The 57461-nt window shown below is 66.2% G+C and carries 51 protein-coding genes (2 of these 51 running past the window's edge); 30 read left to right on the forward strand and 21 right to left on the reverse strand.

Annotated elements, in window-relative coordinates:
* The 14 genes from CKW37_RS01240 to CKW37_RS01305 form a co-directional block, all read right to left on the reverse strand.
* On the reverse strand, positions 1-414 hold the 5' portion of the coding sequence (locus CKW37_RS01240) for an urease accessory protein UreF (RefSeq protein ID WP_095153612.1). The gene continues 261 nt to the left of window position 1, outside the view; 414 of the gene's 675 nt are visible here — the first part of the coding sequence; it begins with the start codon at positions 412-414; its stop codon lies beyond the left edge, outside the window.
* Entirely contained in the window at positions 414-959 is a 546-nt protein-coding gene (locus CKW37_RS01245; protein WP_095153613.1) for a HupE/UreJ family protein, read from the reverse strand. The genes CKW37_RS01240 and CKW37_RS01245 overlap by 1 nt, the downstream gene beginning before the upstream one ends.
* A gap of 19 nt (positions 960-978) precedes the next feature.
* Positions 979-1482 (reverse strand): urease accessory protein UreE, encoded by a 504-nt coding sequence (gene ureE / locus CKW37_RS01250; RefSeq protein ID WP_095153614.1) that lies wholly within the window; start codon positions 1480-1482, stop codon positions 979-981.
* 15 nt (positions 1483-1497) lie between these two features.
* Positions 1498-3201: an urease subunit alpha gene (gene ureC, locus CKW37_RS01255; protein WP_095153615.1), complete on the reverse strand. Its 1704-nt coding sequence runs from the start codon at positions 3199-3201 to the stop codon at positions 1498-1500.
* A complete protein-coding gene (locus CKW37_RS01260) occupies positions 3198-3515 on the reverse strand; it encodes an urease subunit beta (protein WP_095153616.1) in 318 nt (105 codons plus the stop codon). The genes ureC and CKW37_RS01260 overlap by 4 nt, the downstream gene beginning before the upstream one ends.
* Positions 3516-3536: 21 nt before the next feature.
* Positions 3537-3839 (reverse strand): urease subunit gamma, encoded by a 303-nt coding sequence (locus CKW37_RS01265; protein ID WP_095153617.1) that lies wholly within the window; start codon positions 3837-3839, stop codon positions 3537-3539.
* A 10-nt stretch (positions 3840-3849) separates the two neighbouring features.
* Positions 3850-4683 (reverse strand): urease accessory protein UreD, encoded by an 834-nt coding sequence (locus CKW37_RS01270; RefSeq protein WP_095153618.1) that lies wholly within the window; start codon positions 4681-4683, stop codon positions 3850-3852.
* Positions 4684-5224: 541 nt separating this feature from the next.
* A complete protein-coding gene (locus tag CKW37_RS01275) occupies positions 5225-7036 on the reverse strand; it encodes an ABC transporter ATP-binding protein (protein ID WP_095153619.1) in 1812 nt (603 codons plus the stop codon).
* On the reverse strand, positions 7033-7851 hold the full coding sequence (locus CKW37_RS01280; protein WP_095153620.1) for an ABC transporter permease: 819 nt from the start codon (positions 7849-7851) through the stop codon (positions 7033-7035). Before CKW37_RS01280 ends, CKW37_RS01275 begins: the two co-directional genes overlap by 4 nt.
* A 12-nt stretch (positions 7852-7863) precedes the next feature.
* A complete protein-coding gene (locus CKW37_RS01285; protein WP_095153621.1) occupies positions 7864-8922 on the reverse strand; it encodes an ABC transporter permease in 1059 nt (352 codons plus the stop codon).
* Entirely contained in the window at positions 8915-10486 is a 1572-nt protein-coding gene (locus tag CKW37_RS01290) for an ABC transporter substrate-binding protein (RefSeq protein WP_095153622.1), read from the reverse strand. Before CKW37_RS01290 ends, CKW37_RS01285 begins: the two co-directional genes overlap by 8 nt.
* Positions 10487-10496: 10 nt before the next feature.
* On the reverse strand, positions 10497-11684 hold the full coding sequence (locus tag CKW37_RS01295) for an LLM class flavin-dependent oxidoreductase (protein WP_095153623.1): 1188 nt from the start codon (positions 11682-11684) through the stop codon (positions 10497-10499).
* A gap of 12 nt (positions 11685-11696) precedes the next feature.
* Complete coding sequence (locus tag CKW37_RS01300) at positions 11697-12431, reverse strand: class II aldolase/adducin family protein (RefSeq protein WP_095153624.1); 735 nt, start codon at positions 12429-12431, stop codon at positions 11697-11699.
* Positions 12432-12443: 12 nt separating this feature from the next.
* Positions 12444-13511, reverse strand: a complete 1068-nt coding sequence (locus CKW37_RS01305; RefSeq protein WP_095153625.1) for an ABC transporter substrate-binding protein — start codon at positions 13509-13511, stop codon at positions 12444-12446.
* Between the two features lie 309 nt (positions 13512-13820).
* On the opposite strand from CKW37_RS01305, the gene CKW37_RS01310 reads away from it, so the two are divergent.
* The 8 genes from CKW37_RS01310 to CKW37_RS01345 all read left to right on the forward strand — a co-directional run bounded on the left by CKW37_RS01310 (position 13821) and on the right by CKW37_RS01345 (position 24043).
* Positions 13821-15038 (forward strand): acyl-CoA dehydrogenase family protein, encoded by a 1218-nt coding sequence (locus CKW37_RS01310; protein WP_095153626.1) that lies wholly within the window; start codon positions 13821-13823, stop codon positions 15036-15038.
* Positions 15039-15101: 63 nt separating this feature from the next.
* A complete protein-coding gene (locus tag CKW37_RS01315; RefSeq protein ID WP_095153627.1) occupies positions 15102-16868 on the forward strand; it encodes an ABC transporter ATP-binding protein in 1767 nt (588 codons plus the stop codon).
* A complete protein-coding gene (locus tag CKW37_RS01320; RefSeq protein ID WP_095153628.1) occupies positions 16861-18699 on the forward strand; it encodes an ABC transporter ATP-binding protein in 1839 nt (612 codons plus the stop codon). The genes CKW37_RS01315 and CKW37_RS01320 overlap by 8 nt, the downstream gene beginning before the upstream one ends.
* A 217-nt stretch (positions 18700-18916) precedes the next feature.
* Positions 18917-20065 (forward strand): LLM class flavin-dependent oxidoreductase, encoded by a 1149-nt coding sequence (locus CKW37_RS01325; RefSeq protein ID WP_095153629.1) that lies wholly within the window; start codon positions 18917-18919, stop codon positions 20063-20065.
* A 75-nt stretch (positions 20066-20140) separates the two neighbouring features.
* Positions 20141-21199 (forward strand): ABC transporter substrate-binding protein, encoded by a 1059-nt coding sequence (locus CKW37_RS01330; RefSeq protein ID WP_095153630.1) that lies wholly within the window; start codon positions 20141-20143, stop codon positions 21197-21199.
* Between the two features lie 124 nt (positions 21200-21323).
* Positions 21324-22334, forward strand: coding sequence for a hypothetical protein (locus CKW37_RS01335; protein WP_095153631.1), 1011 nt, complete (start codon positions 21324-21326; stop codon positions 22332-22334).
* A 79-nt stretch (positions 22335-22413) separates the two neighbouring features.
* Positions 22414-22893 carry a VOC family protein gene (locus CKW37_RS01340; protein ID WP_095153632.1) on the forward strand — a complete coding sequence of 160 codons (480 nt, stop codon included), beginning with the start codon at positions 22414-22416 and terminating at the stop codon, positions 22891-22893.
* A gap of 100 nt (positions 22894-22993) precedes the next feature.
* Positions 22994-24043: an NAD(P)-dependent alcohol dehydrogenase gene (locus tag CKW37_RS01345; RefSeq protein WP_095153633.1), complete on the forward strand. Its 1050-nt coding sequence runs from the start codon at positions 22994-22996 to the stop codon at positions 24041-24043.
* Positions 24044-24071: 28 nt separating this feature from the next.
* Here the strand turns inward: CKW37_RS01345 and CKW37_RS01350 are convergent, their stop codons facing one another.
* The 3 genes from CKW37_RS01350 to CKW37_RS01360 all read right to left on the reverse strand — a co-directional run bounded on the left by CKW37_RS01350 (position 24072) and on the right by CKW37_RS01360 (position 26435).
* Positions 24072-24611 (reverse strand): hypothetical protein, encoded by a 540-nt coding sequence (locus tag CKW37_RS01350; RefSeq protein WP_143501855.1) that lies wholly within the window; start codon positions 24609-24611, stop codon positions 24072-24074.
* A gap of 109 nt (positions 24612-24720) precedes the next feature.
* Complete coding sequence (locus tag CKW37_RS01355; protein ID WP_095153635.1) at positions 24721-25254, reverse strand: AAA family ATPase; 534 nt, start codon at positions 25252-25254, stop codon at positions 24721-24723.
* Positions 25255-25337: 83 nt separating this feature from the next.
* The gene (locus CKW37_RS01360) at positions 25338-26435 is read right to left on the reverse strand and encodes an HNH endonuclease (protein WP_095153636.1); all 1098 of its coding nucleotides are present in this window, start codon (positions 26433-26435) and stop codon (positions 25338-25340) included.
* 630 nt (positions 26436-27065) lie between these two features.
* Between CKW37_RS01360 and CKW37_RS01365 the strand changes: the two genes are divergently transcribed.
* Complete coding sequence (locus CKW37_RS01365) at positions 27066-28988, forward strand: tyrosine-protein phosphatase (RefSeq protein ID WP_095153637.1); 1923 nt, start codon at positions 27066-27068, stop codon at positions 28986-28988.
* A gap of 33 nt (positions 28989-29021) precedes the next feature.
* Here the strand turns inward: CKW37_RS01365 and CKW37_RS01370 are convergent, their stop codons facing one another.
* Both CKW37_RS01370 and CKW37_RS01375 read right to left on the reverse strand, forming a co-directional pair.
* Positions 29022-30002 carry an AraC family transcriptional regulator gene (locus CKW37_RS01370; protein WP_095153638.1) on the reverse strand — a complete coding sequence of 327 codons (981 nt, stop codon included), beginning with the start codon at positions 30000-30002 and terminating at the stop codon, positions 29022-29024.
* A gap of 128 nt (positions 30003-30130) precedes the next feature.
* Positions 30131-31219, reverse strand: a complete 1089-nt coding sequence (locus CKW37_RS01375; protein ID WP_095153639.1) for an HNH endonuclease — start codon at positions 31217-31219, stop codon at positions 30131-30133.
* Positions 31220-31507: 288 nt separating this feature from the next.
* Here CKW37_RS01375 and CKW37_RS01380 point away from each other — a divergent pair, with 288 nt between their 5' ends.
* The 15 genes from CKW37_RS01380 to CKW37_RS01450 all read left to right on the forward strand — a co-directional run bounded on the left by CKW37_RS01380 (position 31508) and on the right by CKW37_RS01450 (position 50749).
* The gene (locus CKW37_RS01380; protein ID WP_095153640.1) at positions 31508-33109 is read left to right on the forward strand and encodes an FAD-dependent oxidoreductase; all 1602 of its coding nucleotides are present in this window, start codon (positions 31508-31510) and stop codon (positions 33107-33109) included.
* On the forward strand, positions 33106-33459 hold the full coding sequence (locus CKW37_RS01385) for a ferredoxin family protein (protein WP_095153641.1): 354 nt from the start codon (positions 33106-33108) through the stop codon (positions 33457-33459). The genes CKW37_RS01380 and CKW37_RS01385 overlap by 4 nt, the downstream gene beginning before the upstream one ends.
* Positions 33460-33488: 29 nt before the next feature.
* A complete protein-coding gene (locus CKW37_RS01390) occupies positions 33489-34577 on the forward strand; it encodes an alkene reductase (RefSeq protein WP_095153642.1) in 1089 nt (362 codons plus the stop codon).
* An 18-nt stretch (positions 34578-34595) separates the two neighbouring features.
* A complete protein-coding gene (locus CKW37_RS01395; RefSeq protein WP_095153643.1) occupies positions 34596-35288 on the forward strand; it encodes a peroxiredoxin-like family protein in 693 nt (230 codons plus the stop codon).
* Positions 35289-35322: 34 nt separating this feature from the next.
* The gene (locus CKW37_RS01400; RefSeq protein ID WP_095153644.1) at positions 35323-36651 is read left to right on the forward strand and encodes an LLM class flavin-dependent oxidoreductase; all 1329 of its coding nucleotides are present in this window, start codon (positions 35323-35325) and stop codon (positions 36649-36651) included.
* A 602-nt stretch (positions 36652-37253) separates the two neighbouring features.
* Positions 37254-38063 carry a class II aldolase/adducin family protein gene (locus CKW37_RS01405; RefSeq protein ID WP_095153645.1) on the forward strand — a complete coding sequence of 270 codons (810 nt, stop codon included), beginning with the start codon at positions 37254-37256 and terminating at the stop codon, positions 38061-38063.
* A gap of 10 nt (positions 38064-38073) precedes the next feature.
* On the forward strand, positions 38074-39042 hold the full coding sequence (locus CKW37_RS01410; protein ID WP_095153646.1) for an ABC transporter substrate-binding protein: 969 nt from the start codon (positions 38074-38076) through the stop codon (positions 39040-39042).
* 177 nt (positions 39043-39219) lie between these two features.
* The gene (locus tag CKW37_RS01415; RefSeq protein WP_095153647.1) at positions 39220-41658 is read left to right on the forward strand and encodes a TonB-dependent siderophore receptor; all 2439 of its coding nucleotides are present in this window, start codon (positions 39220-39222) and stop codon (positions 41656-41658) included.
* Between the two features lie 52 nt (positions 41659-41710).
* On the forward strand, positions 41711-43030 hold the full coding sequence (locus CKW37_RS01420; protein ID WP_095153648.1) for an LLM class flavin-dependent oxidoreductase: 1320 nt from the start codon (positions 41711-41713) through the stop codon (positions 43028-43030).
* A 9-nt stretch (positions 43031-43039) separates the two neighbouring features.
* Positions 43040-44641 (forward strand): ABC transporter substrate-binding protein, encoded by a 1602-nt coding sequence (locus CKW37_RS01425; RefSeq protein WP_095153649.1) that lies wholly within the window; start codon positions 43040-43042, stop codon positions 44639-44641.
* Between the two features lie 3 nt (positions 44642-44644).
* Entirely contained in the window at positions 44645-45604 is a 960-nt protein-coding gene (locus CKW37_RS01430) for an ABC transporter permease (protein ID WP_095153650.1), read from the forward strand.
* A complete protein-coding gene (locus tag CKW37_RS01435; RefSeq protein WP_095153651.1) occupies positions 45601-46443 on the forward strand; it encodes an ABC transporter permease in 843 nt (280 codons plus the stop codon). The genes CKW37_RS01430 and CKW37_RS01435 overlap by 4 nt, the downstream gene beginning before the upstream one ends.
* Positions 46440-48053: an ABC transporter ATP-binding protein gene (locus tag CKW37_RS01440; protein WP_095153652.1), complete on the forward strand. Its 1614-nt coding sequence runs from the start codon at positions 46440-46442 to the stop codon at positions 48051-48053. The genes CKW37_RS01435 and CKW37_RS01440 overlap by 4 nt, the downstream gene beginning before the upstream one ends.
* A gap of 503 nt (positions 48054-48556) precedes the next feature.
* Positions 48557-49945: an MFS transporter gene (locus CKW37_RS01445; protein ID WP_095153653.1), complete on the forward strand. Its 1389-nt coding sequence runs from the start codon at positions 48557-48559 to the stop codon at positions 49943-49945.
* 54 nt (positions 49946-49999) lie between these two features.
* Entirely contained in the window at positions 50000-50749 is a 750-nt protein-coding gene (locus CKW37_RS01450; protein WP_095153654.1) for an SDR family oxidoreductase, read from the forward strand.
* Positions 50750-50769: 20 nt separating this feature from the next.
* On the opposite strand, the gene CKW37_RS01455 is transcribed toward CKW37_RS01450, so the two are convergent.
* Entirely contained in the window at positions 50770-51780 is a 1011-nt protein-coding gene (locus CKW37_RS01455; RefSeq protein WP_095153655.1) for an Ldh family oxidoreductase, read from the reverse strand.
* A 149-nt stretch (positions 51781-51929) separates the two neighbouring features.
* Here CKW37_RS01455 and CKW37_RS01460 point away from each other — a divergent pair, with 149 nt between their 5' ends.
* From CKW37_RS01460 to CKW37_RS01485, 6 genes are all read left to right on the forward strand, one after another.
* Entirely contained in the window at positions 51930-52799 is an 870-nt protein-coding gene (locus CKW37_RS01460; protein WP_095153656.1) for a MurR/RpiR family transcriptional regulator, read from the forward strand.
* Between the two features lie 32 nt (positions 52800-52831).
* Entirely contained in the window at positions 52832-53590 is a 759-nt protein-coding gene (locus CKW37_RS01465; RefSeq protein WP_095153657.1) for a transporter substrate-binding domain-containing protein, read from the forward strand.
* Positions 53591-53716: 126 nt separating this feature from the next.
* A complete protein-coding gene (locus CKW37_RS01470; protein ID WP_095153658.1) occupies positions 53717-54436 on the forward strand; it encodes an ABC transporter permease in 720 nt (239 codons plus the stop codon).
* Positions 54433-55143 (forward strand): ABC transporter permease, encoded by a 711-nt coding sequence (locus CKW37_RS01475; protein WP_095153659.1) that lies wholly within the window; start codon positions 54433-54435, stop codon positions 55141-55143. Before CKW37_RS01470 ends, CKW37_RS01475 begins: the two co-directional genes overlap by 4 nt.
* A 25-nt stretch (positions 55144-55168) precedes the next feature.
* Entirely contained in the window at positions 55169-56410 is a 1242-nt protein-coding gene (locus tag CKW37_RS01480) for an FAD-binding oxidoreductase (RefSeq protein ID WP_095153660.1), read from the forward strand.
* Between the two features lie 30 nt (positions 56411-56440).
* Entirely contained in the window at positions 56441-57226 is a 786-nt protein-coding gene (locus CKW37_RS01485) for an amino acid ABC transporter ATP-binding protein (RefSeq protein WP_095153661.1), read from the forward strand.
* A gap of 58 nt (positions 57227-57284) precedes the next feature.
* Here CKW37_RS01485 and CKW37_RS01490 read toward each other — a convergent pair whose 3' ends face one another.
* On the reverse strand, positions 57285-57461 hold the final stretch of the coding sequence (locus tag CKW37_RS01490) for a DUF4174 domain-containing protein (protein WP_095153662.1). The gene runs 381 nt beyond the window's last position; only the last 177 of its 558 coding nucleotides appear in the window; its start codon lies beyond the right edge, outside the window; it ends in the stop codon at positions 57285-57287.

Consider the following 57461-nt stretch of genomic DNA (forward strand, 5'->3'; position numbering starts at 1 on the left):
CACCGCGAGCCAGGCCATGCCGCCGAGTTGGCTGAGTTCCAGGCTGGCGCGCCAGGCCGGGTCCTGGCCCAGTTGCCAGCCATCCAGCAGGCGCATCAGGGCCATGCCGCGCTGGCGTTCTTCGGTGCGCAGCTCGGCGGTTTCGCGGTTGCTCAGCAGAAATCGGCTCCACTGCGCGAACGCGGCGACATCGCCGGCTTCGCACGCGTGGTACAGCCGCGCCAGCAAGGGCCAGTCGAGGTAGCCGAGGGTGTCGTGCAACTGCTGGCGCTGCCAATCGGCAAAGCCCGCGGCGCCGCGCACCCAGCCGGCCTCCACCGCCCATTCCAGCCCCTGCGAGTAGGTGAAACCACCCACCGGCAGGTTCGGGCTGGCCAGTTGCAGCAGGCGCAGCAGTTTCAGGTCGGTGCTCATCAGCCCGCCAGCATCACGGCCGCACCGGCCAACAGGCCGCCGCCGAAGGCTTGTTGCAGACGGGTGTGGCGGCGCAGCAGGCAACCCACGCCAAAGCCGGCCAGCAGCAGCAGGCCGCTGACGGTGACGAAGCCGGCGCTGAACACCCAGAACGCACCCGGGCTGGATTCAACGCCGTGCGCCCAGCCGTGGAACAGCGCGAACACCGGCATCACCAGCGACAGCAGCACCTGGCGGCGCGGCAGCAGCAACGCGGCGCCCGCCACCAGCAGCGAGCCGAGGATCATTGCTTCCATGCCGATCACGCCGCCGAACAGGTGGCCGAGCACCGCGCCGCTGAACATGGCGCACAAGGTCAGCAGCGGCAGGGTCAGGCGGCTGCGGGTCAGCGCGGCGAGCACGCCGGTGCCGATCAGCATCAGCAAGTGATCGAGGCCGGTCAGCGGGTGCAGCAGGCCATCCTGCAGCGGGTTGGCGTCGTGACCGGGGTGGGCCAGGGCCGGTACGGCGACCAGCAGCAAAGCCAGGGCGAGAGACTTCTTCATGGGGTGCTCCTTGTTGGAATCAGTGGGCCTGGGCAGGCAGGCGAATAAAGGGATGGTCCTGAACCTGACCATGACTGTGGGCATGGCTGTGCGGCGCGCTCTGGTAGGCGCCGGCCTCGGGCTCGAACGGCGCCTGCTCCAGCGTCACTTCCAGGCCGAAACCGCGAACCATGTCGTCCAGCACATAGTCATGCTGGTAGCGCACGAAACCGGCCTCGATCTGCAGCGGCACATGGCGGTTGCCCAGGTGATAGGCGGCGCGGGCCAGCAGCAGCGCGTCGTCGCAGCGCACGGTCGAGACGGCCTCGGCGGCGGCGATGATCCGCACCACCTCCCTGCCCTCGCCGTCCGCCAGCAACTCGCCGCCGCGAATCAACTGACCGCGCTCCAGCAGCAGGCCGGCATCGCGGCCGTCATCGAGGGTGATGCGCACCCGGCTCTTGATCCGCGTGTCCAGGTTCAGGGTTGCCGTGGTGGTCGCCGCGGCATCGGCTTCGGTCACCCGGCGGGTCAACAGAATCATGGTTTCTCCTTGGGCTTAAAACAGGAAGTAACGCTGGGCCATGGGCAATATCGTGGCCGGCTCGCACACCAGCAACTCGCCATCGGCACGCACTTCATAGGTCTGCGAATCCACCTCGATGTTGGGCATCAGGCCGTTATGCAGCATGTCGCCCTTGCGTACCGTGCGGCAGCCGTGGGCCAGGCCGATCAGGCTGCGCAGGCCCAGTTGTTCGTGGATGCCGCCATCGAGGGCGGCCTTCGACAGGAAGGTCATCCGCGTGGCATGCCGCGCAGCGCCGAGCGCGCCGAACATCGGCCGGTAATGCACCGGCTGCGGCGTCGGGATCGAGCCGTTGATGTCGCCCATCGGCGCCGTGGCGATCATCCCGCCCTTGATCACCAGCGCCGGCTTGACGCCGAAGAAGGCCGGCGACCAGAGCACCAGGTCGGCCAGCTTGCCGGCTTCCAGCGAGCCGACTTCATGGGCGATGCCGTGGGTCAGCGCCGGGTTGATGGTGTACTTGGCGATATAGCGCTTGACCCGGGTGTTGTCGCTGTAAGACGAATCCCCGGCCAGCGGCCCGCGGCGCAGTTTCATCTGGTGCGCCACCTGCCAGGTGCGCAACACCACTTCGCCGACCCGGCCCATGGCCTGGGAGTCCGAGGAGGTCATGGAGAAGGCGCCGAGGTCATGCAGGATGTCTTCGGCGGCGATGGTCTCGCGACGGATCCGCGATTCGGCGAACGCCACGTCCTCGGCGATGCTGGTGTCCAGGTGGTGACAGACCATCAGCATGTCGAGGTGCTCGTCCACCGTGTTGACGGTGTACGGCAGGGTCGGGTTGGTGGACGACGGCAGCACGTTGGCGAAACCCGCCGCGCGAATGATGTCCGGCGCGTGACCACCGCCGGCACCCTCGGTGTGGAAGGTGTGGATGGTGCGGTCGCCGATGGCGGCCAGGGTGTCCTCGATGCAGCCGGACTCGTTGAGGGTGTCAGTGTGGATCGCCACCTGCACGTCCATTTCCTCGGCCACGCCCAGGCAGCAGTCGATGGCCGCGGGCGTCGAGCCCCAGTCTTCGTGCAGTTTCAACCCCACCGCGCCGGCGGCGATCTGCTCGCGCAGGGCCTCCGGCCGCGACGCGTTGCCCTTGCCGAGCAGGCCGATATTGATCGGCAGTTCGTCCGCCGCCTGGAGCATCCGCGCCAGATACCAGGGACCGGGCGTGCAGGTGGTGGCGTTGGTGCCGGTGGCCGGGCCGGTGCCGCCGCCAATGAAAGTGGTGATGCCGGAGGTCAGCGCTTCTTCCACCTGCTGCGGGCAGATGAAGTGAATGTGCGAATCGATGCCGCCCGCGGTGACGATCTTGCCCTCGGCAGCGATCACTTCGGTGCCCGGCCCCACCGGCAGGGTCACGCCGGGTTGCACATCGGGGTTGCCGGCCTTGCCGATGCCGACGATGCGGCCGTTCTTCACGCCGATATCGGCCTTGACGATGCCCCAGTGGTCGATGATCAGCGCGTTGGTCAGCACCAGGTCCATGGCCTCGGCGGCGAGCATCTGGCCCTGGCCCATGCCGTCGCGGATCACCTTGCCGCCGCCGAACTTGACCTCTTCGCCGTAAATCGTGAAGTCCTTCTCGACCTCCACCCACAACTCGGTATCGGCCAGGCGCACGCGGTCGCCCACGGTGGGGCCGAACATGTCGGCGTAGGCCCGACGGGAAATCCGGCTCATACCCGCGCCTCCAGCTTGCCCATGACCTTGCCCTGGAAGCCGTAGACTTCGCGCTTGCCGGCGTAAGGCACCAGCGTGACGCTGCGCGACTGCCCCGGTTCGAAGCGCACGGCGGTGCCGGCGGGAATGTCCAGGCGATAGCCGCGGGTGACCTCGCGCTCGAACACCAGGGTGTCGTTGACTTCAAAGAAGTGATAGTGCGAGCCGACCTGCACCGGGCGATCGCCGTGGTTGGCCACGCTGACGCTGATCGTCTCGCGTCCGGCGTTGAGCTCGATGTCGCCAGCGGCGACCTGTATTTCTCCGGGAATCATCCTGCTCTCCTGTTGCGCCGCTCAGACGATCGGGTCATGGACGGTGACCAGCTTGGTCCCGTCGGGAAAGGTGGCTTCCACCTGGACGTCGTGGATCATCTCGGGCACGCCCTCCATCACCTGCTCGCGGGTCAGCACCTCGCGGCCCAGGTTCATCAGTTCGGCGACGGTGCGCCCGTCGCGGGCGCCCTCCATCACCGTCGCGCTGATCAGCGCCACCGCTTCCGGGTAATTGAGTTTCAGGCCACGGTCACGGCGGCGCTCGGCGAGCAGCGCGGCGGTGAACAGCAGCAGTTTGTCTTTCTCTCTCGGGGTCAACTCCATGGTCGCTCTCTCAGGTGGCCCAGATACGCGGCGGGCACGGCGCCAGGCCGGTGACGGCCGGGCGCAGCGCGTGCCAGAGCCGCGCCAGTGTGGATTGAAGACGCTGGTTGTCGTGGTCCAGCAGGCGGACCACCAACAGTTTTCCCAGCAGGGTCGCCCCGGCCGGGACGGTGAGTTCATCGAGCAGCGCCCGCGCCTGTTCCAGCAACTCGGCAGTGGCGGGCGCGGCGCAAAAGGTGGCTTGCAGCGGATAACCGGCGAGCTTGTGCAATTGCCCGCCGTCGATGCGCAGGCGTTCGTGCAGGCCGGGATCGTCCGGCATGTCGATCAACAGGCGGCTGTCCAGCGTGCCGTGATTGAAACGTTCGCCCATCACCGGACGGCCCAGGCACAGGGTTTCCCAGGCCAGCAGACGCGCACCGGGCGCCAGGGTGAAGCGGCTTTCCAGGCTGAGCCGGGCGCCGTCGAAGCAGATATTGCCTTGAGGCAGCCACTCCAGGGTGCTGCCTTCGGCGAGGTGGAAATGCTGCTTGAGCACCGAAACGGGGCCGGCGCTGCGATAAAACTTGGTGGCACCGGGCATGGTCAACAGCGCGTGGCTGCCGGATTCCAGGTGCACGTCGAGGGTCAGACGGTCGCCGCCCACCACGCCGCCGGGCGGGTGCAGCACATAAACGTGGCACGGTGCGCCCTCGGGGTAGAAGGGTCTTTGCACCAAAAGAGGTCCGAAATGACGCCGCGCACCAATACAGGTCTTACCGCCTCGTTCAACGAAGCGCAGCATCAGCTCGGCGCTCCAGCCTGCGGTGGAATTCGCGGGCGGAAGCTGTTCGGGTAGGGACATTCCAGCGGTTCCGACAAACACCGCGTTTATTGGGGCTGGCATGCAGTCCCAGGCAGACGCGGCGGTTAAAGAACGTCTGCACGGGCGCGGGTTGCGGGCCGTCGCGCAGACCTGATCGATCGATCAGTAATCGATGGAAGGTGTAAGTGCACATTGCGGGCCAGAATGGCGCATGTAGGGGAATTCGTGCGTTGGTGGTGCACTGGTCCTGGACTTGAGGCGCTAGTCAGGGGAACGGGGAATCGCGGACAGGTGCTAGTCGACAGGCTTTCAGCGTTCTCCAGATCGAGCGCCGCCCGCGCGGCGCATCGCGAGCAAGCTCGCTCCTACATTGGTTGTAACGTGCCTATGTCTGCCAGGCCATGGTTGACTGCCTTGTTTGTACGACAGCCTCCCAGCGATTCATCGCCAAACGCCAAAGGCGGGCAACACCCTTCTGACAGGCCATGGCACGTTGCAACGAATGTAGGAGCGAGCTTGCTCGCGATTCGCCGCCCGCGCGGCGCTCTATCTAGAGAACGCTAAAGATCTGTCGGCACACCTACCGCAAAAACATCGCCTGCTCCACCAACCCTTTCACATACCCCGTCTGCGGGCGGTCCAGCACGTCCCCACTGGCGCCGGCCTCGATGATCCGGCCTTCCTTGACCACCACGATGCGGTCGGCAATCGCCCGCACCACGCCGAGGTCGTGGGTGACGAACACCAGGGTCATGCCTTCCGCCTGCAATTCGCGCAGCAGCGCAAGGATCGCGGCCTGCACTGAAACGTCGAGGGCCGAGGTGACTTCGTCGCAGATCAGCACTTCAGGCTCGCAGACCAGCGCCCGCGCAATCGCGACGCGCTGGCGCTCGCCGCCAGACAGGTGATGCGGGTATTTGTTCGCGGTTTCCAGCGGCAGCGCCACCCGCGTCAGCGCGGCATCGATGCGGGCCCGGCAGGCGGCGCCCTTGAGGCCGAAGAAATGTTCCAGCGGCGCTTGCAGGCATTGGGCGACGGTCTGGCGCGGGTTCAATGCGCGGTACGGGTTCTGGAAGATGTACTGGATCCGGTGCCGCGTCGCCGAGGGACGCTGGCGCGCCAGCAGGCTCAGCGGCTGGCCGTCGAAACTCAAGTGGCCGGTGGCGTTGTCGCCGAGGCCGGCCAGGGTCCGCGCCAGGCTGGTCTTGCCCGAGCCGGACTCACCCACCACCGCCAGGCATTCGCCGCGGTACACCTGCAGGTCCAGGTCGAACAGCACCTGGCGGTCATAGGTCAGGTTCAATTCGCGCAGTTCCAGCAACGGCGTGCGTCCTTCGACAAACAGCCGCGGCGCGGCGCTTTCCGCCTCGGGCAGCGCGGTCAGTTGCGGGTGCAGGCACGCTACCTGTTGGGTGCCGTCCAGCGCTTGCAACGCCGGTTCGGCCCGCTCGCAGGCGGCACTGCGCCGCTCGCAGCGCGCCGCGAAGGCGCAACCACCCGGACGCTGCCCCGGCGCCGGCGCGTGCCCGGCGATGGCGCGCAGCACACGCTGGCGTCCGACTTCGGGAATCGCCGCGAGCAAGCCGAGGGTGTACGGATGGCCGGGCCGCTCGAACAGCCGTTCGCGGCTGGCGACTTCGACGATGCGCCCGGCGTACATGACCATCACCCGGTCCACCAGGTCCTTGATGACGCCGAGGTCGTGGGACACGTACACCGCCGCCACGCCCTGCTCTTTGCACAACCGCCGCACGGTTTGCAGGATGTGCGCGCGGGTGCCGACGTCCAGCGCGGTGGTCGGCTCGTCGAGCACGATCAGTTTCGGCCGGAGAATGAACGCCAGCGCCAGCATCACCCGCTGCTGCTGGCCGCCCGACAGTTGGTGGGCGAAACGCCGGAGAAATTCGCGGTCGCCCGGCAGGCCGACATCCACCAGCGTCTGTTGCAGGCGTTGTTCCCAGGCCTCGCGGCCCAGCGTGGGTTCGTGGGCGCGCAGGGTTTCCAGCAGCAGGTTGCCGATGCGGATCGCCGGGTTCAGGGCCAGCGCCGGGTCCTGGGCGACATAACCGATCAGCCCGCCACGGGCACGGCGCAAGCCTTCGCCGTCGAGGGCGAGGAAGTCGGTGCCGGCGACCCGCACCCGCCCGCCGCTGATCCGCGCGCCACGGCGGGCGTGGGCGAGCAAGGCGGTGGCGAGGGTGGTCTTGCCGGAACCCGACTCGCCCACCAGACCGAGGATTTCCCCAGGTTCAAGGCTGAAGTCGATGTGGTCGATCACATCGCTGCCGTTGTCGAGGTCGACCCGCAGGCCCTCGACCTGCAAGGCCGCCACACGGGCCTCATCGGCGCTGGCGCCGGTCTGCACCGGTTCGGACAGGACGAATGCATTCATGAGCGCGCTCCCGCGCTGTACCGGGCAATGCCTTCGGCCAGCAAGTTGGTGCCATAGGCGAACACCGCGATCAGCAGCGCCGGGGCCAATACGGCCCAGGGCTGGACCAGCAGGCCCGCCTGGTTTTCATTGATCATCAGGCCCCAGTCCGCCGCCGGCGGGGCGACGCCGTAGCCGAGGAAGCTCAGGCCCGAGAGCATGCCGATGCCCCAGGTGAGCATGTTGCCGAAGTGCACCAGCAGCGGCGTCAGGACATTCGGCAGAATCTCGCGCAAGAGGATGCGGGTGCGGGAAAAACCCATCATCTGCGCCGCCTCGACGAACTCCTGGCTGGCCACCGACACCGCGCTGCCGCGGGCCAGGCGGATCACGCCGGGGATAAAGGCAATGGCTACGGTGAGGACGATCAGCCACGGCGCGCGGCCGAGCATGGAGACGATCAGCAGCACCAGGATCAGGTCGGGAAAAGCCAGCCAGACATCCGCCAGCCAGGTGATGATCTGGTCCAGGCGCTGCCGCGACAGGCCGGCGAGCATGCCCAGCACGCTGCCCACCACCAGCGCCAGGCTGGCGGCGGCCAGCGACATCCAGAGAATCGACAGGCCGCCGGCGAGCAGCCGCGACAGCACGTCGTGGCCAAGGAAATCGTGGCCCAGCGGCGCCGCGGCGGTGGGCGCGCCGTACACGCCGCCGAGCATATCGGTCGGCGCATGGGGCGCCAGCCACGGGCCGAACAGCGCCAGCAGCACCACCGCCAGGGTCACCAGGGCGCCGCGGCGAATGCTCGGCTCACGCCAGAATCGTGCAGTGAACATGCTCTACTCCTTTCAAGGGGCTTTCGCCGCCGGACGCCGCCACCAGCTCTGGATGCCACGGCGGTTGCGGGCGATCAGTCCGGGGCGGCGCGCGGTACGCAGTTTCGGGGTCAGCAAGACGGTCAGCAGGTCGGCCAGCAGGTTGATCAGCACCACGCCGAGGGTGACGACCAGCACCACGCCCTGGATCAGCGGCAGGTCGCGCATCTGGATCGCGCTGTTGAGCAAGGTGCCGATGCCGGGGTAGCTGAACACCACTTCCGCCAGCAGCGCGCCGCCGATCAGTACGCGCAGGGTCAGGGCCACGCCCTGGATCGCCGGCACCAGTGCGTTGGGCAAGGTGTGGCGCCAGACGATGCGCCGTTCCGGCACACCGCGCAGGCGGGCGGCGCCGACGAAGTCGGACTCCAGCGTCTCGATCATCGAGGCGCGCACCAGCCGCGCCAGGTACGGCAGCGCCGTCAGGCTGAGGGCGATCACCGGCAGCGCGAGGTAATGCAGTTGCCGCCACAACGGCCGGTCCGGGTCGATCAGCGACACCGCCGGCAGCAGGTCGAAGTGCGGCATCGAGAACAGCAGCACCAGACCGATGGCCAGCAGGTAACCGGGCGTGGCCTTGAGCACGATCAATGCCGCCAGGCCCCAGCGGTCCAGGCGGCTGTCGCGGCGCAGGGCCAGGCCGACGCCGATCACCAGCGCCAGCGGCAGCACCAGCAGCAACACCCCCAGCAGCAGCGCCAGGGTATTGCCGAAGCGGTCGAAGAGAATGGTCGCCACCGGCTGCGCCGAGTCCAGCGACACACCGAGGTCGCCGCGCAGCAACTGGGCCAGCCAGCTCAGGTATTGCAGCAGGATCGGCCGGTCGAGGCCCAGTTGCTGGCGCAGGGTGAGGATGCTTTCCAGCGGCGCGTCGGGGCCGAGGATGACCCGCGCCGGGTCCGACGGCAGCGCCTGGGTGGCGAGGAACACCACCAGGCTGATGACCCAGGCGGTGAGCAGGCCATAACCGAGGCGGCCAACGAACCACGGCAGCCAGGCAGGCAAACGGGAAATTTTCAGGCGATCAGGCATGGTTCAACCACAGGCTGTCAAAGCGCCAGGAGGCAAAGGTGGTCTGTTCGCCGTGCAGGCCGCCGACCTTGTTCGAGGCGGCATCGAGCACGTCACTGAAGCCCCAGATCAGCAGGCCGCCGCGCTGGTGCTGGATGGTCTGCGCTTCGTGCACCAGCTCGCGGCGCTTGGCCAGGTCGGGCTGGCCGAGGGCCTGGGTGAACAATTGCGAGAAGCGCTCGTCGCGGAAGTTGCTGCGGTTGTAGATCGCCAGCGGCGCGTCGTTGTGCAGGCCGGTGGCGAGGAAGCCGCGCGCCGGGGTGGAGCCCGGCGACATCAGCCACTGCTCTTTCTGCGGACCGTTGAACACCGAGCCGTCCACCGGCGTGACCTTGATTTCCACCCCGGCCTTCTTCGCTTGTTGGGCGAACACCAGCGCGGCATTGACCTCGTTGGCGGTGGTGGTCAGTTCCAGGCGCAGGTCGCTGACGCCGGCCTGGCGCAGCAGCGAACGGGCCTGTTCCAGGTCATAGGGGCGCTGGGCGATGGCGTGGTTGTAGGTCGGGTCGTTGGGCGAATACAGGTCGTTGGCGACCCGGCCGAAACCGTTGAGGCCACGGTCTACCAGCTCTTGGCGGTCGGCCAGCAAGCGGAAGGCCTGGCGCACGCGCTCGTCCTGGAACGGTGCCTTGGCGGTGTTGAGGTTGAAACCGGTGAACGAGGTGGTCGGCGAGACCACCAGTTGCAGGCGCGGGTCGGCCTTGAGCAAGGCGCTGTGCTCGGCCTGCACGCCACTGGCGACGTCGATCTGCCCGGCACGCAGGGCCGCGACCCGCGACACCTGGTCCTTGAATTCGATGATTTCCAGCTCGTCAGCGTAAGGCTGGTTGGGCTTGAAGTAGTTTTCGAAACGGGTGAACAGCGCGCGCTGGCCCGGCACGAAGCGCTTCAGGCGATACGGCCCGGCGCCCACCGGGTTGTTCGGGTCGTAGTCGGTCGGCACGATGCCGCCGAAGGCGATCAGGGTTTCGTCCAGCGGGAAGAAGCTGCGGCCTTCCTTGAAGCGGATTTCGATGGTGCGCTCGTCCAGCTTGCGCAGGGCCTGGCGGTCGATGGCGCCGACCAGCCCGGCGTACGGCGAGGCCAGCTTCGGGTCGGTCAGGCGCAGGATCGAGAACAGCATGTCATCGGCGGTGATGGTCTTGCCGTGATGGAATTCCAGGCCCGGACGGATGCGGATGGTCCAGGCCGTGGCGTCGGCGTTGGGCTCGGCGAACTCGGCCAGGCCCAGGCGGGTGCTGACGTCGTCGTTCCATTCCCAGAATTTGCTGTACAGCGCCCAGCCGCGAATGATCCCGCCGCCGGACGGCTTGTGCGCGTCGAGGTTGCCGGCCTGGTCGCCGTCGATGATGCCGACGCGCAGCCGTCCGCCACGCACCGGGGTGCTGGCGATGGCCTTGGCGCCGGCCACGGCGGCGGGTTCACCGCCTCCGCAGCCGGTCAGCAGGCTGGAGCCGAGGAGCAGGCCGCCACCGATGGTCAGGCTGTTGCCGAGGAAGATCCGGCGGGAAAATTCGTTGGGCATGGGTCATTCCTCAGGCCGGTTGGGCGGCCGTTTCAGCGATGGTGCGGGCGTTGAGGCGCGGGACCTCGAAGCCGTGGTCCAGGTCAAGCAAGGGGAACAGCAGGTCGGCGACCCGGTGCGCCTCATCGATCAGCGGGAAGCCGGAAAGAATGAAGGCGCTGGTGCCTTGGGCTTCGTATTCGCGAATCCGTTCGGCGACCTGCTCGGCGCTGCCCACCAGGTAAGTGCCGGCAGCCGGTCCCAGCAGGTTGAAGCCGAACAGGCTCGGCCCGGTCCAGACGTTGGGGTAGATCTCCAGGTCGCGGGCCTTGGGCAGGCGGCCTTCGCGGATCGCTTGCAGGTTGGCTTCGATGCGCGGGTCGTCGCTGTGGAAACTGTCCAGGGTCTGGCCCGCCGGCAGTTGCCGTTCGAGGGCGGCGCGGGTGGTTGCCAGCGAGGTGTTGTCCAACAGTTTCTGGGCGTGGGCCCAGGCTTCTTCCTCGGTCTCGCGGACGATGATCTGGAAGCGCGTGCCGTAGGTCAGCTCGCGACCGAGCTTGGCCGCTTCGGCACCGACGCGGCGGAACTTGTCGCCCAGCTTCGGCGGGGTGTCGGCGAAGCTCAGGTAGACGTCAAGCAGTTGCACCGAATGGGCCACGCCCGGGCCGGAGGTGCCGGCGCCCCACAGCGGCACCGACAGGCGCTTCGGCGGATGCCAGCCACCCAGCGGATGCCGCGCCGCCGCGGCCGGACGCGGCGCCAGCTTGACGTACTGACCGTCGAAACCCTCGGTGCCGCCGGCGTAGATGTTCTGGAAGGCGCGCCAGTATTCCAGGCTGAACTGGTAGCGCTCGTCGTGCGGATAATGCACGCCGAGGGTCGCCAGGCCAGCGTCGCTGCCGTTGACCACGTTGAACAGCAGGCGACCGCCGGAGAACGCGTCGAAGGTCAGCGCCCACTTGGCCAGCACCGCCGGCGAGACTTCGCCGGGATGCTGCGCAACCAGGAAGCGCAGGCGCTCGGTGGCGTCGATCAGCGAGGCGGCCACGGTCAGGCTTTCATTGGGGCTGGAGCCCAGCAGCGAGCCGTAGTAACCCAGGCGGTCAGCGGCCACCGCCAGTTGCTTGAGGTGGGAGAAATCAGTCACCCAGCGGCCCTTTTCTTCCCACGGATACGGGCCATCGGGGCTGGTGAGGTACCAGAGAATCTTTACTGCCATGATCGGATGTCCTTATGCGCGCGGGCTGTCGTTCGGTGGAACCAGGCCGAGTTCACGGGCCTGGCCGAGCAGCTTGCTCATGGTCCATTGCTGGGTCAGCACGCCCGGGCCGTAGGCGCGGGAACCGCCGAGGGCTTCGGCGAGCAGTTGCAGTTGCGCGCCCTCCTCCAGCAGCAGGATGAATTCGGCGGTGGCCTGCAGGCCCTCGGTGCCCCACACGGTGGAGCCGCCGTTGGCTTCGAGGATGGCGGTGGTGAACGGGTTTTCGGCGAGGCTGTCGAGGATGAAATCCACTTCGTCCTGACGGCGGTCGATGTACACCGGCAGTTCGCGGGCCAACTGGAAGCGCTGCACCGGCACATAGCTGATCGGCAGCGAACGCTGGGTTTGCGCCCAGGCGCCGAGGTACGGGCTGTGCACGTGGGACACGGTGGTGATCTTCGGTTGTTCGATAAACAGGCGGGTGTAGCGGTTGAGGCCGCCCTTGCCCTGGCCGAACACCAGGTTGCCGGCGAAGTCGGTGACGCTGGCTTTCAGCGGCTGGTCCTTTTTCCACGGGCCCGGGTAGTTCACCGACACCAGCAGGTCGCGGCCCGGCACGCGTTCGATAAAGCCGACGGTGCCGTTGGCGGTGATGGTGTTGGTTTCGCGGTAGACGCGGAAGGCCTCGCCGGCCAGGTGCGTGACCTGGTCGACGAAGGCTTTCAGTTCGGCATCGATCAGGTGTTCAGTGGTCAATACGGTCATGGTCTTGCTCCTTCAGACGCGCTTCGTGCGCTCGGCCAACAGTTCATGGGCAGCTTGCAGTGGACGCGGGTCGACCCAATCGGCCAGGGCAAAGTCGGCTTCGAGGAAGCCGTGCAGGTTGAGAAAGGTTTTTTGCACATCGAGGAAGGCCAGGCGCTGCTCGGACAGGTCCGGTTCCAGGGTGGTGTGGAAGTCGCCGCGGTAGGCTTCGTCGACGCCCTCGGCGCCGGCGCGGGTTTCGTCCTGGAGAATGCGCAGCAGGCCTTCGCGGTTGTCCTTGGCCCATTCGGCGGCGCGCAGGGTCTGGGCGAGGAAACGCACCACCAGGTCGAAGTGGTCGTCCAGCAGGCTCTGGTGCACGGTGATCGGCCGTGGCGTGCCGTTGTTGATGCGGAAGCGCGGCTCCAGTTGGTCGAGGTCGATGCCCACTTCCAGGCCCAGGCGGCGGGCGGCGTCGGCGGCGGAAGCGCCCTTGACGTAGACCGCGTCCACTTCGCCGCGCACCAGATAATCCAGGCCCGACCACAGGCGTTGCAGGCCCTGTTCCGGGGTCGGCGCCGCGGCCTGGTCGGCCAGTGCCACTTCCACCAGGCTGACGTCGTCGAAGCTGAGGCCGGCCGAGCTCAATGCGCCCTTGTAACCGTGCAAGCTCATGGCCCGGGCGATGCTGCCGGGACGGTTCTCACCCCAGGCCGGCAGGGCCAGGCGCCTGCCCTTGAGGTCGGCGGCGCTGCGGATGCCGGAGCCGGGACGGACCAGGATGGTCTGCCATTCCTCGATCCAGGTCAGGCCGATCAGGCGGCTCGGCGAGCCGGCGGCGCGGGCGGCCAGGGCCGGGACGTTGCCGCCCTCGCGAAACAGGCCGGGCAATTGATGATCGTAGTGGTGATGGCCCAACTGGCGGGCTTCCTGCAGGGTCAGCACCGGCAGGCCTTCGGCGGCGAATTCCTCGCCGAGCCAGCCCAGGGTGTAGGCGATGCCCGAGGCGGTCGGCACCGGGCAGCGGGTGAACCAGAGTTGCTCCAGGGACGTTGCGGCGGGCAACGGCTGAGTGGAGGCAAGAGCGGCGGCAAGTGACATGAACAGACTCCATCAAGCGGATCGAATGGGCCGGGTGGCCTTTGCCAGTGTCATTGCAGCGCCCGTGCCAACTCATCAAACCGTTGATTTCATTGGCGTTTACTCATGACACCCAGGACCGACTGCTGATCTGGCAACACCCGCGCAACGGACCTGCTGCTGCCTGAGCAACAACCACCCGCCGACTGCTGCTGGAGCAGCAGCCGCTCCCGCCACTTTCACTGCAAGCCACGCCGCACAAGGGCTGCGGGCTGATGGCACAGAACCTGCTCCAGTCCACGCACCTGTTCATTCAAGGAAGCGTTAATCGTGACTACCCTGCCCCGCCGCCTGGAAAGCGAAGCCCAGGCCATTACCGTCGCCCATGAGATCGCCGAGCACATCGCCGCGATCGCCGCCGACCCGCAACACAACCGCACCCTGCCGCGCCGCCAGGCCGAACTGCTGTCCGAAAGCGGCCTGACCGCCATCGGCGTGCCGCGTGCCGACGGCGGCCTCGGCGCCTCGGTGGAAACCATCGTCGAGACCGTGCGGATCATTTCCCGCGCCGACGGCGGCGTCGGCCAGTTGCTGCAAATCCACAACGTCATGCTGCGTGGCGTGCTCAGCGGCTACCCGGACGAAGTACGCCAGCGCCTGATCAGCGACGTGCTCGCCGGCAAGCGCCTGGGCAATGCCCTGGCCGAGGTTGGCGGCAAGAACAAGTTCGCCCTGAAGACCCGCGTCGAACGCCGCGAGGACGGTGTGCTGGTGCTCAACGGCAGCAAGTTCTACTCCACCGGTTCGTACCTGGCCGAGTGGATTTCGCTGACCGCCGCCAGTGACGACGGTGGTGCCGGCGTGCTGCTGCACCGCGACACCCCCGGCCTGACCCTGGTCGACGATTGGGACGCCTTTGGCCAGCACAACTCGGTGAGCGGCACCGTGCGCTTCGACAATATCGAGCTGGACGAGCGCTACGTGCTGCGCCGCCAGGGCCCGATGAAACGCACCGGCCTGACCTTCCCGCAGATCCTCCACGCCGCCATCGACACCGGCATCGCCGCCGGCGCGTTGCAGGCCGGCATCGACTACCTCAACCAGCACGCCCGGCCGTGGGTCGAGAGCGAGGTCGAACGGGCCAGCGACGAGCCGCACATCATTCGCCAGATCGGCGAATACGCGGTCGCCCTGCGCGCCGCCGAATCGCTGCTGCGCGACGCCGCGCGGGTGTTCGACGCCCATGAGCGCGACCCGGAAAACAAGGAGCTGCAGGACGAACTCATCCTCAGCGTGGCCACCGCCCGCGCCCACTCCGACGGTGCCTCGCTGAAGATTTCCAGCGACATCTTCTCGCTGCTCGGCGCCAGCGCGTCCCTGAGCAAATGGAACCTCGACCGCTTCTGGCGCAACGCCCGGGTCCACACCACCCATGACCCGATCCGCTGGCGCCTGCACCACGTCGGCAACTACTACCTCAACGGCGTCGATCCCGGCGAGTACACCGCGATCCTCACCGCCAAGCAGAAGGCCGGTGCCAGCCGCTGAACCCATTGCGCGGGCAACCGGTGACGGCACCCGCGCGCTTCTTCATCCTGTTTCGAGCCGTTCATGAGCCATCGACATCCGCTGCTGCGCAGCCTGGCGATCTACCGCGAGATGCCCTGGCGTTTCGCCCTGGTCGCCGGGCTGTTCGTCTTTATCAACCTGGGCCTGGTCTGGCAGCAATGGCTGATCGGCCACGCCCTCAACGATGTCACCAATGGCGTCGCTGTACAGCGCCAGGCCGATGGCAGCCTCGACAGCCATGTCGCCTGGACCTGGTTCTGGCTGATCCTCGCCGTCGCCTTCGGCCGCGCCGTGCTGCAATACGCCGCCGGGCTTGGCTCGCTGATCCTCGGCCAGGCACTGCTCACGCGCCTGCGCGAGCGCATCCTCGAACAGGTCCTGCGTTTGCACCTGGGCTATCACTGGCAGCACGGCATGGGCGAGATCGTCACCCGCACCACCCGCGACGCCGACAAGGTCCGCGACGCCCTGGTGAGTTTCTGGCGGCAACTGGTGGAAACCCCGCTGGTGGTGCTGGCCACGGTCGGCCTGCTGGCCTGGTATCACCCGCTGCTGGCGGTCGGCCCGTTGCTGCTGACCCTGCTCGGGCTGTACCTGTTCGTGTTGCAGACCGAGCGTCTGGTGGAGCTGGACCGGGCGGTTGGCGCCGCCTATGACCGGGTCAATCAGGACCTCGCCGAAGGCATCGGCGCGGTGCGGGTGATCAAGTCGTTCGGCCTGCAACAGCAGCGCATCGACGGTTTTACCGAACAGGTTCGACAGTTTTCCGGGCTGGCCCGCCAGGCACTGGCCTGGGCCAGTTCGCGGATTCCACTGCCGCAGGCGCTGGTGGCGCTGGGGCATGTGTGGATCCTGGTGGTCGGCGCGCAACTGGTGGCCGCCAACAAGATCGGCATCGGCGAACTGGTGACCTCGCTGCTGATCGCCACGACGCTGGTGTTCCGCATCGAAGGCATCGGCCGGGTGATGCAGACCTTCGCCGATGCCCGCGCCTCGGCCGGGCGCATCTGGCAATTGCTGGACGCCCCGACGCAGATCGAAAGCGGCCCGCGGCGCTTGCCCGAAGGGCCGCTGGGGCTGCAACTGGAAGAGGTCAACGTCAGCGCGCCTGGCAGCGAGCGCGACATTCTGCGCCAGTGCTCATTGCTCCTGGCGCCGGGTGAAGTGGTGGCGCTGGTCGGCGCCACCGGCACCGGCAAAAGCCTGCTGGCCAGCCTGCTGCCGCGGTTGACCGACGCCGGCAGCGGCCGGGTGCTGATCGGCAACCAGGCCGGTGGCTGGCAGGACGTGCGCGCGCTGGACCTGGCCGACCTGCGCCGTCGCGTGCACGTGTTGCCGCAAGAAAGCTTCCTGTTCGCCGACACCCTGGCCGCCAACCTGCGCCTGAGCGCGCCCGAGGCCAGCGACGCCGAACTGCTGGACGCCCTGCACCGCGCCGCCGCCGACGACATTCTCGAACGCCTGCCGCTGGGCCTCGACAGTCCGCTGGGCGACCGTGGCGTCACCCTCTCCGGCGGCCAGCGCCAGCGCCTGTGCCTGGCCCGCGCGCTGCTCGCCGCGCCGGACCTGCTGTGTCTCGACGACGCCACCAGCGCCCTCGACGCCATCAGCGAACGCCATGTGCTGGACCATCTGCGCCGTCCTGGCGGCCCGACCCTGCTGCTGATCGCCAGCAAAGCCAGCACCGTGCAGCGCGCCGACCGGGTGTTGCTGCTCGACCAGGGCCGCATCGTCGACAGCGGCCCGCACGCCGAACTGCAACGCCGCAACCCGGCCTACCGCGACCTGCTGGGGATCGACCATGAGTAAGACCACGACCAACACGGCCATGAGCGACATCGAGATCGAAGAGCGCCTGGCCAAGAAGTCCCTCGACCGCGGCATGCTGCAACGCCTGCTGCCGCTGCTCAAACCGGTGCGGCGCCAGGTCGCCTGGGTGATCGGCCTGGAGCTGATCCTGGTGTTCACTGTGTTCCTCCGCCCGTGGTTCGTCCGCGAACTGCTCGACCGCGGCCTGGTCCACGACGGCAACGCCTGGCTGCTCGACCTGCCGCTGGTGCTCTGGCTCGGCGCCGGGCTGGCCGCCAGTTGGCTGGGGCGCATTCTGCTCGGCGGGCTGTCGCAGTACATCGCCGGCAGCGCCGCCATCGAAGTGCTCAACCAGTTGCGGGTGCGGGTGTTCGCCCATGTCCAGTCGCTCAGCGTCGGCTACTTCGACCGCACCCGCGCCGGGCGCATCCTGTCGCGGGCCGACCGTGACGTGGACGCCCTTGAACCGCTGCTGATCCAGGGTCCGCCGGAACTGCTCGGCGCCCTGCTGCGCTGCACCCTGGCGGGACTGATGCTGTGGCTGATCACGCCGTTGTTCTTCTTCAGCCTGATCGCCAGCGTGCCGCTGTTGTTTATCGCCACCTGGGCGTTCAAGCGCGTGGCCCAGCGCAACTGGGCGAAAGTCGCCGAGCAGCGCAGCCGCTTTACCGCCCACCTGGTGGAAAGCGTCAGCGGCGTGCGCCTGTTGCAGCAGAGCGGCCGCGAAGGCGAAAACCAGCAGCGCTATCGCGGCCTGCTGGACGACTTCAACAACGCCCTGATCACCGGCAGCATCCGCTCCGGCTGGTTCGCCCCGTTCACCGCGCTGCTCTCCGCCACCGGCATGGCGGTGTTGGTGCTGGTGGGCGGTTATTCGCTGGCCGAGGGCACGGTGACCGTGGGCCAGGTCGGCGAAAGCCTGTTCTACGTGATGCTGTTCCTCGGTCCGCTGCAGGAACTCACCGACCTGTTCGAGCGCTATGCCACCGGCTCGGCTTCGGCGCAGCGGATCTTCCTGCTGCTGGACACCGCGCCGCAGATTCTCGACCCGCAGAACCCGCTGCCGTTGCCGCGGGTGCAGGGAGAGGTGCATTTCGAACGGGTCCGCTTCGCCTATCAGCCCGGGGCCGCGCAACCGGTGATCGACAACCTCGACCTGCGCATCCGCGCCGGCGAAGTGCTGGCCATCGTCGGCCCGTCCGGGCATGGCAAAAGCACCCTGGTGCAGTTGCTGACGCGGTTCTACGAGGTCGACGAAGGCGCGGTGAAACTCGACGGCGTGGACATTCGCCAGTTGAGCCAGCAGCAACTGCGCCGGCATGTCGGCGTGGTGCTGCAGGACAACGTGCTGTTCGCCGGCAGCATCCTCGACAACCTGCGCCTGGCCGCCCCCGGCGCCGACGATGCGAGCCTGATCGCCGCGGCGCGGGAACTGGGCGCCGACGAAGTGCTGGAGCGCCTGCCCCATCAATACGCGACCCAGGTCGGCAGCCTCGGCAGCCACCTCAGCCATGGCCAGCGGCAACTGGTGTGCCTGGTCCGCGCCTACCTGGCCAACCCGGCGGTGCTGGTGCTGGACGAAGCCACCTCGGCGGTCGACGTGCATACCGAACGGCGCATCCAGCGCGCCCTGCGCCGGCTTTGCGAAGGCCGCACGGCGATCATCATCGCCCACCGCCTGGCGACCATCCGCGACGCCGACCGCATCGTGGTGATCCGCCAGGGCCAGGTGCAGGAGCAAGGCGCGCACCGCCAGTTGCTGGAGGCGAATGGCGCGTATGCGGCGCTGTATCGCAGTTATGAGCAGCGCGGCGAGTTGGTGGAGAGCTGATGTTGCATCGGCTACAGCGGCTGCTTGTCGGGTGCTGCTCAGGCAGCAGCCCGTCAGGTATGGGGTCGCCTGTTCGGGCCTCATCGCTGGCAAGCCAGCTCCCACAAAGCCTTGTAAACGCCGGCCCCGTGGGCGCTGGCCTGCCAGCGATAAGGGCCCGGCAGCCACCGTGGCACGCCGGTTGCACCACCCTTCCAACATCCACTGAGGACCTGCCATGAGCACCGAATTCTTCTGGCGTCTGCCACTGGGCACCGATGGCCCGCAACTGACCACCGACAAGCACAACCGCGGCAGTTTCGTCGGCCGTCACGGGCATATCGCACCGGGGCTGCTGGCCGACGGCACGCCGGACGGTTTCACCTACATCGACTACATCGCCCAGGTGGCGAAGGCCGCCGAACTGGCCGGCTTCGAAGGCGCGCTGCTGCCCACCGGGCCGGAGCCGTGGATCGTCGCCGCGGCGCTGGCCCGGGAAACCCGGCGCCTGCGCTTTCTGATCGCCTTCCAGGCCACCTGGACCCTGCCCGCTTACGCCGCGCAGCAGGCGGCGATTCTCCAACACCTGAGCCACGGCCGCCTGGACTGGAACATCATCACCGGCGGCAACCCGGCCAGCCAGCGCGCCCAGGGCGACTACCTCGACCACGACCAGCGCTACAAACGCACCGGCGAATTCCTCGACATCATCCAGGGCCTGTGGAGCAACGAGCGCTTCAGCTACGACGGCGAGGTCTACCAACTGGAAAACGGCGCGCTGCCGCCGGGCCTCGGCAACGAGCGCAAGCCGGGGGTGTATTTCTCCGGGTTCTCCGACCCGGCGCTGGACGTCGCCGCGCGTCACGCCGATGTCTATTTGAACTGGGCCGAGCCGGTGGACCAGCTCAAACCGCACATCGAGCGGGTACGCGAGCTGGCGGACAAACAGGGCCGCAGCGTGCGCTTCGGCCTGCGCGTGGACCTCTTCGCCCGGGAAACCGAAGAAGCCGCCTGGGCCGACCTGCGCCGCCAGTTCGAGCGGATCGAAGGCAAGCCCAGCGTGGTCTCCAGCGCCTTCACCCGCGCCAGCGACTCGGTCGGCGCGGCGCGCCAGACCGCCTACCACCAGAATATCCAGCGCTTCGACGACCTGATCCTCGGGCCGAACCTCTGGGCCGGTTTCGCCAAGGCCAAGCCCGGCCCGACCGTCGGTCTGGTGGGCAGCCACCAGAACATCGCCGAGCGCCTGGCCGAGTACCGCGACGCCGGTTTCTCGACCTTCATCCTGGCCGGCAACCCCCACCTGGAAGAAGCCCTACGCATCGGCCAGGAAGTGCTGCCACTGCTGCGCGAGCGCAAACCCGACGCGCTCAAGGCCAGCGCCTGAGCGCACGCCCACCAGGACGGGCCGAATACACCACTGGCCGGATAACCGGCCACTTTTCAAGGACCAGATCCGCACATGAGCAAACCCCTCGATACCCTCTGGTACACCCATAGCCCGGTGCCCACCGGCCTCGGCATCGCCGTGCAGACCGGCCGCCTGGCCGAAGCTTTCGCCCCGCTGGGCACCTCGATCCAGTCGCTGCGCGAATCCAGCGAACGGGAGGTGCGTGAAGCGCACTACGACCATCACCTGCCCAACTCGGTCCGCCACGGCGGCAACATTCCGGCCATTTGGGCCTACTCGGCCGGGGTCGATACGCGGGTGCTCGGCCTAAGCTGGGCGGATGAAGTGCAGTTGATCCTGACCACCGCCGAAAGCGGGGTGAAAACCGTCCGCGACCTGAAGAACCGCCGCTTCGGCCTGCCGAAATGGGCCAACGTGCAAATCGACTTCACCCGCGCCCAGGCCCTGCGCGGGCTGGAAAACGCCCTGCGCCTGGAAGGCCTGAACGTGGCCGATGTCGAATTGGTGGACTACCCCTACGGCGGCACCCACAGCGACGAACAGGTCACCCATGTGCATGGCGCCGCCGTCTACCTGGGCGGCACCCGCATCAGCCGGCGCAACAACGAACTGATCGGCCTGCTGCGCGGCGATATCGACGCGATCTTCCTCAAGGGCGCCTCGGCCCTGCAACTGGCCTACGAACTGGGCCTGCACGTGGTGATCGACACCGGCTCGCACCCCGACCCGCTGATCCGCGCCAACAACGGCACGCCACGCACGCTGACCGTGGACATCAACCTGCTGAACGAGCATTTCGGCGCGTGTAAACGCATCGTCGATGTGCTGCTGCGCACCGAGCAATGGGCCTGGGCCAACCCGGATGAAACCCGGCGCTACCTGGCCCGCGAACTGAACACCAGCGAGTACTGGGTGGCGGCGGCCTACGGCGAGGACGCCCACCGGCGCCTGCGCACCACCCTCGACAGCCGCTCGATCACGGCCTTGCAGGACTTCACCGATTTCCTCTACCGCTGGCAGTTCATTCCGCGGCATTTCGATGTGCGCGACTGGATCGATTTCAGCGTGCTGGAGGCGGTGATCGGCTCGACGTCGCGGGTGGCGACCTGAGCGGCACCTGAGCGGTCATCGACAGGCGGTAGCATTAGGCTATGATTTCCTCGCGCGGCGAGGTCCCCGCCTGCGTTGCCCACTTCCGCTTGCCGTGCATAGCGCTGAATCAAGGAGAGAACCGGTGCCTGATTACTGGAAGATCATGAGCGATGGCTTCAAGGACGGAAAACTCCTGGCGATCACGCTTGGCAACTTCAACCGCGACATGGGCAACACCATCCGTTTTAGTGAAACCCAGGTTCAGCGCTACGCCTATCGCATTGCCGACGGTGTGGTCCAGAGCGTCACGACCGGGAAGCCGGTCTCGACCCATAACTACAGCTCCCATGACAAGGCTGGGATCGCGGCCTTTGTCGTCGGGCTCGACGGCACGGTCTACCTGTTCAACCACCTCAACAAGACCGATCAGATTGCCCACTCTTCGTTTGTCGGCAAGTTCGCCAAGGCCGCCGGCGAACTGATCGTGGTAGAAGGCAAGATCACCCTGGTGCATGCCCACAGCGGTCATTTCCGGCCCAATGCCCTGAACATGTATCACGCGGTCAAGTACTTCAGGGACATGGGTGCGCTGTCGCCATCGGCGAGGGTCGGCTTCGTCAGCAACCCCTTCGCGGATACCGGCGTGGAGCCCCCGCCTTATGCCGAGAGCCTGCCGTTTCAGTACGTTCTGGACGAGGAGTCAAAACGGACTTACGCGAACTCCAAGCAAGTGATCGAAGAGTCGTCACACAAGATCACGCAACTCGACCTGGAGACCACGCTGATTCGTTTTCAAGCGCACAAAGAACAGACAATCAAGAGGCTTACCGAGGAGGTCCAGGCCTTGGCGGAAAAGCTCAAGTCCGAAAACGGCACGCGCAGCACAACCGAATTCGAGCTTGAACTCAAAACCTACGCTCTTGAGGACGCAAATGAACTCGCATTCGACGCCTATTTGAAAGAACTGAAAGAAACCATCAGAGAGTTGAAAACAACCATCTTGCAACAACAAGACCTGATCGAGATGCTCGACATAAAAACCGGCACACTGCGCGTGGTTTTCGATGCGCTGGTGTTCCTCGGATTCGTCGGCGAGAACTTCGTGACGTTGAGAGGCAAAATCAAACCGGCGTTTTTTGACGCCTCACTGTAAATCCGGCTCGGTCGGGGGGCGCCTCTGCAACCTTCACCCAGGGTCTAGACTCAGTCTTCACGACTCGGGAGCCGCCGCCATGACCGCCAAGAACACTATCTGCCTCTGGTACGACCACGACGCCCTGGAGGCCGCCACCTTCTACGCCGCCACCTTCCCGGACAGCGCCGTCACCGCCGTGCACGAAGCCCCCGGCGATTACCCTTCGGGCAAGCAAGGCGATGTGATCACCGTGGAATTCACCGTCATGGGCCTCCCCTGCCTGGGCCTCAACGGCGGTCCCGTCTTCACCCACAACGAAGCCTTTTCCTTCCAGGTCGCCACCGACGACCAGGCCGAAACCGACCGCCTGTGGAACGCCATCATTGGCCACGGCGGCGAGGCCAGCGCCTGCGGCTGGTGCCGGGACAAATGGGGCATTTCCTGGCAGATCACCCCGCGCATCCTCACCACCGCCATCGCCAGCCCGGATCGGGCCGCGGCCAAACGGGCCTTCGAAGCCATGATGCAGATGGGCAAGATCGACATCGCTACCATCGAGGCCGCGCTCAAGGGCTGATTGCGAGGATCAGGCAAGAACGCGGTCGAAATGGGTTACCGGCGCGCGCCGCTTCGCGCGGAACATGAACCTGTCTTCAGCCCCTCCAAGGAGTTCTTTCATGCAAGTCATCGCCTACGGCGCCCACGCCAGCGACAAACCACTGGAACCGCTGACCATCACCCGTCGCGAGCCCGGTGCCCACGACGTGCAGATCGATATCGCCTTCTGCGGCATCTGCCACTCCGACCTGCACCAGGTCCGCTCCGAATGGGCAGGCACCCAGTACCCGTGCGTGCCCGGCCATGAAATCGTCGGGCGCGTCACCCACGTCGGCGCCCATGTCAGCGGCTTCAAGCCCGGCGACCTGGTGGGCATCGGCTGCATCGTCGACAGTTGCAAACACTGCGCCGACTGCGACGACGGCCTGGAAAACTACTGCGACGGCATGATCGGCACCTACAACTTCCCGACCCCGGACGCACCCGGCTGGACCCTCGGCGGCTACTCGCAACAGATCGTCGTCCACGAACGCTACGTCCTGCGCATTACCCACCCGGAAGAACAGCTTGCGGCCGTCGCTCCACTGCTTTGCGCCGGCATCACTACCTACTCGCCGCTGCGCAACTGGGGTGCGGGGCCTGGCAAGAAGGTCGGCGTGGTCGGCATCGGCGGCCTCGGCCACATGGGCATCAAGCTGGCCCACGCCATGGGCGCCCACGTGGTCGCCTTCACCACCTCCGAGTCCAAGCGCGAAGCGGCCTTCGAACTGGGCGCGGACGAAGTGGTGGTCTCGCGCAATGCCGCGGAAATGGCTGCCCACGGCAAGTCCTTCGACCTGATCCTCAACACCGTCGCCGCGCCCCACGACCTGGATGCCTTCCTCGTCCTGCTCAAGCGCGACGGCACCCTGGCCCTGGTCGGCGCCCCGGCCACCAGCCACCCGTCGCCGAACGTGTTCAACCTGATCATGAAACGCCGCGCCATCGCCGGCTCGATGATCGGCGGCATCCCGGAGACCCAGGAAATGCTCGACTTCTGCGCCGAACACAAAATCGTCGCCGACATCGAACTGGTCCGCGCGGACCAGATCAACGACAGCTACGAACGGATGCTCAAGGGTGAGGTGAAGTACCGGTTCGTGATTGATAACGCGACGTTGGCGCCGTAACCGCGGGTACGTTCAGCAACAGCGCCCGTTACCAGGTCGGCGTAAAGAAATGCGCCGAAGTCAGTTGGGGGTTCAGCGCGAAAATCTGGGCGACGGTCAGGTTTGCGACTTGCAATGCCTGAGCACCGCCGCCGCCCAGACCGTTGTGACCGAAGGACACCGTGTCGTAGCCGACTCCCGTCGCAATCGCCACATGCGCCATGTACTTGGCGCCTGGGCCGCTGAAAAACACAAAATCGCCGGCCAGCGGCAGGTTCTGCCACCAGATGTACTGCCACAAGCCGTAGTTGTTGTAGGAGCGCAACCCACCTACGAATGCGGTGGCCGGCACGGGTCGACCCTGCATAAGCGCGAACAGCCCTTGTGCCACGGCATCGCAGGCCAGGTCCGTTACCCCGGTCTGGCGTGCCGCGTAAAACGGCAACTCATAGCAACTGAGGCTGTAGGCCGGACGCGCGACCGGTGGCGCGGAAAGACAATCGTTGAGCAACCTCGTCTTGCTCGCTTCCCACAGGAACTGCTGCCCCACACTGTTTCCAAGATACGTCGCAACCGCTGCAGCCGGCATAAGCCCCCTCCCCTCAACCATGATCGTGATGACACAGGGAAAGGCAGGTAGCCCGGCGACAGTCCCTTATGCCGTTGAGCAACAGCAGTGCTTCAGGCGAACAGGGAAGCTATCGTCCCCGCGCTTTCAGCGCCAATGAAATCAAAAAGCCAGCATGCCCCTGTTTCGTGATCAGATCAACCGCCGCCTCCGCCGAAACCCGCGCCGTGTCTAGCGTGAACACGGCGTCTTGCCACGGTTCGTATTCATGCCTCAGCACCGCCGCCCAATCTGGCGGCACCAGCCCCGGCACATCGACTTCGCGGTGCTCCACGCGGCGACGGTGTTCTTCTTGGTCTGTACACACCACCTGGACATTCAGCAGAACCACACCAGCCTGTGCGGCGATTGCGCTCCAGGCTTCGCGGCTTTCGCGGACCGGGTTCACGCAGTCCACCACCACCGAATGGCCAAGGCGCAGATTGCCCAGCGCCAGGTCATTGGCCACGGCGTATCCACTGACGCCAACGTCCGTTATTCCCGAGCGACGGATCGCCTGTTCGATCGAGTCGACCCGCAGATAGACCGCGCCCAATCTGGACGTGAGGCGCTTGGCAATCGTAGTCTTGCCCGTTCCCGGGAGTCCGCTGAACACAATCAGCATGGTTTGTACTCGACAGGTGGAAGAAAGGGTTCGGTAGGGGCTGTGCGGCATCTGCACGGGCGCATACACAGTGCCGCCATCCCTCAATGGCGAAACACATGCTGCTGGTGATACCGCAAATAATCCAGCATCTCCTTCGGCAGAAACCGCAGCGGGCGCGGCAGCCCAAGCGCCTGCCGGTGCGCTGCATCAAGGCGCGCGGAGATCTGCATCTGGCCGTACTCATCGAAGGTAATCAGCCCACGATCAAACAGCGCATCAAGGTTCGCCGACAGCAGCAAACCGTTATGCCCGTCGATTCGCTGCCGCGGCGTGGACTCCGACCAGGGTTTCACATGGGACGCCCTCAAGACCTCCCGGCAGGCGACGCCGGTCACGGCACAGGCATTGCCCCAGATGCGCATCAGGTTCTCGCGAAATTTGTTCTGCCCACGGCGCGCCCGCAGGCTCACGGTACCCGGCGAAAACGCCGCATTGCCTTGCGCAACCTCTTCCGCCAGCGCCGCCTCGGTCAAGGAACGCTGGATGGCGTGGTTGAGCCGTTCCCACTGTTCCTGGCGCTGCGCGACGGGAATGGCATCGAGCAGGCGCTCCAGCATGGTGGTATCCAGCTCGGTGTAGCTGCTGAACATACCCAGCAATCGACGCTTGCCGGTGATTGCCCAGGGATCGAGGGTCACCGGTTCATCGAACCACCAGAACAACTCCTCAGGGCATATCCAGCTTGGCATGCGGTTGAGGTCGTTTCGCCAACGCTTGAGGAACAGCCGCGGATCATTGCGGTAATTACGCCGGACCCGAGGCACGCTCCAGGCCTCTTTCCAAAGCTCATGCAACGACAGCTCCTTGACGATCGCATCACGTTGCACCCGCTGCGGCTCATGCAGCAGCGACGTTGCGTTCCCGGCCACGCCGACCAGTTGCTGGATGCCGTTGTGCGACGCAGTCATGAAAATGAAAATACGGCCCGCATGCCGCTCCAGCGGTGCGGCGCCCAGAGCACCGGTATGAAACACCCGATAACGCAGCCCGTCGCGGGTCACGATCATCCGCGCAGCGTTGTTCCATTCTTCCTGTCCATAACCATGTTCCTTGGGATAACCACCGGTGCCGGGCGCACCGGAAGGCGCGGTGTACTGGCGGGTATTCCAGAAAATGGGCTTTTGAACGAATAGCGCCATTGGGTTGCTCATCCTTGCGAAAACCATGTGCCGAAATAAAGTAATGCCGCAGTCTGTTTCGGGCAGGCGACAACCGTCCCGCCAGGTGAAATCAGCGATATGCAGACCAGGGCATCGACTCGAATGGCTGCCTGTTGACGAGGTCAGCCGACAACGAACACCCTCGACTCAGTCAGCGAGGCGGGTTCGTTTGAAGCAGAGCACGTGAATCAGAACCTGGGACAAAGGCTCGAAACAGAGGCAAGGCAAGCGGCGGGGGCACAGCGGAATACGTCCTTGAACTTCATGAAAATCCTCGCAACGGAAAGGTTAGCGGACAGGCACACAGCAACGCCGCGGTCGCCTGATAAAACAAGATGAATCGCTACTGAATCGAAACCCGGTTGCCTCCTTGAATGATTGAGATTAATACGCCACTACAGACTGAGCGAAATCGATCTAGTTCCGCCGAGGCATCATTATTTCCCTACAAAACAGCGGTGATTTGTCCGAGCCCGTTGCGGATCACAGACCAAAAACGCACGCCACGGACCAATCGCGCAAGCATTTCTCCACCCCCCTTTTCTGTCACATTCACGCCCCGTTCGCCGCTGATAGTAGCCCTCCCCAAGGTTTTCCAGAGGCTACACCGTGTTCCATCGCATCCTGTGTTCGCTGTCCCTGCTCAGCCTGTCCATCGCCGCCGCCCAGGTCCAGGCCGGCGAACCGCTCGATACGCCACGACTGAAGGGTATCGACAATTTCCGCGACGTCGCCGGCACCACCAGCGCCTACACCACCAGCAATGACGGGGTGATGCGCGCCGGGCAGTTCTACCGGTCCAATGCGCTGACGCCGACCGCCTCGGACCTGGCGACCCTCAACAGCCTGGGCCTGAGCAACGTCTACGACCTGCGCACCCCGAGCGAGATCGCCGCCACGCCGGATACCCTGCCCACCGGTGCCGAGTACCAGAATATCGACATCATCGGCAGCACCACCTCCGGCGCCAATGTCACCAATATCGCCTTCACCAGCGCCGCCCAGGCGGTGGCGATGATGGAGGAAACCAACCGTGCCTTCGTCAGCGATGCCGGCATGCGCGGGCAGTTCTCGGTGTTGTTCAACGAGCTGGCCAGCGCTGACGGCGCGGCGCTGTTCCACTGCACCGCGGGCAAGGACCGCACCGGCTGGACTGCGGCCGTGCTGTTGAGCATCGCCGGAGTCGACAGCGGCACGATCATGTCCGACTACCTGGCCACCAACGACTACACCGCCGCCCGCGTCGCCGCGACCCTCGCCGCCATGCCGTCGAGCATGGCAGCCGTCTACGCGCCGCTGCTGGGCGTGCAGGCCAGCTACCTGCAAGCCGGCCTGAACGAGGTCACCGCGCAATACGGCAGCATGGACAACTACCTCAAGGAAGGCCTGGGCCTGTCGCAAGAAACCATCTATGTGCTGCGCGGCAAGATGGTCTTTTACAACAGCCTGCCCGGCATGACCGCTCTCGCCGGCAACGCCGCCGCCGGCGCCCTGCTGTTGCAGCAACTGCAGAACAGCGAACTGTCCGGCACCTACAGCGCCTACAACTACTACCTGCAATCGGCCATCGATGCCGGCAGCCTCGGCGGTGTCGAGTCCACCGTCGGCGGCCAGGTGCATGCCGACGCCGCCAGCTACCTGCTGCGCCAGGGCGCGCTGATCGACCGGGCCGCCGCCAGCTACACCAGCGGCCTGGACCTCAAGATCGGCCAGACCCGCCTGTGGACGACCGCCCTCGCCGGCTATCTCGGCACCGACGGCTCGGCCCAGGCGGCCAGCAGCAACGAACACACCCAGGGCGCGCTGTTTGGCCTGACCCAACGCTTCTCCGAACAGCTCAGCGGCCATGCCGGTTTCGGCTACAGCCGTGGCAGCGTCGGCAGCAGCAGCGGTGATGTCGACACCGACCTGACCTTCCTCAAAGCCGGCGCCCGCTATGCACCGGGCAGCCTGGAACAGGGCCTGTTCATCGACGCCGGGATCAACGCCGGCTGGCTCGACTACAACGGCAAACGGGAACTGGGCACCGGGCTCGGCAGCGCCAAGGGCGATACCCACGGGACATTGAGCGGCGCCAGCCTTGCGCTGGGCTATCGCATTCCATTGAGCGGCATGACCCTGGAGCCGAGCCTGGGCCTGCGTGTCAGCCACCTCGACCTCTCCGGCTTCGAGGAAAAAGGCAGCGAACTGGCGCTGGACGTCGATGGCCTCCAGGCCACCCGGCGCAGCGCCACCGCGGGCGTGAAAGCCACGTTCGCCCCGGTCGGCCTGAGTGGCGGCTGGCAACTGGTGCCGGGCATCGAGGTGGGTTACGACCACGCTCTCGGCAATCACCAGGTTCAAAGCGATGGGCGCCTGCTCGGGCTGGATATCCAGCAACGCGCGGCCTTCGACAACCGCGATCAGTTCAACGGCGCCTTCAGCCTGACCGCCAGCCTCGATGCCCTGAGCATCGGCGCCGAAGTCGGTGCCATTGCTGGCGGTGAAAGCCACGGTGTCAGTGGCAACCTCAAGGCCAGCTATCAGTTCTGACCGAAAGCTCGCCCGGCCTTACGACCGGGCGAGCTAGCGGCCCCGCCTGAGTTCTGCCGGACTCACGCCGTAAGCATTCTGGAAGTAATGACAGAAGCGTCCCACGTTGCTGAATCCAAGGCTCAGCGACAGTTCGCTGATGGACTGGGCGCAATCCCCGCGCAGCGCCGCATGCGCCCGTTCCAGACGCACCTGTCGCTGATAGCCGACGATCGAATTGCCCACGAAACGCCGGAACCCGTCTTGCAACGCCCGCAGACTGACGTTGCTCAGTGCCGCCAGCTCGGTGCCGCTCACCAGCGCATCCGGATGCTCACGGATGTACTCGACGGCCAGCTTCACATGACGCGGCGCAATCTGCGGGGCCGGTGCGCGCAACGCGTCACTGTGGTTGTGCGGCCAGGCCTCCAGCACCGCGTCCACCAGCATCTCCTGCAGACGCAGCGGCATCAGCGCGCTGGAATTGATCAGCCCGTCGAACGCACTGCCGGTGGCCATCGAGATAATCGCGCGGATGCCCTGGAAGCTGTCGGCAGTCAGGTCCACCACCGGCTGGAAGCGCACCTTGTCCATCACCGGCCTGCCGAGCAGCGTCGCCAGCCGCCGGGCGAACAACTCGCGCCGCACGGAAATGCCGTACTGCTGATGGCCATCGACAAAACTCACCGAGCGCACCTCGGCCTTCTCCACCGCCAGGCCATAGCGCGGAGTACCCACCTGATCGTCGCCCAGCTCGAAAACGATCCGCCCCGCCGTAGGAAAAACAAAGGTGATCTCGTCGTCCATATCGGGCAATTGCGTCGTGAAATCGCCGAGGTAGCTCATCCGCCGAAAGCTGACGCCCTCGTAGCGACCATAGACCCCGGCGATGACTACCTTGCGGTCGAGACGCGGCAGATGGGCATAAAGGCTGCCGAACATCCGGGTGAAGAGCGCGCCGAACTCGTCGGCACTGAGGTCCGTCGAGCGGATCAGGAACTGCTTGCGGGGTGGGGCGGAAATCACCTGGGTCATCAACCTTTTGGCGGCGGGCGCCGAGATGCTGGCAGGTGGCGATGACCGTTATGTTTCAGGGCGTTACCAGTGACAGCCAATGCGTTGCGAAACGGGCTGGATGATGCACCCAGCCCACGCAACCAACGTCAGTGCTGGAACACCTGCTCCCGATGATAATCCAGGTAGTCCCCCACCCCGTCCGGCACAAACCGCAACCCGCGCGGCAGCCCCAACGCCGCGCAACTCGCCTCGCCCAGGCGCTTCGAAACGAACATCTGCCCGCGTGAATCGAAACTGATCAACCCGCGATAGAACAGCGCATCCAGATTCGCCGCCAACAGCAGGCCATTGCTGCTATCCAGCCGTTCCTTCGCCGTCGATTCCGCCCAGGGTTTGATATGTGAAGCGCGCAACACTTCGGTACAGGCCAGCCCCGTCACCGCACAGGCGCCGCCCCACACTTCAAGCAAGTCCTGGCGGAATTTCCCGCGTCCGCGTCGGGCCTGGATCTGGGCCATGACCTCGGTAACGTGCTCGGTGCCCTCCAGCAACTCATCCCGCTCCGAAGCCGCCACGGGTTCAGTTGGCGCACATTGAATGGCGTCCATCAGGCGGACCCATTTGTCGCCGCGTTGCTCCTGCGGGATCGCATCCATGATCCGGCCAACCAGCGCCAGGTCCAGCTCGGTGTAGCTCTTCTGCTTGCCACCGACGACGCTCGGGTCGAGGGTCACGGGCTCATCGAACCACCAGAAGTAATCGTCCGGGCAGACCCAGTTGGGGATCCAGTGCAGGTGCTGTTTCCAGTTCTTGAGGAAGTGGTGGCGGTCATCCTCGTGAATCCTGCGTACTTTGGTGACGGACCAGGCTTCTTCCCAGAGGTCGTTCAGGGCCAGCTTCTGGACGATTTCTTCGCGCTGGGCCTGGAGGCGCTCATCGAACAGGCCGACGGCGTTGCCGGCGATGCCGACCAGTTGCAGGATGCCGTTGTGCGCGGCGGTCATGAAGACGAAGGTCTGGCCGGCGTTGTCGATCAGCGGCGCAGTACCAAAACCTTCGGTGTGGAAGACGCGGAAGCGCTCAGCGCCACGCCGCAGCAACAAGCGCGGGGAGTTGTTCCACTCTTCGTGGCCGTAGCCGTTTTCCTTGGGATAGCCGCTGGTGGCAAAGGCGCCAGAGGGGGCCACGTAGTTGTTGGTGTTCCAGAAAACCGGCTTTTGTACGAATAACGCCATTACCTTCGATCCTTGTGTCAGCAGCCTTCATATCCGCAGGCTCTCGTTGTAGAGCGATGATAGCAAAAAGACAGCAGTCATTCCCGCTGCTGGACGGCCTCTGGCGATGGCCGGCACAAAATAACCAAATGTAATTTTAAGTAGTCAATAAATACCAAACTCACATAATTAGCTTAGAACCAAAAAGCCTTTCCCTCGCGTCGAACGCAGGCATATCGTTCTACCAGACCCGACCCCACTCCTGGCGGAGGCCGTCCCCCAACGACCTCTGCAGGAGCCTGCGCATCCATGATTCCCCTGTTTCACAACGCCCCCGCCCCGCTCCACCTGCGCGCCGATGTGCTGGTGATCGGCGGCGGCCTGGCCGGCACCTGGGCGGCGGTTGCCGCGGCGCGCAAGGGCGCGAAGGTGGTTCTTGCCGACAAGGGTTACTGCGGCACCAGCGGTGTGACCGCCACCGCCGGCCCCGGCCATTGGTGGGTGCCGCCAGAACAACGCGAAGCGGCGATCGAGAAACGTACCCTCAGTGCCGAAGCGCTGGGCGATCCGCGCTGGATGGTGCGGATTCTCGACACCACCTGGCAATCGCTGCCGCAACTGGACCGCCTTTACGGCTTTCCTCGCGACGAGCGCGGCAACAAGCAGTACCGCGCCTTGCGCGGCCCGGAATATATGCGGGCCATGCGCCAACTGACGCTGGAGCACGGCGTCACCGTGCTGGACCAGAGTCCGGCGCTGGAGCTGTTGAAGAATGATGCCGGCGAACTGGCCGGCGCGCGTGGCTGGCAGCGCCAGGCCAAGCGCGAGTGGCAGGTCAGCGCGCCGGCGGTGGTGTTGGCCACCGGCGGCTGCGGTTTTCTTTCGCGGCTGCTGGGCAGCCACACCAACACCGGCGACGGTTACCTGATGGGCGTCGAGGCCGGCGCCGAGCTGTCGGGGATGGAGTTTTCCAACTACTACTGCATCGCCCCGGCCGGCAGCACCATGACCCGCTCGATGGTCTACAGCTTCGGCCGCTATTTCGACGCGGCCGGTCGTGAGCTGGAAATTACCCAAGGCCCGGGCTTCAACGACGCCCTCGCCCGCGCGCTGTTGCAAGGCCCGGTGCTCTGCCGGCTGGACCGTATTCCCGAAGACATCCGCGCGCGCCTGCCGTATGTGCAGCCGAACCTGATGCTGCCGTTCGATCGCCAGGGCATCGATCCGTACCGCGACAAATTCCAGGTAACGCTGCACGGCGAAGGCACCATCCGCGGTGTCGGCGGCCTGCGAATTGTCGATGAGGACTGCCAGACCGGCGTGCGCGGCCTGTTCACCGCGGGCGACGCGGCCAGTCGCGAAGCGGTGACCGGGGCGATCTCCGGCGGCGGCGCGGTGAATTCGTCCTGGGCCTTGTCCAGCGGCCAATGGGCCGGTGCCGGCGCGGCACGGCATGCCTTGGCGCAGCCGGCGAAAGATACCGTGGTACGTAGCGTGGCACAGGCCGGACTCCTGAAATCTGGCAATGCCGGGGACGATCACCGCAAGACCGTCCGCGCCATCCAGGACGAGCTGCACCCCTACGACAAGAACCTGTTCCGCAGCGGCGCGCAGTTGCAGCGCTCCCTCGGCGTGCTGGAAAACCACTGGGACCGCCTGCGCGATCAGCGCAGCGTCGACGATCCCGCCGCGTTGTTGCACTGGCGGGAAACCGCGGCGCTGCTGGCCAGTGCCCGCTGGTGCTACCAGAGCGCCCTGGCGCGCAAGGAAAGCCGCGGCATGCACCAGCGCAGCGACGCGCCAACCCGCCTCGCCAGTTTCGATGCCCATCTGCGCAGCGCCGGGCTGGACACGCCGTGGGTGCGCCGCGATGCGCTGGCCACCCTTCACGCCAACGAGGTGCCGGCATGATCGAGTTGATCTTCAGCGACCGCTGCAACGGTTGCAGCCAGTGCGTGACGGCGTGCCCCAGCAACGTCCTCGCCGTGGGCAGCGACGGCAAACCGCGCATTGCCGATCAGTCGGCCTGCCAGACCTGTTTCATGTGCGAGCTGTACTGCCAAAGCGACGCGCTCTACGTGCACCCCGATTGCGAGCAGCCGGTCAGCCTTGATCCGGCGCAGGTGCTCGCCAGCGGCCTGGTCGGCCAATACCGCCGGGATTCCGGCTGGGACGAATTCGCCACCAACCCGCGCTACGAAAACCAGCACTGGCGCATGGAGGGCATCTTCGTCCTGGCCCGTGAACTGGCCACCCACTGAACCCGTTTCCCCCTGAGCAGGAGTCATTCATGAGTCTTTTCAGCAACGCACCGCTGGGCAACCTGACCCTGGCCAACCGCGTGGTCATGGCCCCGCTGGGCCGGGCCCGCTCCGATCAACAGACCCGCCAGCCGCTGCCGCGGGTGGCGACCTACTACCGCCAGCGCGCCAGCGCCGGGCTGATCATTTCCGAGGCCACCCATGTGTCCGCCGAAAGCGTCAGCCGCCCCGGCGGCTCGGCGATCCACGATGACGCCCAGGTCGAGGCCTGGAAGCCGGTGACCGCCGCCGTGCACGCCGAAGGCGGGCGGATCTTCCAGCAACTGTTCCACCTCGGGCGCAAGGCGCATCCGCACCGCCTGCCGGGTAACCTGCTGCCGGTGGCGCCGTCGGCCATCGCCGCGCTCGGTGAAATCGCGACGCCCAGCGGACAGCAGCCTTTCCCGGTGCCCCGCGCCCTTGAAACCGACGAAATCGCCCAGCGCGTCGAAGACTTCCGCCTCGCCGCGCGCAATGCCGGACGCGCCGGTTTCGACGGCGTGGAAATCCATGCCGCCAACGGTTACCTGATCGACCAGTTCCTGCGTGACGGCGCCAACCAGCGCGATGACCGCTACGGCGGCAGCGTGGAAAACCGCACGCGCTTCCTCCTGGAAATCGTCGATGCCGCCATCGCCGAGCTGGGCGCCGAACGGGTGGGCGTGCGCATCTCGCCGAACGTCGAATACGACGGCATCCGCGACAGCGACCCGCTGGCGCTGTACAGCCATGTCGGCCGCGAACTGCACCAGCGCGGCATCGCCTACCTGCACCTGATCGAGCCGGATGCCACCCCGCCCGCGCGCCGCCTGGCGCCGACCCTGCGCGAGCTGTTCACCGGCCCGCTGATCCTCGCCGGCGACTTCGACCGCGACAGCGCGCGCCAGGCCGTCGAGCAGGGCCGCGCCGATTTCGTCGCCTTTGGCCGGTTGTTCATCGCCAACCCCGACCTGGTCGAGCGCTTCCGCCAAGAAGCGCCGCTCAATACCCCGGACGAAGCCAGCTTCTATGTCGGCGGCGACCAGGGCTACATCGACTACCCCTTTCTCGAACCACGCCGCGAAGCCGTTGCCGGCTGACCAACACAGGAGCCTTTCATGAGCGAATCCGTCAATCACTTGCTGGCTGAACTGCACGCTGAACGCCTGCGCACCTGGACCCCGGAAGCCCTCAAGGTCAACGTCGACCAGCGCCAACGCCTGGTGGATGAGGCCGACCCCGAGCGTTTCATCAGCGCCGGCGATATCGTCGATCCGTTCACCCTGCTCAAGGTCGAAGGCGGCAGCCTCAGCCTCGAACAACTGGTGAGCAAGGGGCCCGCGGTGCTGGTGTTCTTCCGCTTCGCCGGTTGCCCGGCGTGCAACATCGCCATCCCTTATTACGAACGCAACCTGCAACCGGCGCTGAAACGGCGCGGCGTGCCGCTGGTGGCGATCAGTCCGCAGGTGCCGGAGCGCCTGAAGGAAATCAAGGACAAGCACGCCTTGACCCTGCACGTCGCCAGCGACAAGGACAACGCCCTCGGCCAGCGCTTCGGCATTCTCTACAGCTTCGACGAGCCCTCGCGCCAGGCGTCGCTGGCGAAAGGCCCGGGCATTGGCGCCCTCACCGGCACCGGCACCTGGGAGTTGCCGCAACCCACCGTGGTGGTGATCGGCCGCGACCACCGCGTGCACTTCGCCCAGGTCAGCCCGGACTGGCTGGTGCGCAGCGAAGCACAACCGATCATCGACGCGGTGGACGCCGCGCTGGATGCCGACAGCCTGCTGATACGGCACGCCTGGGCCTGAGCCCTTCTTTCCTCAACCCGACAGGACCTGAACCATGAGCACACGGCAGTTGCACCTCGGCGCCATCCTTACCGGCGTCGGCACCGACCCGCAGGAATGGCTGGACCCACAGATCCCCGGCACCGCCAGCATCGACATCGACTGGTACAAACAGCAGGCCCGCGCCGCCGAAGCGGCAAAGTTCGACTTCGTGTTCATCGTCGACAGCCCGTACATCACGCCGGACTCGGCGCCGCACTTCCTCAACCGCCTGGAGCCGCTGACCCTGCTCTCGGCGCTGGCCGGCGCCACCGACAAGATCGGCCTGGTGGCGACCCTGACTACCTCCTACACCGAGCCTTTCAACGTCGCCCGCCAGTTCGCCTCGCTGGACCAGATCAGCCATGGCCGCGCCGGCTGGAACGTGGTCACCACCGGACTTGAAGGCGCCGCCGGCAACTTTGGCCGCGAGCAGCATATCGACCACGGCGAGCGCTATCGCCGCGCCCACGAACATGTGGCGGTGGTCCAGGGCCTGTGGGACTCCTACGAGGACGACGCCTTCCCCCGCGACCGCGCCAACAAGCGCTTCCTCGACCCGGCCAAGCAACACCGCCTCGACCACCGCGGCGAGTTCTTCTCGGTCACCGGGCCGTTGAACATCTCCCGCTCGGAGCAGGGCCAGCCGGTGATCTTCCAGGCCGGGGTGTCCGAGTCCGGGCGCGGGCTGGCGGCACGGATCGCCGAAGGGATTTTCGCCGGCGTCGACAACTTCGAAGATGCCCGCGAGTACTACGCCGACATCAAGCGCCGCGCCGCCGAGGCCGGACGCGACCCGAACCAGGTGCTGGTCTTCCCCGGCATCTCGCCGATCATTGCCGACACCGACGAAGAAGCCCAGGCGCTGCTGCTACAGCGCACCGGCGAGCTGGACCTGAAGAAAGCGCTGGTGCAACTGGGCCGGCCGTTCAACTACCACGATTTCAGCCAGTACGACCTCGATGCGCCCTTCCCTGAACTCGGCGAACTGGGCAGCAACGGCTACCGCGGGCATGCCGAGAAGATCAAGCGCGTGGCTCGCGAACAGGGGTTGACCCTGCGCCAGACGGCGCTGCGCTTTGCCCGGCCGTTCACCGGTTTCGCCGGCTCGGCGCAGACCGTGGCGAACGAAATCGAGCGCTGGTTCAAGGACGGCGCGGTGGACGGCTTCAACATCCACGTCGGCGCGCCGGCGGCGTTTGCCCGGTTTACCGATGAAGTGGTGCCGCTCCTGCGCGAGCGCGGGTTGTTCCGGGACGAGTACCAAGGCCGGACGTTGCGCGATCATCTTGAGTTGGAAGTGCCGGTGAATCGGCACAGTGTGAAGGCGGCCGAGGTGGCTTGATTTCAGGCCTTGCTGGGTGCTTTTGGGCCTCATCGCTGCGGTTCGGCGCCCCGACAAGCTCGCTCCTACATTGGTTGCAACGTACCTATGCCTGTCAGGCCATAGTTGAACGCCTTGTTTGTACGAAGCGGTATCAGGTTAACTTCAACAGCCTCCCCGCGATTCATCGCCAGGCGCCAAGGGTGGGCAACACCTCTCTGTCAGACCATGGCACGTTGCAACCAATGTAGGAGCGAGCTTGTCGGGGCGCCGAACCGTCGCGATGCGCCGCGCGGGCGGCGCTCGGTCTTGAGAGCGCTAGAAAATTTCCGGCATGCGCCTGGTGGCCATCACTCGGTCTTTTGACAAACGCCCTCCAGCCTCCACATGACCGAAAGATGTGTAGATACCCATGCAGCGATGAGGCCCGAAGCACCCCCAAAAAACGCCCCCAATAAAATGCAATACTTAAATATCCATCAAGTTTTTTATTCTGAAAAATAATAATAAAAATAGATCAAAACAGTATTTATTCCCCGCCCCGCCCCCTTGTTACAGTCCCTCTCAGACCCGACCCCTCGCACGGTGGAGGCTCCCGATTCCATCACCTGCGAGTACGCCCGATGAGCCACAGCATCACCACCCTGCCCAACCACAACCACCGCCTGCAACTCAGCGCCCCGCCCGTCCATGCCGACCCGCTCGCCGAACGCCTGCACCGCAAGCAGCGTCTGGCCGCGTCGTACCGGCTGTTCGCCGAGCTGGGTTTCGAAGTGGGCCTGGCCGGGCATTTCACCGCCCGCGACCCGATCGAGACCGACCATTACTGGATCAATCCGCTGGGTGTGCCCTTCTCGCAGATCCGCACGAGCGATCTGCTGCGGGTCAACGGCGCAGGCCAGGTGGTGGAAGGCGACGGCCTGCTCAACACCAGCGCCCTGGAACTGCACTACGAGCTGCAACGGGCGCGCCCGGAGGTGGTGGGCATCGCCCATTTGCACGGTTTCCATGGCCGGGTCTGGTCGTCGCTGGGGCAGTTGTTCCAGCCGATCACCGCCGAGTCTTCGGCCTTTATCGGTGAGCAGGTGCTGTTCGACCGCCACGCCCTGCGCAATGCCGAAGGCGGTTTGCTGCAAGACCGCGACCTGGTTGCCCAGGCCTTCGTCGAGACCTTCGCCGACAACAATCTGCTGGTCTGGCGGAACCACGGGCTGTGGGCCGCCGGCCAGACCGTGGAAAGCGCCGCATGGCGTTTCATCCTCGCCGACGACACCGCTCGCGCCCATCTGCTGGCGTATTCGGCCGGTCAACCGCGCATTCCCGAAGTGAGCGAGGACAGCTTCAACCCGGCGCAGCGCGAGCTGTTCGGCTGGCTGAATTTCCTGCCGCTGTGGGACCGCATCGTCCAGCAGCAACCTGATCTGCTGGACTGAGGAGCCCGTCATGGCAATCAGCATCAGCCGCCGCGCGTTCCTCCAGCACAGTGCCGTCGCCGGCCTGGCCGCCGGGCTCGCGCCTGTTCTGGCCAATGCCAGCGAAGCGCTGCGGGTCTGGCGCTACAAAGGCCAGGCCGCGAGTTTTCTCGCCGACGCCGGCCAGGCCGCGACGCCCTACCCGCTGGAATGGATCGACGTGCCCGGCGGCAGCATGGTGCTGGAAGCCTTTGCCAGCGGCAGCCTGGACTACGCCTTCATGAGCCCGGTGCTGCCGCTGTTTGCCAGCGCGGCCGGCAATCCGTTGGTGTTGATCGCCAGTTACCAGGGCGAGCAGAACCGCAGCAGCCTGATCGTCAAGCGTGACAGCGGCATCGCCTCGATTGCCGACCTGAAGGGCAAGCGCGTGAGTTTCGTCCGCGCCACCGACACCCATTACCTGATCCTCAACCTGCTACGCGACAACCACCTGACCCTCGCCGATATCCAGGCCCGGCCCATGCCGGCGCGGGATGCGCTGGTGGCGTTCCAGAACGGCCATGTCGACGCCATCGTCGCCGGCGGTATCGGCGCGCTGCAGGCGCAGACCGGCATGGACGGCGTGCTCCTCGCCCAGGCCAGCCAATACCACTGCGGCAACTACCTGATCGCCACCACCGAGCGGGTCTTGCAACAACCGGGCAAGCAGGCCGCCATCAGCGATTTCCTGCGCCGGGAACAAGCCACCTGGGACTGGGTCGAGCACAACCCCCAGGCCTGGGCCGAACGCAACGAAAAACTCACCGGGATTTCCCGCGAGCTGTACCTGCAACAGTTCAACCAGCGCCAGCGCCCCAGCCGGCTGCTGCCGGTGAGCGAGGCCGACATCCTCGCCCAGCAGCGCATCGCCGACCTGTTCCACGACAGCGGGCTGATTCGTCAGGCGCTGGACGTCCGCGGTTTCTGGGACGAGCGCTTCAACCTTCTGCTCAGCGGCTAGGGACCTGCCGGAGCACAACGCACCGGCGCGCGCCGGACGACCAACAGGCACGCCAGCCACGCAAGCAACGGACCTTGCGCGAGCCCGGCCGCGCCCGTGATGCGTGAAAACCCCTATGAGAGCCCGTTCGATCGCACATCCAGGGCCTGATCTGCCAATCGAACCCAAGGAACAATCATGAAGTCTGTGTTCACCCATTTGTCCATGGCGCCGGCGTTGCTCGCCGGCTACCTGCTCACCCCGCTGGCGGTCGCCGCCGACAAAGACACCGCCCTCGACACGGTGATCGTCACCGGCTCGCGGGGCAGCGAAGTGCGCACCGTCACCAGCAGCCCGGCACCGATCGACGTGATCGACAGCACGCAACTGGAAAAGACCGGCGAGTCCAGCCTGCGCGGCGCCCTGCAGAAAACCCTGCCGTCGTTCTCGCAGCGCCCCTCCGGCACCTCCAACGACAGCATCGCCCGGCCTTATAGCTTGCGCGGCCTGAACGGTTCCAACGTGCTGGTGCTGGTCAACGGCAAGCGCCGCCACAACAGCGCGGTGATCAACCTCGACTCCACCGCCGCCTACGGCACCAACCCGGTGGACCTGGACCTGATCCCGATCAGCGCCATCGATCACGTCGAAGTGCTGCGCGACGGCGCCTCGGCGCAGTACGGCTCCGACGCCATCGCCGGGGTGATCAACATCATCCTCAAGCAGAAGGACAACGGCGGCTCGGTCACCACCCAATATGGCGAGTACTACGAGAACGGCGACGGCGGCAACCTGCGCCAGGCCCTCAACCAGGGCCTGGCCCTGGGCAGCGACGGCGGCTTCTTCAACTACGCGCTGGACGCCAAGTCAGTGCAGACCGCGACCCGCTCCCGCGAAGCCACCGGCAACCTGTACTTCGCCGGCGACCCACGCAACGCCACCGCCGACCGCGAAGTGCAGAAGAACGGCCTGCCGAAGATCAAGGCGATCAACCTGTCGTACAACGCCGAACTGCCGGTCAGCGACGACCTGACCCTGTACTCGTTCTCGACCTTCAGCAAGCGTGATGCCCGCGGCGGCCAGAATTACCGCCGGCCCAACTCCACCAACATCATTCCCGAGATCTACCCGGACGGCACCGCGCCCTTCTACACCCTGGAGGAAACCGACTACCAGGCCGCCGCCGGCGGCAAGGGCGAGATCGCCGACTGGCACTGGGACCTGAGCTCCACCTTCGGCCGCGACAAGGGCCAGGCCGGCGCCGACGAAACCCTCAACGCCTCCCTCGGCCCGTCAAGCCCGACCCGCTTCGACACCTACACCAACTACTTCGACCAGTGGACCAACAACCTCGACCTGACCCGCGCCTTCGACGTCGGCCTGAGCAAGCCACTGCAAGTGTCCTGGGGCCTGGAACACCGGCATGAGCGCTACAAGACCGAGTCCGACGACCCGCTCTCGTACATCAATGGCGGCTACATCTACCCCAGCGGTCCGCTGGCCGGGCAGCCCGGCTCGGTGGGCGCCCAGGGCGCGATCACCCTCACCCCCGAAGATGCCGGCCAGCTCAGCCGCAACAGCTACGCCAGCTATGTCGACTTCGGCGTGAACCCCACCGAGAAACTCTGGCTGGGCGTCGCCGCGCGCTTCGAGAAATACGACGACAGCAGCGGCAACACCCGCAGCGGCAAGTTCTCCGCGCGCTATGACTTCACCCCGACCTTCGCCCTGCGCGGCACCATCAGCAACGGCTTCCGCGCACCGTCGTTGTCGCAGTCGGTGTACGCCCAGACCGCCAACCAGTACACCACCGTCAACGGCATCGCGCAGTTCGTCGAAGCCAAGACCGTGCGGGTCGACTCACCGCTGGCCAAGGCCCTCGGCGCCGAAGACCTGAGCCCGGAGAAATCGCGCAACTTCAGCCTCGGCCTGACCTGGCAACCGCTGCCCCAGGCCAGCGTGACCCTCGACGCCTACCAGATCGAGATCCGCGACCGCATCGCCCTCACCGGCTTCCTCTACGGCAACGGCGTCGACCAGCAACTGATCGCCAACGGCTTCAAACCTGGCTACCGCATCAAGTACTTCACCAACGCCGCCGACACCACCACCCGCGGCATCGATCTGGTGGCCGACTACCGCGTCGATTACGGCCAGTTCGGCAAGGTCAAGTACGGGGTCGGGCTCAACTACAACAAGACCGAGATCGACGACATCAAGGAAACCCCGGCGTCGCTCAGGGCCGCGGGCAACAACCTGGAACTGTTCGACCGCGTCGCCCAGGGCTACCTCACCGTGGCCAACCCCAAGACCAAGGTGATCCTCAGCGCCAACTGGCAGATCGACCGCTTCACCGTCAACGCGGGCCTGACCCGCTACGACAAGGTCGTCGCCCTCGACGCCAACCCGACCTACGACGTGACCTACGGCGCCAAGTGGCTGACCGACCTGGAAGTGGCCTACGCCCTGACCGACAACTTCGATATCGCCGTGGGCGCCAACAACCTGTTCGACGTGCGCGCCGACAACAACGGTTTCCCGGCCGGCGACGTCAATGGTTTCGCGAAATTCGGCTCGATCTCGCCGTTCGATCCCTACGGCGGCTTCTGGTACACGCGCATCGCCTACAACTTCTGAGCCCACGCAAGCGGCGCTCGCGCAGTGGCGCGGGCGCCCGGAGGAACACCCCATGAGTCACGCACCCTTCGTCCTCGGCGCCTTTATCCCCGGCACCCTCAGCGGCAGCGCCTGGCGCCTGCCGGAAGCGCCGCTGGACACGTTCAAGAGCCTGGAGCATTACCAGTACATCGCCCGCAAGCTGGAAGCCGGGCGCTTTCACTCGCTGTTTTTCAACGACACCCTCGACGTCAAACTCGACCTGGCCTTGCAGCGCGGCCCCAACAGCGTGCGCTGGGACCCGCTGATCCTGGCCCCGGCGCTGGCCGCAAGCACCCGCCATATCGGCCTGATCGCCACCGCCAGCACCACCTACAACGAGCCCTACAACGTGGCGCGCAAATACGCCGCGCTGGACCACCTCAGCGGCGGTCGCGCCGGCTGGAACCTGGTCACCTCGCTGGGCGGCGGCGAAAACTTCAACCGCCAGGACCACGTCGATCACGAAGACCGCTACGCCCGCGCCGAAGAGTTCTACGACGTGGTCAGCGGCCTGTGGGATAGCTGGGCCGACGACGCCTTCGTCCAGGACAAGGCCAGCGGCACCTGGCTGGACATCGACAAGCTGCATGTTCTCGACTATCAGGGCGAGCACTTCCAGGTGCGCGGCCCGCTCAACGTCTCGCGCTCGCCACAGGGTCATCCGGTGGTGGCCCAGGCCGGCGCCTCGACCTCCGGCAAGCGCCTCGCCGCGCGGGTCGGCGAACTGATCTTCACCGCCCAGCACACCATCGAGCAGGGCCAGGCCTTCTACCAGGAAACCAAGCTCGCCGCCGCCGGCTTCGGGCGCGGCGCCAACGAGCTGAAAATCCTCCCCGGCGTCTCGCCGGTGGTGGGCAAGACCCTCGCCGAAGCCCAGGCCAAATACGACCGCCAGCAAGAGCTGCTGGAGCCCAAGGCGTTTCTCAGCTCCATCTCGAAATTCGTCAGCCTCGGTTACGACCTCTCCGAACTGCCGTTCGACGAGGTGGTGCCGCTGCCGCCGGAATCCTTCACCACCAACACCCACCAGAGCCGGCAGAAACTGGTGTTCGACCTGATCCGCCGCGAACGGCCGACCGTGCGCCAACTGTTCAACCAGCTCACCTCCGGCGGGCATCGCATCCTGATCGGCACCCCGCAAAGCATCGCCGACGACCTTCAGGCCTGGTACGAAGCCGGCGCCGCCGATGGCTTCAACATCATGTTCAGCGGCCTGCACTCGGCGATCGACGACTTCGTCGACGGCGTGGTGCCGGAGCTGCAACGCCGTGGCCTGTTCCAGCGCGAATACGCCGGCACCACGCTGCGGGAAAACCTCGGTTTGCCGTATCGCACCAACCGGTTCTTTTAAGGAGCGCCCATGTCTCGACCCTTGGCTTCACTAAGCCTGGCAATCGCCCTGGCCCTCGCCGGCTGCGATAACCCATCCGGGCAGCAGGCCAACTCCGGCGCCCCCGCGCAGCCCAAGGTGGGCGGCGTGTTGCGGGTGGCCTTCGACGGCGATCCGAACTGCATCGACCCGCAACAGGCAGGCAACAACACCGCGCTCAATGTCGGCCGGCAACTGGTGGACTCGCTGACCGACCAGGACCCGCAAACCGCCGAGATCGTGCCGTGGCTGGCAGAGCGCTGGGAGGTCAGCGACGACTCGCGGCAGTTCACCTTCCACCTGCGCGAGGGCGCGACGTTCGCCGACGGCAGCGTGCTCGACGCGGCGGCGGTCAAGGCCAACGTCGAGGCCATCGTCGCCCTCGGCGCCCAGGCGCAACTGGCCGGGACTTACCTGGCCGGGCTGGACGCCGTCGAGGTGACCGGGCCGCTGAGCGTGCGGATCAGCTTCAAGCAGGCCAACGCGCAGTTCCTTCAGGCCAGCTCGACCATGAGCCTGGGGCTGCTGTCGCCCGCCACCCTCAAGCGCAGCGCCGAGGAACGTTGCCAGGGCGCGCTGGTCGGTTCCGGGCCGTTCACGGTGAAGAGCTTCGAGCACAACAAGCTGGTGCGCATCGAGGCCCGCGCCGACTACGCCTGGCCGTCGTCCCTGGCGCAACACAAGGGCCGCGCCTGGCTGGACGCCATCGAGTTCCACATCCTGCCGGAATCCGGCGTGCGCCTCGGCAGCCTGGTGTCCGCGCAGATCGACGTGAACACCAGCGTGCCGGTGCAGGACGAAGCGGTGCTGGACAGCCAGGGCATTCCCTCCATCGCCCGGCCCAACCCCGGCATCGTCTTCAGCCTGACGCCCAACGAATCCCGCCCGCCGCTGGATGACGTGAACGTGCGCCGGGCACTGAACCAAGCCATCGACCGCAGCCAGTTCAAGGGCGTGATTTCCCGCTACCAGAAACCGGCCAGTTCGGTGCTGGCCAGCAGCACGCCGTATTACCAGGACCTCAGCGCCCAGCTCGCCTACGACCCGCAAGGCGCCGGCAAACTGCTCGATGCCGCCGGCTGGAACAAGGGCGCCGATGGCTGGCGCCAGCGTGACGGCAAGCGCCTGAGCTTCGCCCTCGACTACTGGCAGGCGACCACCCCGGTGCTGGAACTGGTGCAGCAGCAACTGCGTCAGGCCGGCGTCGAGCTGCGCCTGAACAAGTCCACCATCGGCCAGGTCAGCCTGTTGCAGACCTCGCTCAACTACGAACTGTGGTTCTTCAACCTGACCCGCGCCGACCCGGACGTGCTGCGCACCGTGTTCCTCTCCAGCGGGCGCAACGTCAACGTCCGCGGCCCGGCCCCGCTGGACCAGACGCTGCTGGACTCGGCGGCCAGCCTCGATCCGCAGAAACGCGGCGCGCTGATCCAGCAGGCCAGCGCCGAGCTGCTCGACCAGGGCCATGTGATTCCGCTGGTGGAAGCGGCCACGGTGACCGCGTTCCGCGACATCGTTCACGGCCTGCATTACGAGGCCTCGACCCGCCTGCAGTTTTACGACACCTGGCTGGCACAACCGGGGAGCCACTGACCGATGACCTTCCAGACCAACCACCGCGCACTGCTCTGGCGCGTGGCCCAGGCGGCGCTGGTGCTGTGGGCGGCGTTCACCCTGTCGTTCGCCATCCTCTACGCACTGCCGGGTGATCCGGTGGCGATCCTGCTGGCCCAGAGCGGCGAGCCGGGCGCGGTGGACCCGGCCAAGGTCGCCGAGCTGCGCGCCCGCTATCACCTCGACGGGAGTCTCTGGCAGCAGTACGGCGGCGCGCTGTGGCGGTTGCTGCACCTGGACCTCGGCACCTCGCTGCAAACCGGCAAGCCGGTGGCCCAGGCCCTGGCCGCGGCATTGCCGGCAACGCTGGCGCTGGCCTTCGCCGCGCTATTGCTGGCGGTGCCGCTGGGCATCGGCCTGGCGCTGGCGGCGCATCAGGTGCGGCGGCAGCCATTGCAGAGCGCGCTGCACAATGCGCCGGCGGTGGTCGTCTCGCTGCCGACCTTCTGGGTCGGGCTGGTGCTGCTGCAACTGTTCTCCTTCAAGCTGCATTGGCTGCCGGCGATGGGCGACCACGGCCTCGCCAGTCTGGTGCTGCCGGCAGTGACCCTGGCCCTGCCCTGCGCGGCGATGATCGCCCAGGTGCTCGGCCGCTCGATCGCCAGCGTCAGCCAGCAGCCTTTCGTCCAGGCCCTGCGCAGCAAAGGCGTCGGTCCCTGGCGCCTGCTTTGCGGGCACATCCTGCACAACGCTTCGATTCCCCTGTTGAGCCTGGCCGGCACCTTGCTCGGCAACCTGCTGGCCGGCGCGGTGGTCACCGAAACCGTGTTCTCCCGCGACGGCGTCGGGCGCCTGGCCCAGGCCGCCGTCGCCAGCCAGGACATCGCCGTGGTCCAGGGCGTGGTGCTGCTGGCCGCGACCCTGTATGTGCTGACCAACCTGGCCACCGATCTGCTGTACCCGCTGCTCGACCCGCGCATCCGCCAAGGGAGCCGTTCATGATCCTGCAACCCGCCTACGCCGCCAGCCGCCCGCTGCGCTGGCCCGGACTGTCCGTGGCGCTGAGCCTGGCGCTGTTCGCGGTGGTCCTCGGCTGGGCCTTCTGGCCCGGCCTGTTTACCAGCGCCGACCCGCTGCTGGCCGACCCGACCCAGACCCTGCAAGCCCCTTCCGCCCGCCACTGGTTCGGCACCGACCACCTCGGCCGCGACCTCTACGCCCGCTCCGTGCATGGCGCGGCGCTGTCGTTGCAAGCCACCAGCATCGCCGTGCTGATCGCGTTGGTCGCCGGCAGCCTGCTGGGCGGTATCGCCGGCTGGTTCGGCGGCGTCGCCGACCGCGTGCTGGCGGTCATTGTCGAAGTGCTGATGGCGATCCCGGCGCTGCTGCTGGCGATGGCCATCGTCACCGCGCTGGGCTTCGGCACCCTGGAAATCGCCCTGGCGGTGGGTCTGTCGTCGGTGGCGATCTTCGCCCGCCTGGCCCGTGGCGAAGTGCTGCGCTGGCGCAGCCGGACCTTTGTCGAAGCGGCGCGGGTGGCCGGTGTCGGCTCCTGGACCAACCTCTGGCGGCATGTCCTGCCCCACGCCGCCGGACCGCTGCTGGCCTTGGCCGCGCTGGAATTCGCCAGCGCCGTACTGGCGGTGTCGGCGCTGAGCTTCCTCGGTTTCGGCGCGCCGCCGCCGCAACCGGAATGGGGCCTGCTGATCGCCGAAGGGCGCAACTACATGGTGGTGGCCTGGTGGTACACCACCCTGCCGGGGCTGGTGGTGGCCACCGTGGTCCTCGCCACTCAGCAACTGGCCCGCGGCCTGCAACGTCTTCAGGGAGAAGCCTCATGAGCACCCCACTGGTTCGCATCAGCCAGTTCGGCGTGGAATACCCCGGCAGCCAGCAGGCCGCCGTGGCAGGACTGGACCTGGAAATCGCCGCCGGCGAAATCGTCTGCCTGGTGGGGGAGTCTGGCTCGGGCAAATCCACCACTGCCGCCGCGCTGGCCGGCTTGCTGCCGCCCGGTGTGCAACAGACCGGCCAGTTATGGCTGCAAGGCCAGGCCCTCGACCAGCTCGACGAACACGACTGGCGCGAGCGGCGCGGCCGTCTGGTCGGCTTCGTCCCGCAAGACCCGGGCACCTCGCTGGACCCGGTCAAGACCATCGGCGCCCAGCTTGTCGAAGCCATGACCGTGCACGGCGTGGCCAAGACCGAAGCGCGCCTGCGCGGTGTGGCGCTGCTGCATCAGGTCGGCCTGAAAGATCCCGAGCAATTGCTCAAGCGCTACCCCCATGAATTATCTGGCGGCATGTGCCAGCGGGTGCTGATCGCCATCGCCCTGGCCAACGACCCGCCACTGCTGATCGCCGACGAACCCACCAGTGCCCTCGACGTCAGCGTGCAACGGCAGATTCTCGACCGCCTGCAACACCTGGTGCGCGAACGCGGCAGCAGCCTGCTGCTGATCACCCATGACCTGGCGGTGGCGCTCGACCGTGCCGACCGCATCCTGGTGATGCGCCATGGCCGCCTGCTGGAAAGCGGCACGCCGAGCCAGTTGTGGCATGCGCCGGAACACCCCTACACCCGCCAGTTGCTCCAGGCCTCGCCCCTGGCGCGACTGCAACAACGACGCTCGGCGCCCGCCGTGGCAGCGGGCGAGCCGCTGTTGCAGGTCAGCAGCCTGCAACGGCGCTTCAACCGCCACGGACCGGCGGCGGTGGAGGACGTCAGCTTCAGCCTGCAACGAGGCACCACCACCAGCCTGGTGGGTGAGTCCGGCTCGGGCAAATCCACCACGGCGCGGATCATCCTCGCCCTGGAACAGGCCAGCGCCGGCAGCGTGCGCTTCGACGGCGAGGAAATCCTCGGCGCCGGGCGCAGGCAACTGCACGGCTATCGGCGACGGGTGCAACTGGTCTACCAGAACCCGTGGGCCGCCCTCGACCCACGGCACGACCTGCTGGACATCATCAGCGAACCGTTGCGCGCCTTCGCCATCGGCCAGCGCCGCGATGACCGCGAGCGCGTGCTGGAACTGCTGGAGCGGGTCGGCCTGCCGGGTAACCTGCTGCACCGTCGTCCTGGCCAGCTTTCCGGTGGCCAGCGCCAGCGCGTCGCCATCGCCCGCGCCCTTGCCGCCGAGCCTGAATTGCTGGTGCTGGACGAGCCGCTGTCGGCGCTGGATGCGCCGGTCCAGGCGCAAGTGCTGGACCTGCTGCAACACCTGCAACGCGACCTCGGCCTGACCTACCTGTTCATCTCCCACGACCTCGCCACCGTGCGCGGCATCAGCGATCAGGTGCTGGTAATGAGCCAGGGCCGACTGGTGGATCACGGACCGACCGAGCAAGTGTTCGAAAGGCCGGCGAGCGATTACACGCGGCGGTTGCTGGAGGATATGCCGGGGCAGTTATTGCCGTTGCGGGGGCGGGAGTTGCAGGTGGCGGGGTTGTGAGGTTCGGGCTCTCCGTCAAAAGACCGAGTAATGGCTACCAGGCGCATGCCTGAAGTTTTTCAGCGCTCTCAAGATCGAGCGCCGCCCGCGCGGCGCATCGCGACGGTTCGGCGCCCCGACAAGCTCGCTCCTACATTGGTTGTAACGTGCCTATGTCTGCCAGGCCATGGTTGACTGCCTTGTTTGTACGACAGCCTCCCAGCGATTCATCGCCAAAAGGCAAAGGCGGGCAACACCTCTCTGACAGGCCATGGCACGTTGCAAAAAATGTAGGAGCGGATTCATCCGCGATGCGCCGCGCGGGCGGCGCTCGATCTTGAGAACGCTGAAAACCTGTCGGCTAGCACCTGGTCGCCATTACCCAATTCCCTGACTGGCACTTCATGGTCTCAAGACAGTCCCGAGATGCGTAGCTACCTAAGCTTAGGCCCGAAAAGTCTTTCACAACCCCGCCCCCCGCCGCCTATCGTCCCCACCTGCCCTTCGTCGCAAAGGATTGTCTGATGTCCTCCGCCGTACCCTCGCCCAATCCGTGGCTGGCCCTCACCGGGGTGGCCATTGCCAGTTTCCTCGGCTGCATCGACTTCACCATCGTCAACACCGCCCTGCCCGCCCTGAGCCAGGAACTGGGCATCGGCCTGCAACAATCCCAATGGCTGATCACCGCCTTCGTCATGGCCCTGTCCACGTTCATGGTCAGCGCCGGGCGGCTGGCCGATCTGTTCGGGCGCCGTCGCTTGATGCTCGCCGCGATGCTGCTGTTCGGCCTCGCCTCGCTGGCCGCCGGGCTCAGTCACAGCCTCGCGGCGCTGGTGTTCTGGCGCGTGGTGCAAGGGCTGTCTTGCGCGGTGCTGTACACCGCGTCCAGTGCGATTGTCAGCAACGCTTTCGATGAGGCGCGGCGTGGTCGTGCCATCGGTCTGCTGTTCAGCGCCAACGGCCTCGGTCTGGCGATCGGGCCGGTGGCCGGCGGTTTGCTGGTGGCGACGCTCGGCTGGCGTTGGGTGTTTTTGCTGAATGTGCCGCTGATCGCCATCGGCCTGCTGCTGTGCTGGCGCCATGTGCGCGAATCCGCCGCCGAGGGCGACGGCCAACGCCTCGACCTGCCCGGCCTGGCGTTGCTCAGCCTGAGCCTGCCGCTGTGGGTCTTGCTGCTGGTGCACGGCGGCAATTGGGGCTGGTCATCGCCGTCGGTGCTGGGGCTGTTCGGCCTGGCGCTGTTGCTCTCGGGGCTGCTGGTGTGGACCGAGCGGCGTGTGCCGGCGCCGCTGCTGCGTTTCGATTTCCTGGCCAGACCGGCCTTCACCGGTGCCTGCCTGGCAACAGGCGGGCTGGCCTTTTTCTACTGCCCGGCCTTCTTGCTGATGCCGTTGTACCTGGCGGATGTGCGCGGCCTCGATGCCGCCAGCGTCGGCCTGTTGCTGCTGCCCACCACCGCGGTACTGGCGCTGCTGTCGCCCTGGGCCGGACGCTGGGCGGATCGCCATGGCACGCGGCCGGTGTTGCTGGCCGGTTTTGTGTTGCTGGCGGCCTCGGCGCTGCTGCAAACGCGCTTCGCCAGCGACAGTGCCTGGCCGCTGGTGATCGCCGCCTTCGCCCTGATGGGCGCGGGCTGGGCGTGCATTCTCGGACCGTCCACCGTGGCGGCGATGGCCTCGGTGCCGGCGCAGGATGCCGGGGTGGCGATGGGCATGTCGTGGACGTTTCACAACCTCGCCGGCGCCTTGGGCCTGGCGATTACGGCGGCGTTGTTCCAGCACAGCGGCAGCGCTTTCGTTTCCGGCTACCAGGACACCATGGTGCTGCTGGCCGCAGCCAGCGGCCTGGTGTTGCTGGGGTTGGTCGTGCTGGTGAACCGGGCACGGCCGCTTGCCAGCGTTGATTCGGTTTAAGCGATCCGGGCCGCTGTAGCGGCCCTCAGACTCCCCTCGGCAAAGGCCATTTCAATGAGCAGACTCAAAGAAAAATACACCCTGATCACCGGCGGCACGGGCGGCATCGGCCTGGAAACCGCGCGGCAGTTTCTCGCCCAGGGCGCCAGGGTGGCGATCACCGGACGCAGTGCCGAGGCCCTGCGCCTGGCCGGCGACGCCCTCGGCGACGAGGTGTTGCTGATCGAAAGCGACGCCGGTGATATCGCCGGGCAACGCCGCGTCGCCGACACCCTCGCACAACACTGGCCGCGTCTGGACGTGCTGTTCATCAACGCCGGCGACGTTACTCACCGCCCGCTGCAAGATTGGGACGAAGCCACCTGGGACCGCCAGCAGGACACCAACCTCAAAGGCCCGTTCTTCCTGATCCAGGCCCTGCTGCCGCTGCTGCATGATCCGTCTTCGGTGATCCTCTGCGGCTCGGTCAGCGCCCGTATCGGCCTGGCGCAAAGCAGCGCCTACGCCGCCAGCAAGGCCGGGCTGTTGTCGCTGGCACGAACCCTGTCGGGCGAATTGATCGGCCGCGGCATCCGGGTCAACGGCCTGAGTCCTGGCCCTACCGACACCGCCGCCCTCGGCAAGCTTGGCCTGCCGCCGGAAGAAGAACAGGCCCTGCGCGACAGCATCCGCCAACTGGTGCCGCTCGGGCGACTGGGCAAGCCATGGGAGCTGGCCCAGGCGGCGGTGTTCCTGGCGTCGGATGAGTCGTCGTTCGTGGTCGGGACCGAGTTGTTGGTGGACGGCGGCGTCGGCAATATCTAACCGCACGCCTTGAGCCGGTCTCAGCTCAACGCCTGCAACTGCTCCAGCTCCTCCCGCGTCAGGCTCACACCCTCCCGCGCTGATTTCTCCCGCTCGTGGAAGCGGCGCTCGCCCGGCAGGCGGGTGACGCCCACCGCTTCCATCTGCCGCACCAGTTCGCGGCTGCGCTCGGCGAAGCGCTCGCCCTGAGCCAAACGCGGGTCTATGACGATCAGCAATTGCCCGGTCCACGGCGTCTTGGCGCCGGGGTGCTGCGACCAGTCGAACTCGAAGGAGAAATTGCCGCCAGTCAGCGCCGCCGCCAGCAACTCCACCATCATCGACAGCGCCGAGCCCTTGTGCCCACCGAACGGCAGCAGCGCGCCGCCGTCGAGGATCGCCGCGGGGTCGCGGGTCGGCTGGCCGAGGCGATCGACGCCCATGCCTTCGGGCAGCAATTCGCCTTTGCGCGCAGCAATCTGCACATCGCCGTGGGCGATGGCGCTGGTGGCCATGTCGAAGACAATCGGCGCCCCGCCCGCGCACGGCGCGGCAAAGGCGATCGGGTTGGTCCCGAACAACGGCCGCTCGGCGCCCTGCGGCACCACGCAGGTCATGCTGTTGACCACGCTCAGCGCCACCAGACCTTCGTCGGCGAACGGCTCGACATCCGGCCACAAGGCGGCGAAGTGGTGCGAGTTATGGATCGCCAACACCGCGATGCCGGCACTGCGCGCCTTGCTCACCAGCAACTCGCGGGCCGCAGCCAGCGCCGGCTGGGCGAAGCCGCCGCCGGCATCGACGCTGATGTAACCACTGGCCACATCCTCGACCTTCGGCACGGCCTGGCCATTGACCCAGCCGCTGGCGAGGGTCGAGACATAGCCGGGAATACGGAACACGCCATGGCTGTGGGCGCCGTCGCGCTGGGCGCTGGCGCAGTTGAATGCCAGCGCGCGAGCCACCGCCTCGCTGGTGCCGTGACGCACGAAAATGCGCTGCAGCAGGGTTTCCAGTTCGTTGAAGGGAATCTGTGTGGCAGGTGCGGACATTCTGTAGCTCCGATGATTGGAATTGGACTGGGCAACAGGGATGGCAGTGAGCGGACTTTCCTCTTTTTGACAGTTAGCTGTCAAATATTGACTTGATGACAGAAAACATTCATTTTCTCTTCCACCGCAGCCGTCATCGAGCATCGCCCGTGAGCCAACCCATCAAGCAACGCCTGGAAAGCAGCCTGCCCAATGCGTCGGCCTCGGGGCGCAAGATCGCCACCTACATGCTCGCCCACCTCACCGATCTGCCGTTCGAAACCTCCGCCAGCCTTGCGGAGAAGGTCGGCGTCAGCGAATCCAGCGTCGGGCGCTTCTGCCGCTCGCTGGGCTACGAGCACCTCAAGGCACTCAAGCAGGACTTGAAGGACGACCTCGGTGACGGCCCCTGGCTGGTGGGCGATCGGTTGCAAGAATTCCGCCAACACTCCAGCGACGACCGCGAAGACCGCAGCCGCAGCCTGGAACTGGAAGTCGCCGCGCTGGTGCGGGTTTACGAATACAGCCGCACCGCCGAGTGGGACCGTGTCGCCACGCGCCTGGCGCAGCGTCCGCGGGTGTTCGTCGCGGGCTTTCAGACCGAGCGCGGCATCGCCCACTGCATGGCCCACCTGCTGCAATACCTGCGCGACGGCGTGCAGGTGGTGGACGGCAGCGCCGGGCATTTCGGCGAAGTCCTGCTGGGCGATCCGGCGCACTGCGCGCTGGTGGTGTTCGAGGCGCGGCGTTATTCCCGCCATGCCTTGCTGCTGTGTCACAAGGCACGCGAGGCGGGCATCCCGGTAACACTGGTTACCGACACCTTCTGTGATTGGGCCGATGCGAATGCCGACGAGGTGTTCCGCATTCCCACCCAGTTCAACCTGTTCTGGGAGTCCACCGCGACGATGCTGTCGTGGGCTCACCTGATGGTCAACGAGGTCTGCAAGAAGCTCGGGCCTGATGTTGAAAAACGCTTGGACGCAACTGCCGCTCTACACAACGAGTTCGTTGGCTACACGTCAACGGCAAAACAATAGCAAGAGAGTGCAACTACAGATCGAGGTGTCACATGAAACCTGTTCTTCGCTTCGCAGGGGCCTGCGCATTGCTGCTGGCCGGCATCACGTCGGCCCAGGCCGAAACCCTGAAGATCGCCACGGAAGGTGCCTACCCGCCCTTCAACTACGTTGATTCGGACAACAACCTGCACGGCTTCGACGTCGATATCGCCAAGGCCCTGTGCGAGCAGATGAAAGTCGAATGCACCGTGGTCGCCCAGGACTGGGAAGGCATCATCCCGGCCCTGATCGCGCGTAAGTACGACGCGGTGGTGGCGTCGATGATCAACACCGAGGAACGGCGCAAGAAGATCGCCTTCACCAACCACTACTACCGCACCCCGCTGTCGGTCGCCGTACCGAAAGACAGCGAAATCACCGACGCCCAGACCAAGTTCAAGGGCTACACCGTCGGCGCCCAGGCCTCTTCGACCCAGGCCATCTATGCCGAAGACGTGTACGGCAAGGCCGGTGCCGATGTGAAGCTGTACCCGACCCTGGACGAAGCCAACGCCGACCTCGCCGCCGGCCGCCTCGACGGCGTGATCGCCGATAAATTCCCGCTGCTGGAATGGCTGGGCAAGGCCGGCAAGGACTGCTGCAAGACCCTCGGCGATGTCGACGGCACCCGCGCCGACGCATCGATTGCCGTGCGCAAGGAAGACGAAGCCCTGCGCGAGCGGCTGAACAAGGCGCTGGATGCCATCGTGGCGGACGGGACGTATCAGAAGATCGCGGGCAAGTACTTCGACTTCGATATCTACCAGTGACCGTTTAGGGCTGCTTACGGCCTTATCGCGAGCAAGCTCGCTCCTACACCTTTCTCCCCCTCCCTGTAGGAGCGAGCTTGCTCGCGATAGCGGCCCTCAAGACTGCCCCTTCCCGAGGCTTCGCCCATGCTCGAACATTTGTCACTCCTCTCCTTCGCCAGCGGCGGCTGGGGTCAGGCGTTGCTCGCCGGTGCGCTGGTGACCCTGGCGCTGGCCCTCGCCTGTCTGCCCATCGGCCTGCCGCTGGGCCTGGGCATCGCCCTCGCCGCGCGTTCGAAAAAACGCCTGCCACGGGCTTTCGCCACGGTGTTTTCCACGGTGTTCCGCGGTCTGCCGGAATTGCTCACGCTGCTGATCATCTACTACGGCTGCCAGATCGCCGCGCAAAAAATACTGGCCGCCATGGGCTATGAAGGCGAGGTGATGATCAACACTTTCCTCGCCGCCATGGTCGCCTTCAGCCTGGTGTTCGCCGCGTTCTCCAGCGAAATCTGGCTGGCCGCGTTCAAGACAGTGCCCAAGGGCCAGTACGAAGCGTGCGCCGCCCTCGGCCTGGGCAAGCGCACCGCGTTCGGCAAGGTGGTGTTCCCGCAACTGCTGCGCATCGCCCTGCCCGGCCTGTCGAACAACTGGCTGTCGCTGCTCAAGGACACCTCGCTGGTCTCGACCATCTCCCTGGTCGACCTGATGCGCCAGACCAATCTGGCCGTCAGCGTGACCAAGGAACCGATGCTGTTCTACGGCGTCGCCTGCCTCTGCTACCTGCTGTTCTCGGCGCTGTCGGGCCGGGTCTTCCACTTCATCGAGAACCACTTCAGCCGCCACCTGCGGAGCGCCCGTCCATGAGCTTCGACGAACTGCTGGCAATGTTCCTCAATCCCGAGCTGCTGGAGCGCTATGGCCCGCGCTTTATCGACGGCCTGCTGGTGACCGCCAAACTGGTGGCGATCTCCTTCACCCTCGGCGCCCTGTTGGGCATGCTCCTGGCCCTGGCGCGGATGTCGAAAAGCCTCACGCTGCAACGCCTGAGCGCCGCCTACGTGTACTTCTTCCGCGGCTCGCCGCTGCTGGCGCAACTGTTCCTGTTGTATTACGGCCTGGGTTCGTTCAAGGGCTTCTGGCAAGACGTCGGCCTCTGGTGGTTCTTCCGCGACGCCTGGTTCTGCACCCTGCTGGCCTTCACCCTGAACACCGCCGCCTACCAGGCGGAGATCTTCCGCGGCAGCCTGCTGGCCGTGGCGCCTGGGCAATACGAGGCGGCCAGCGCGCTGAGCCTGAAGCGCTCGACCACCTTCTTCAAAGTGATCCTGCCGCAGTCGCTGGTGGTGGCGATCGGGCCGCTGGGCAACGAACTGATCCTGATGATCAAGGCCAGCGCCATTGCCTCGCTGGTGACCATCTACGACCTGATGGGCGTGACCAAGCTGGCCTTCTCGCGCAGCTTCGACTTCCAGATCTACCTTTGGGCCGCCGTGCTCTACCTGCTGATCGTCGAAATCGTACGACGCAGCCTCAAACACATCGAAGCCCGCCTGGGCCGCCACCTGCGCTGAACCCTTGCCGTAGAGGATCCTTGTCATGCACTGCCAAACCATCGTCCTGGGCGCCGGAATCGTCGGCGTCAGCACCGCCCTGCACCTGCAAGCGCGCGGCCGCAAGGTCGTCCTGATCGACCGCGACGAACCGGGTAGCGGCACCAGCCACGGCAACGCCGGGCTGATCGAGCGCTCCAGCGTGATCCCCTATTCCTTCCCGCGCGCGCTGCCGAAACTGGTGCGCTATGGCCTCAACCAGCAATCCGACGTGCGCTTCAGTTGGCGCTACCTGCCCAAGGCCGCGCCGTGGCTGCTGAGCTACTGGCGCAACTCCGCGCCCGCGCCGCTGGCCGTGGCGACCCAGGCGATGCTGCCGCTGGTGGAGCGTTGCGTCGAGGAACACGACGCGCTGATCGAGGCGGCCGGCGTGCAGTCACTGGTCAAGGCCAACGGCTGGATCGAGGTCTACCGCAACGACGCCGCGTTCGAGGCGGCCAAGGTCGAAGCCGAAGCGCTGAAAGCCTACGGCCTGGCCTTCGAGATTCTCGACCGCAGGCAACTGCACGAACGCGAAGCCGACCTGACCCAGGGCGCGGTGGGCGGCATTCATTGGCTCGACCCGAAGACCGTGAGCAACCCGAGCGCCCTGGTGCGTGGCTACGCGGCGCTGTTCGTGCAGCGCGGTGGCCACTTCATCCACGGTGATGCGCGCAGCCTGCGCCAGATCGCCGGCGAGTGGCAGGTGGACAGCCGACGCGGCCCGATCACTGCCCCTGAAGTGGTGATCGCCCTCGGCCCGCAGGCCGCCGAGCTGTTCAAGCCGCTGGGCTATCGGATTCCGCTGGAAATCAAGCGCGGCTACCACGCCCACTACAAAGCTCGGGGCGGAGCGCAACTGAGCCATTCGATCTGCGACGCCCAAGCCGGTTTCGTGCTGGCGCCGATGGAACAAGGCATCCGCCTGACCACCGGCATCGAGTTCGCCGCCAGCACTGACGCCGCCAACGAGATCCAGTTGCAGCGTTGCGAGGCCGTGGCCCGCGGACTATTCCCCCTCGGTGAACGCATCGAAGAAACCCCGTGGCTGGGTCGCCGCCCGTGCCTGCCGGACATGCGTCCGGTGATCGGTCCGGCCAGCCGCCACCCCGGTCTCTGGTTCAACTTCGGCCATGCTCACCACGGCCTGACGCTGGGTCCGGTGAGCGGTCGCCTGCTGGCCGAGATGATGACCGGCGAACAGCCTTTCACCGACCCCGCGCCCTACAGCGCCGAGCGTTTCAACTGAATTCCGCCCACCCGCCGGAGAACAACAATAATGAGCGCCTCACTCAGCCTTGCCGCCGCCCCGCAAGCGACCACCGACTCGCGCAACGTCGCGGTGCATATCAGCGGCCTGGAGAAATACTACGGTCCCTACCACGTGCTGCGCGGTATCGACCTGACGGTGCACGAGGGCGAACGCATCGTCCTTTGTGGCCCCTCGGGCTCGGGAAAATCGACCCTGATCCGCTGTATCAACCGCCTGGAAGTCGCCGAACACGGCAAGATCCTGGTGAACGACACCGACCTCGCCGGCAACAGCCGCGCGGCGGCGAAAGTGCGCAGTGAAATCGGCATGGTGTTCCAGCACTTCAACCTGTTCCCGCACATGAGCGTGCTCGACAACTGCACCCTGGCGCCAATGAGCGTGCGCGGCCTCAGCCGCGCCCAGGCCGAGGAGTTGGCGCAGTTCTACCTGGACAAAGTGGGCATCTCCAGCCAGGCGGCGAAATACCCCGGCCAGCTTTCCGGTGGTCAGCAGCAGCGCGTGGCGATTGCCCGGGCGTTGTGCATGAAACCGAAGATCATGCTGTTCGACGAGCCCACCTCGGCGCTCGACCCGGAGATGGTTGCCGAAGTGCTGGACGTGCTGGTGAAGCTGGCCGACAGCGGCATGACCATGCTCTGTGTGACCCACGAAATGGGCTTTGCCCGTCAGGTGGCGCAGCGGGTGCTGTTCCTCGACGGCGGACAGATCATCGAGGACGCCCCGCCGGAAACCTTCTTCAATGCACCGCGCAGCCCGCGGGCGCGGGATTTTCTTGCGCAGATCCTGCACTGAAACCAACACGGGCCGGCGTCAGGATGACGTCGGCCCGTGTTTTCCAGCGGCCTGGAACTCAGTCGTCCAGCGGCTTGGGCGGTGGCAGGGGTTTGGCCGGCTTGGCCGGTTTTGCAGGCTCACCGGCCTTGGCGGGCTTGCCGGCCTTGGTCTCGGCGACCGGCACCGGTTCCGGCGCGGTGATGGCTTTTTCCTCGGCCGGCAAGGCATCCACTGCGGCGAAGATTTCCTGGGG

The organism is Pseudomonas sp. Irchel 3E13, from assembly GCF_900187455.1.
GTDB lineage: Bacteria > Pseudomonadota > Gammaproteobacteria > Pseudomonadales > Pseudomonadaceae > Aquipseudomonas.

What these genes read in the sequence shown, in the direction of transcription:
- CKW37_RS01285 (WP_095153621.1), bottom strand. Translation starts at nt 8,922, where the DNA reads ATGCCTGATCGCCTGAAAATTTCCCGTTTGCCTGCCTGGCTGCCGTGG.
- CKW37_RS01325 (WP_095153629.1), top strand. Translation starts at nt 18,917, where the DNA reads ATGAGCACCGAATTCTTCTGGCGTCTGCCACTGGGCACCGATGGCCCG.
- CKW37_RS01475 (WP_095153659.1), top strand. Translation starts at nt 54,433, where the DNA reads ATGAGCTTCGACGAACTGCTGGCAATGTTCCTCAATCCCGAGCTGCTG.
- CKW37_RS01320 (WP_095153628.1), top strand. Translation starts at nt 16,861, where the DNA reads ATGAGTAAGACCACGACCAACACGGCCATGAGCGACATCGAGATCGAA.
- CKW37_RS01415 (WP_095153647.1), top strand. Translation starts at nt 39,220, where the DNA reads ATGAAGTCTGTGTTCACCCATTTGTCCATGGCGCCGGCGTTGCTCGCC.
- CKW37_RS01410 (WP_095153646.1), top strand. Translation starts at nt 38,074, where the DNA reads ATGGCAATCAGCATCAGCCGCCGCGCGTTCCTCCAGCACAGTGCCGTC.
- CKW37_RS01445 (WP_095153653.1), top strand. Translation starts at nt 48,557, where the DNA reads ATGTCCTCCGCCGTACCCTCGCCCAATCCGTGGCTGGCCCTCACCGGG.
- CKW37_RS01485 (WP_095153661.1), top strand. Translation starts at nt 56,441, where the DNA reads ATGAGCGCCTCACTCAGCCTTGCCGCCGCCCCGCAAGCGACCACCGAC.
- CKW37_RS01245 (WP_095153613.1), bottom strand. Translation starts at nt 959, where the DNA reads ATGAAGAAGTCTCTCGCCCTGGCTTTGCTGCTGGTCGCCGTACCGGCC.
- CKW37_RS01455 (WP_095153655.1), bottom strand. Translation starts at nt 51,780, where the DNA reads ATGTCCGCACCTGCCACACAGATTCCCTTCAACGAACTGGAAACCCTG.
- CKW37_RS01380 (WP_095153640.1), top strand. Translation starts at nt 31,508, where the DNA reads ATGATTCCCCTGTTTCACAACGCCCCCGCCCCGCTCCACCTGCGCGCC.
- CKW37_RS01375 (WP_095153639.1), bottom strand. Translation starts at nt 31,219, where the DNA reads ATGGCGTTATTCGTACAAAAGCCGGTTTTCTGGAACACCAACAACTAC.
- CKW37_RS01270 (WP_095153618.1), bottom strand. Translation starts at nt 4,683, where the DNA reads ATGTCCCTACCCGAACAGCTTCCGCCCGCGAATTCCACCGCAGGCTGG.
- CKW37_RS01305 (WP_095153625.1), bottom strand. Translation starts at nt 13,511, where the DNA reads ATGTCACTTGCCGCCGCTCTTGCCTCCACTCAGCCGTTGCCCGCCGCA.
- CKW37_RS01480 (WP_095153660.1), top strand. Translation starts at nt 55,169, where the DNA reads ATGCACTGCCAAACCATCGTCCTGGGCGCCGGAATCGTCGGCGTCAGC.
- CKW37_RS01385 (WP_095153641.1), top strand. Translation starts at nt 33,106, where the DNA reads ATGATCGAGTTGATCTTCAGCGACCGCTGCAACGGTTGCAGCCAGTGC.
- CKW37_RS01465 (WP_095153657.1), top strand. Translation starts at nt 52,832, where the DNA reads ATGAAACCTGTTCTTCGCTTCGCAGGGGCCTGCGCATTGCTGCTGGCC.
- CKW37_RS01355 (WP_095153635.1), bottom strand. Translation starts at nt 25,254, where the DNA reads ATGCTGATTGTGTTCAGCGGACTCCCGGGAACGGGCAAGACTACGATT.
- CKW37_RS01405 (WP_095153645.1), top strand. Translation starts at nt 37,254, where the DNA reads ATGAGCCACAGCATCACCACCCTGCCCAACCACAACCACCGCCTGCAA.
- CKW37_RS01340 (WP_095153632.1), top strand. Translation starts at nt 22,414, where the DNA reads ATGACCGCCAAGAACACTATCTGCCTCTGGTACGACCACGACGCCCTG.
- CKW37_RS01440 (WP_095153652.1), top strand. Translation starts at nt 46,440, where the DNA reads ATGAGCACCCCACTGGTTCGCATCAGCCAGTTCGGCGTGGAATACCCC.
- CKW37_RS01400 (WP_095153644.1), top strand. Translation starts at nt 35,323, where the DNA reads ATGAGCACACGGCAGTTGCACCTCGGCGCCATCCTTACCGGCGTCGGC.
- CKW37_RS01260 (WP_095153616.1), bottom strand. Translation starts at nt 3,515, where the DNA reads ATGATTCCCGGAGAAATACAGGTCGCCGCTGGCGACATCGAGCTCAAC.
- CKW37_RS01435 (WP_095153651.1), top strand. Translation starts at nt 45,601, where the DNA reads ATGATCCTGCAACCCGCCTACGCCGCCAGCCGCCCGCTGCGCTGGCCC.
- CKW37_RS01345 (WP_095153633.1), top strand. Translation starts at nt 22,994, where the DNA reads ATGCAAGTCATCGCCTACGGCGCCCACGCCAGCGACAAACCACTGGAA.
- CKW37_RS01370 (WP_095153638.1), bottom strand. Translation starts at nt 30,002, where the DNA reads ATGACCCAGGTGATTTCCGCCCCACCCCGCAAGCAGTTCCTGATCCGC.
- CKW37_RS01290 (WP_095153622.1), bottom strand. Translation starts at nt 10,486, where the DNA reads ATGCCCAACGAATTTTCCCGCCGGATCTTCCTCGGCAACAGCCTGACC.
- CKW37_RS01300 (WP_095153624.1), bottom strand. Translation starts at nt 12,431, where the DNA reads ATGACCGTATTGACCACTGAACACCTGATCGATGCCGAACTGAAAGCC.
- CKW37_RS01265 (WP_095153617.1), bottom strand. Translation starts at nt 3,839, where the DNA reads ATGGAGTTGACCCCGAGAGAGAAAGACAAACTGCTGCTGTTCACCGCC.
- CKW37_RS01450 (WP_095153654.1), top strand. Translation starts at nt 50,000, where the DNA reads ATGAGCAGACTCAAAGAAAAATACACCCTGATCACCGGCGGCACGGGC.
- CKW37_RS01470 (WP_095153658.1), top strand. Translation starts at nt 53,717, where the DNA reads ATGCTCGAACATTTGTCACTCCTCTCCTTCGCCAGCGGCGGCTGGGGT.
- CKW37_RS01275 (WP_095153619.1), bottom strand. Translation starts at nt 7,036, where the DNA reads ATGAATGCATTCGTCCTGTCCGAACCGGTGCAGACCGGCGCCAGCGCC.
- CKW37_RS01295 (WP_095153623.1), bottom strand. Translation starts at nt 11,684, where the DNA reads ATGGCAGTAAAGATTCTCTGGTACCTCACCAGCCCCGATGGCCCGTAT.
- CKW37_RS01350 (WP_143501855.1), bottom strand. Translation starts at nt 24,611, where the DNA reads ATGCCGGCTGCAGCGGTTGCGACGTATCTTGGAAACAGTGTGGGGCAG.
- CKW37_RS01360 (WP_095153636.1), bottom strand. Translation starts at nt 26,435, where the DNA reads ATGGCGCTATTCGTTCAAAAGCCCATTTTCTGGAATACCCGCCAGTAC.
- CKW37_RS01330 (WP_095153630.1), top strand. Translation starts at nt 20,141, where the DNA reads ATGAGCAAACCCCTCGATACCCTCTGGTACACCCATAGCCCGGTGCCC.
- ureE (WP_095153614.1), bottom strand. Translation starts at nt 1,482, where the DNA reads ATGATTCTGTTGACCCGCCGGGTGACCGAAGCCGATGCCGCGGCGACC.
- CKW37_RS01395 (WP_095153643.1), top strand. Translation starts at nt 34,596, where the DNA reads ATGAGCGAATCCGTCAATCACTTGCTGGCTGAACTGCACGCTGAACGC.
- ureC (WP_095153615.1), bottom strand. Translation starts at nt 3,201, where the DNA reads ATGAGCCGGATTTCCCGTCGGGCCTACGCCGACATGTTCGGCCCCACC.
- CKW37_RS01315 (WP_095153627.1), top strand. Translation starts at nt 15,102, where the DNA reads ATGAGCCATCGACATCCGCTGCTGCGCAGCCTGGCGATCTACCGCGAG.
- CKW37_RS01430 (WP_095153650.1), top strand. Translation starts at nt 44,645, where the DNA reads ATGACCTTCCAGACCAACCACCGCGCACTGCTCTGGCGCGTGGCCCAG.
- CKW37_RS01420 (WP_095153648.1), top strand. Translation starts at nt 41,711, where the DNA reads ATGAGTCACGCACCCTTCGTCCTCGGCGCCTTTATCCCCGGCACCCTC.
- CKW37_RS01425 (WP_095153649.1), top strand. Translation starts at nt 43,040, where the DNA reads ATGTCTCGACCCTTGGCTTCACTAAGCCTGGCAATCGCCCTGGCCCTC.
- CKW37_RS01390 (WP_095153642.1), top strand. Translation starts at nt 33,489, where the DNA reads ATGAGTCTTTTCAGCAACGCACCGCTGGGCAACCTGACCCTGGCCAAC.
- CKW37_RS01280 (WP_095153620.1), bottom strand. Translation starts at nt 7,851, where the DNA reads ATGTTCACTGCACGATTCTGGCGTGAGCCGAGCATTCGCCGCGGCGCC.